General features: G+C 73.6%; 55 protein-coding genes (1 of these 55 running past the window's edge). 25 read left to right on the plus strand and 30 right to left on the minus strand.

Annotated features, from left to right (window positions below):
* Positions 1-47 precede the first annotated feature (47 nt).
* Complete coding sequence (gene panB, locus NHG27_RS13885) at positions 48-890, minus strand: 3-methyl-2-oxobutanoate hydroxymethyltransferase (protein ID WP_497016677.1); 843 nt, start codon at positions 888-890, stop codon at positions 48-50.
* A gap of 111 nt (positions 891-1,001) precedes the next feature.
* A complete protein-coding gene (locus NHG27_RS13890) occupies positions 1,002-2,732 on the minus strand; it encodes an NAD+ synthase (protein ID WP_497016678.1) in 1,731 nt (576 codons plus the stop codon).
* A 141-nt stretch (positions 2,733-2,873) separates the two neighbouring features.
* Here NHG27_RS13890 and NHG27_RS13895 point away from each other — a divergent pair, with 141 nt between their 5' ends.
* Together NHG27_RS13895 and NHG27_RS13900 are read left to right on the plus strand one after the other, a co-directional pair.
* Complete coding sequence (locus tag NHG27_RS13895) at positions 2,874-4,211, plus strand: glutamine synthetase family protein (protein ID WP_193720320.1); 1,338 nt, start codon at positions 2,874-2,876, stop codon at positions 4,209-4,211.
* A gap of 37 nt (positions 4,212-4,248) precedes the next feature.
* Positions 4,249-7,386, plus strand: a complete 3,138-nt coding sequence (locus NHG27_RS13900) for a bifunctional [glutamine synthetase] adenylyltransferase/[glutamine synthetase]-adenylyl-L-tyrosine phosphorylase (protein WP_497016679.1) — start codon at positions 4,249-4,251, stop codon at positions 7,384-7,386.
* Positions 7,387-7,443: 57 nt separating this feature from the next.
* On the opposite strand, the gene NHG27_RS13905 is transcribed toward NHG27_RS13900, so the two are convergent.
* Genes NHG27_RS13905 through NHG27_RS13915 form a run of 3 tightly spaced genes read right to left on the minus strand, consistent with a single transcriptional unit; the run spans position 7,444 to position 8,621 of the window.
* Positions 7,444-7,827, minus strand: coding sequence for an SHOCT domain-containing protein (locus tag NHG27_RS13905; RefSeq protein WP_193720318.1), 384 nt, complete (start codon positions 7,825-7,827; stop codon positions 7,444-7,446).
* Positions 7,828-7,853: 26 nt separating this feature from the next.
* Positions 7,854-8,144: an SHOCT domain-containing protein gene (locus NHG27_RS13910; RefSeq protein WP_497016680.1), complete on the minus strand. Its 291-nt coding sequence runs from the start codon at positions 8,142-8,144 to the stop codon at positions 7,854-7,856.
* A 27-nt stretch (positions 8,145-8,171) separates the two neighbouring features.
* Positions 8,172-8,621, minus strand: a complete 450-nt coding sequence (locus NHG27_RS13915; protein WP_193720316.1) for a DUF6325 family protein — start codon at positions 8,619-8,621, stop codon at positions 8,172-8,174.
* Positions 8,622-8,929: 308 nt separating this feature from the next.
* On the opposite strand from NHG27_RS13915, the gene NHG27_RS13920 reads away from it, so the two are divergent.
* Positions 8,930-9,250, plus strand: coding sequence for a carboxymuconolactone decarboxylase family protein (locus tag NHG27_RS13920; RefSeq protein ID WP_193720315.1), 321 nt, complete (start codon positions 8,930-8,932; stop codon positions 9,248-9,250).
* A 4-nt stretch (positions 9,251-9,254) separates the two neighbouring features.
* Here NHG27_RS13920 and NHG27_RS13925 read toward each other — a convergent pair whose 3' ends face one another.
* Positions 9,255-11,504 (minus strand): winged helix-turn-helix domain-containing protein, encoded by a 2,250-nt coding sequence (locus NHG27_RS13925; protein WP_497016681.1) that lies wholly within the window; start codon positions 11,502-11,504, stop codon positions 9,255-9,257.
* A 236-nt stretch (positions 11,505-11,740) separates the two neighbouring features.
* Between NHG27_RS13925 and NHG27_RS13930 the strand changes: the two genes are divergently transcribed.
* The 4 genes from NHG27_RS13930 (at position 11,741) to NHG27_RS13945 (ending at position 14,962) form a co-directional block, all read left to right on the plus strand.
* On the plus strand, positions 11,741-12,265 hold the full coding sequence (locus NHG27_RS13930) for a YlcI/YnfO family protein (protein WP_497016682.1): 525 nt from the start codon (positions 11,741-11,743) through the stop codon (positions 12,263-12,265).
* A 77-nt stretch (positions 12,266-12,342) separates the two neighbouring features.
* Positions 12,343-13,191, plus strand: a complete 849-nt coding sequence (locus tag NHG27_RS13935) for a DUF4097 family beta strand repeat-containing protein (RefSeq protein WP_497016683.1) — start codon at positions 12,343-12,345, stop codon at positions 13,189-13,191.
* A gap of 113 nt (positions 13,192-13,304) precedes the next feature.
* Positions 13,305-14,126 carry an ABC transporter ATP-binding protein gene (locus tag NHG27_RS13940; protein ID WP_497016684.1) on the plus strand — a complete coding sequence of 274 codons (822 nt, stop codon included), beginning with the start codon at positions 13,305-13,307 and terminating at the stop codon, positions 14,124-14,126.
* Complete coding sequence (locus NHG27_RS13945) at positions 14,123-14,962, plus strand: ABC transporter permease (protein WP_497016685.1); 840 nt, start codon at positions 14,123-14,125, stop codon at positions 14,960-14,962. Before NHG27_RS13940 ends, NHG27_RS13945 begins: the two co-directional genes overlap by 4 nt.
* Positions 14,963-15,058: 96 nt before the next feature.
* Here NHG27_RS13945 and NHG27_RS13950 read toward each other — a convergent pair whose 3' ends face one another.
* Entirely contained in the window at positions 15,059-15,616 is a 558-nt protein-coding gene (locus NHG27_RS13950; protein WP_497016686.1) for a GrpB family protein, read from the minus strand.
* 70 nt (positions 15,617-15,686) lie between these two features.
* Positions 15,687-16,457, minus strand: coding sequence for a thioesterase family protein (locus tag NHG27_RS13955; RefSeq protein WP_497016687.1), 771 nt, complete (start codon positions 16,455-16,457; stop codon positions 15,687-15,689).
* A gap of 200 nt (positions 16,458-16,657) precedes the next feature.
* Between NHG27_RS13955 and NHG27_RS13960 the strand changes: the two genes are divergently transcribed.
* Together NHG27_RS13960 and surE are read left to right on the plus strand one after the other, a co-directional pair.
* Positions 16,658-17,602: a 1-phosphofructokinase family hexose kinase gene (locus tag NHG27_RS13960; protein WP_497016688.1), complete on the plus strand. Its 945-nt coding sequence runs from the start codon at positions 16,658-16,660 to the stop codon at positions 17,600-17,602.
* A 30-nt stretch (positions 17,603-17,632) separates the two neighbouring features.
* On the plus strand, positions 17,633-18,391 hold the full coding sequence (surE, locus tag NHG27_RS13965; protein WP_193720306.1) for a 5'/3'-nucleotidase SurE: 759 nt from the start codon (positions 17,633-17,635) through the stop codon (positions 18,389-18,391).
* Between the two features lie 34 nt (positions 18,392-18,425).
* Here the strand turns inward: surE and NHG27_RS13970 are convergent, their stop codons facing one another.
* Complete coding sequence (locus tag NHG27_RS13970) at positions 18,426-19,160, minus strand: PAS and ANTAR domain-containing protein (protein WP_497016689.1); 735 nt, start codon at positions 19,158-19,160, stop codon at positions 18,426-18,428.
* A gap of 365 nt (positions 19,161-19,525) precedes the next feature.
* Between NHG27_RS13970 and NHG27_RS13975 the strand changes: the two genes are divergently transcribed.
* The 3 genes from NHG27_RS13975 (at position 19,526) to NHG27_RS13985 (ending at position 22,455) form a co-directional block, all read left to right on the plus strand.
* Positions 19,526-20,632 carry a YihY/virulence factor BrkB family protein gene (locus NHG27_RS13975; protein ID WP_497016690.1) on the plus strand — a complete coding sequence of 369 codons (1,107 nt, stop codon included), beginning with the start codon at positions 19,526-19,528 and terminating at the stop codon, positions 20,630-20,632.
* 66 nt (positions 20,633-20,698) lie between these two features.
* The gene (locus NHG27_RS13980; RefSeq protein ID WP_497016691.1) at positions 20,699-21,925 is read left to right on the plus strand and encodes a zinc-dependent alcohol dehydrogenase; all 1,227 of its coding nucleotides are present in this window, start codon (positions 20,699-20,701) and stop codon (positions 21,923-21,925) included.
* Positions 21,922-22,455 carry a hypothetical protein gene (locus NHG27_RS13985; RefSeq protein WP_497016692.1) on the plus strand — a complete coding sequence of 178 codons (534 nt, stop codon included), beginning with the start codon at positions 21,922-21,924 and terminating at the stop codon, positions 22,453-22,455. Before NHG27_RS13980 ends, NHG27_RS13985 begins: the two co-directional genes overlap by 4 nt.
* Here NHG27_RS13985 and NHG27_RS13990 read toward each other — a convergent pair.
* The 7 genes from NHG27_RS13990 to NHG27_RS14020 all read right to left on the minus strand — a co-directional run bounded on the left by NHG27_RS13990 (position 22,367) and on the right by NHG27_RS14020 (position 28,419).
* The gene (locus NHG27_RS13990) at positions 22,367-23,161 is read right to left on the minus strand and encodes a glycosyltransferase family 2 protein (protein WP_497016693.1); all 795 of its coding nucleotides are present in this window, start codon (positions 23,159-23,161) and stop codon (positions 22,367-22,369) included. The two genes, NHG27_RS13985 and NHG27_RS13990, sit on opposite strands and share 89 nt — an antisense overlap.
* Positions 23,158-23,763 (minus strand): DUF2238 domain-containing protein, encoded by a 606-nt coding sequence (locus tag NHG27_RS13995; RefSeq protein ID WP_497016694.1) that lies wholly within the window; start codon positions 23,761-23,763, stop codon positions 23,158-23,160. Before NHG27_RS13995 ends, NHG27_RS13990 begins: the two co-directional genes overlap by 4 nt.
* A 277-nt stretch (positions 23,764-24,040) precedes the next feature.
* On the minus strand, positions 24,041-24,763 hold the full coding sequence (locus NHG27_RS14000) for a glycosyltransferase family 2 protein (protein ID WP_497016695.1): 723 nt from the start codon (positions 24,761-24,763) through the stop codon (positions 24,041-24,043).
* Complete coding sequence (locus NHG27_RS14005) at positions 24,760-26,196, minus strand: PIG-L family deacetylase (protein WP_497016696.1); 1,437 nt, start codon at positions 26,194-26,196, stop codon at positions 24,760-24,762. Before NHG27_RS14005 ends, NHG27_RS14000 begins: the two co-directional genes overlap by 4 nt.
* Positions 26,193-27,299: an acyl-CoA dehydrogenase family protein gene (locus NHG27_RS14010; RefSeq protein WP_497016697.1), complete on the minus strand. Its 1,107-nt coding sequence runs from the start codon at positions 27,297-27,299 to the stop codon at positions 26,193-26,195. Before NHG27_RS14010 ends, NHG27_RS14005 begins: the two co-directional genes overlap by 4 nt.
* Before the next feature lie 95 nt (positions 27,300-27,394).
* The gene (locus NHG27_RS14015; RefSeq protein WP_497016698.1) at positions 27,395-27,853 is read right to left on the minus strand and encodes a hypothetical protein; all 459 of its coding nucleotides are present in this window, start codon (positions 27,851-27,853) and stop codon (positions 27,395-27,397) included.
* The gene (locus tag NHG27_RS14020) at positions 27,850-28,419 is read right to left on the minus strand and encodes an RNA polymerase sigma factor (RefSeq protein ID WP_497016699.1); all 570 of its coding nucleotides are present in this window, start codon (positions 28,417-28,419) and stop codon (positions 27,850-27,852) included. Before NHG27_RS14020 ends, NHG27_RS14015 begins: the two co-directional genes overlap by 4 nt.
* Positions 28,420-28,591: 172 nt before the next feature.
* Here NHG27_RS14020 and NHG27_RS14025 point away from each other — a divergent pair, with 172 nt between their 5' ends.
* From NHG27_RS14025 to NHG27_RS14050, 6 genes are all read left to right on the plus strand, one after another.
* Entirely contained in the window at positions 28,592-29,140 is a 549-nt protein-coding gene (locus NHG27_RS14025; protein WP_193720296.1) for an Asp23/Gls24 family envelope stress response protein, read from the plus strand.
* Positions 29,141-29,214: 74 nt separating this feature from the next.
* Positions 29,215-29,649: an Asp23/Gls24 family envelope stress response protein gene (locus tag NHG27_RS14030; RefSeq protein ID WP_497016700.1), complete on the plus strand. Its 435-nt coding sequence runs from the start codon at positions 29,215-29,217 to the stop codon at positions 29,647-29,649.
* 8 nt (positions 29,650-29,657) lie between these two features.
* Positions 29,658-29,837, plus strand: coding sequence for a DUF2273 domain-containing protein (locus NHG27_RS14035; protein ID WP_193720295.1), 180 nt, complete (start codon positions 29,658-29,660; stop codon positions 29,835-29,837).
* Positions 29,830-30,282 carry an Asp23/Gls24 family envelope stress response protein gene (locus NHG27_RS14040; protein ID WP_497016701.1) on the plus strand — a complete coding sequence of 151 codons (453 nt, stop codon included), beginning with the start codon at positions 29,830-29,832 and terminating at the stop codon, positions 30,280-30,282. The genes NHG27_RS14035 and NHG27_RS14040 overlap by 8 nt, the downstream gene beginning before the upstream one ends.
* Positions 30,279-30,857, plus strand: coding sequence for a DUF6286 domain-containing protein (locus NHG27_RS14045; RefSeq protein ID WP_193720293.1), 579 nt, complete (start codon positions 30,279-30,281; stop codon positions 30,855-30,857). The genes NHG27_RS14040 and NHG27_RS14045 overlap by 4 nt, the downstream gene beginning before the upstream one ends.
* Positions 30,854-31,441, plus strand: a complete 588-nt coding sequence (locus NHG27_RS14050) for a hypothetical protein (protein ID WP_497016702.1) — start codon at positions 30,854-30,856, stop codon at positions 31,439-31,441. Before NHG27_RS14045 ends, NHG27_RS14050 begins: the two co-directional genes overlap by 4 nt.
* 38 nt (positions 31,442-31,479) lie before the next feature.
* Here the strand turns inward: NHG27_RS14050 and NHG27_RS14055 are convergent, their stop codons facing one another.
* The 6 genes from NHG27_RS14055 to NHG27_RS14080 are packed head-to-tail and all read right to left on the minus strand — an operon-like array spanning position 31,480 to position 37,504.
* Positions 31,480-33,084: a SpoIIE family protein phosphatase gene (locus NHG27_RS14055; RefSeq protein ID WP_497016703.1), complete on the minus strand. Its 1,605-nt coding sequence runs from the start codon at positions 33,082-33,084 to the stop codon at positions 31,480-31,482.
* Positions 33,081-34,820, minus strand: a complete 1,740-nt coding sequence (locus NHG27_RS14060; protein ID WP_497016722.1) for an ATP-binding protein — start codon at positions 34,818-34,820, stop codon at positions 33,081-33,083. The genes NHG27_RS14055 and NHG27_RS14060 overlap by 4 nt, the downstream gene beginning before the upstream one ends.
* A 2-nt stretch (positions 34,821-34,822) precedes the next feature.
* On the minus strand, positions 34,823-35,860 hold the full coding sequence (locus NHG27_RS14065; protein WP_497016704.1) for an ATP-binding SpoIIE family protein phosphatase: 1,038 nt from the start codon (positions 35,858-35,860) through the stop codon (positions 34,823-34,825).
* Entirely contained in the window at positions 35,857-36,270 is a 414-nt protein-coding gene (locus NHG27_RS14070; RefSeq protein ID WP_193720288.1) for an ATP-binding protein, read from the minus strand. The genes NHG27_RS14065 and NHG27_RS14070 overlap by 4 nt, the downstream gene beginning before the upstream one ends.
* Entirely contained in the window at positions 36,267-36,671 is a 405-nt protein-coding gene (locus tag NHG27_RS14075) for an STAS domain-containing protein (protein WP_193720287.1), read from the minus strand. Before NHG27_RS14075 ends, NHG27_RS14070 begins: the two co-directional genes overlap by 4 nt.
* Positions 36,668-37,504 carry an STAS domain-containing protein gene (locus tag NHG27_RS14080; protein ID WP_497016705.1) on the minus strand — a complete coding sequence of 279 codons (837 nt, stop codon included), beginning with the start codon at positions 37,502-37,504 and terminating at the stop codon, positions 36,668-36,670. Before NHG27_RS14080 ends, NHG27_RS14075 begins: the two co-directional genes overlap by 4 nt.
* A 157-nt stretch (positions 37,505-37,661) precedes the next feature.
* On the opposite strand from NHG27_RS14080, the gene NHG27_RS14085 reads away from it, so the two are divergent.
* The 3 genes from NHG27_RS14085 (at position 37,662) to NHG27_RS14095 (ending at position 40,852) form a co-directional block, all read left to right on the plus strand.
* Positions 37,662-38,621, plus strand: coding sequence for a hypothetical protein (locus NHG27_RS14085; protein WP_497016706.1), 960 nt, complete (start codon positions 37,662-37,664; stop codon positions 38,619-38,621).
* Between the two features lie 113 nt (positions 38,622-38,734).
* Complete coding sequence (locus tag NHG27_RS14090; protein WP_497016707.1) at positions 38,735-39,130, plus strand: hypothetical protein; 396 nt, start codon at positions 38,735-38,737, stop codon at positions 39,128-39,130.
* 426 nt (positions 39,131-39,556) lie between these two features.
* On the plus strand, positions 39,557-40,852 hold the full coding sequence (locus NHG27_RS14095; protein WP_497016708.1) for a hypothetical protein: 1,296 nt from the start codon (positions 39,557-39,559) through the stop codon (positions 40,850-40,852).
* Positions 40,853-41,051: 199 nt separating this feature from the next.
* Here the strand turns inward: NHG27_RS14095 and glnA are convergent, their stop codons facing one another.
* Positions 41,052-42,476, minus strand: a complete 1,425-nt coding sequence (gene glnA, locus NHG27_RS14100; RefSeq protein WP_193720281.1) for a type I glutamate--ammonia ligase — start codon at positions 42,474-42,476, stop codon at positions 41,052-41,054.
* Positions 42,477-42,691: 215 nt separating this feature from the next.
* On the opposite strand from glnA, the gene NHG27_RS14105 reads away from it, so the two are divergent.
* On the plus strand, positions 42,692-43,132 hold the full coding sequence (locus tag NHG27_RS14105; protein ID WP_193720280.1) for an RDD family protein: 441 nt from the start codon (positions 42,692-42,694) through the stop codon (positions 43,130-43,132).
* Between the two features lie 391 nt (positions 43,133-43,523).
* On the opposite strand, the gene NHG27_RS14110 is transcribed toward NHG27_RS14105, so the two are convergent.
* From NHG27_RS14110 to NHG27_RS14130, 5 genes are all read right to left on the minus strand, one after another.
* Positions 43,524-44,255, minus strand: coding sequence for a DUF4191 domain-containing protein (locus NHG27_RS14110; RefSeq protein WP_193720279.1), 732 nt, complete (start codon positions 44,253-44,255; stop codon positions 43,524-43,526).
* Between the two features lie 167 nt (positions 44,256-44,422).
* Positions 44,423-45,424, minus strand: coding sequence for a lipoyl synthase (gene lipA / locus NHG27_RS14115; protein ID WP_193720278.1), 1,002 nt, complete (start codon positions 45,422-45,424; stop codon positions 44,423-44,425).
* Between the two features lie 64 nt (positions 45,425-45,488).
* A complete protein-coding gene (locus tag NHG27_RS14120) occupies positions 45,489-46,859 on the minus strand; it encodes an MFS transporter (RefSeq protein WP_497016709.1) in 1,371 nt (456 codons plus the stop codon).
* A 203-nt stretch (positions 46,860-47,062) separates the two neighbouring features.
* On the minus strand, positions 47,063-47,743 hold the full coding sequence (gene lipB, locus NHG27_RS14125; RefSeq protein WP_497016710.1) for a lipoyl(octanoyl) transferase LipB: 681 nt from the start codon (positions 47,741-47,743) through the stop codon (positions 47,063-47,065).
* 9 nt (positions 47,744-47,752) lie between these two features.
* The gene (locus NHG27_RS14130) at positions 47,753-48,205 is read right to left on the minus strand and encodes a MarR family winged helix-turn-helix transcriptional regulator (protein ID WP_193720275.1); all 453 of its coding nucleotides are present in this window, start codon (positions 48,203-48,205) and stop codon (positions 47,753-47,755) included.
* A 36-nt stretch (positions 48,206-48,241) separates the two neighbouring features.
* On the opposite strand from NHG27_RS14130, the gene NHG27_RS14135 reads away from it, so the two are divergent.
* Positions 48,242-50,545 (plus strand): MMPL family transporter, encoded by a 2,304-nt coding sequence (locus NHG27_RS14135; RefSeq protein WP_497016711.1) that lies wholly within the window; start codon positions 48,242-48,244, stop codon positions 50,543-50,545.
* Positions 50,546-50,626: 81 nt separating this feature from the next.
* Here NHG27_RS14135 and NHG27_RS14140 read toward each other — a convergent pair whose 3' ends face one another.
* Entirely contained in the window at positions 50,627-51,355 is a 729-nt protein-coding gene (locus NHG27_RS14140) for an HNH endonuclease family protein (protein ID WP_497016712.1), read from the minus strand.
* A 113-nt stretch (positions 51,356-51,468) separates the two neighbouring features.
* Here NHG27_RS14140 and NHG27_RS14145 point away from each other — a divergent pair, with 113 nt between their 5' ends.
* Together NHG27_RS14145 and NHG27_RS14150 are read left to right on the plus strand one after the other, a co-directional pair.
* Positions 51,469-52,521 (plus strand): Gfo/Idh/MocA family protein, encoded by a 1,053-nt coding sequence (locus NHG27_RS14145; RefSeq protein ID WP_497016713.1) that lies wholly within the window; start codon positions 51,469-51,471, stop codon positions 52,519-52,521.
* A gap of 91 nt (positions 52,522-52,612) precedes the next feature.
* Positions 52,613-54,229: a protein kinase family protein gene (locus NHG27_RS14150; RefSeq protein WP_497016714.1), complete on the plus strand. Its 1,617-nt coding sequence runs from the start codon at positions 52,613-52,615 to the stop codon at positions 54,227-54,229.
* Between the two features lie 19 nt (positions 54,230-54,248).
* Here the strand turns inward: NHG27_RS14150 and NHG27_RS14155 are convergent, their stop codons facing one another.
* A protein-coding gene (locus NHG27_RS14155; RefSeq protein WP_497016715.1) for a TIGR01777 family oxidoreductase crosses the window boundary here: on the minus strand, positions 54,249-54,953 show its 3' portion. 186 nt of this gene lie beyond the right edge of the window; the window shows 705 of its 891 coding nt (coding positions 187-891); its start codon lies off the right edge, out of view; the stop codon is at positions 54,249-54,251.

The raw sequence follows: 54,953 nt of genomic DNA on the forward strand, positions 1-54,953 counted from the left end.
GTGCACAGGAGCACCCTGGGTGAGCGACGCCGTCGGGCAGGGGAGGGCTACTTCTCGAAGCTGTGCGCGGCGTCCGGGAACGAACCGCCCTTGACCTCGGCCGCGTAGTCCTGCGCGGCACGGCCCAGGGCCGCGCCGATCTCCGCGAACCGCTTCGCGAAGCGCGGCGACCACTCGGTCATCCCCGCGAGGTCGGTCCAGACGAGCACCTGGCCGTCGCACTCGGGGCCGGCGCCGATGCCGATGGTCGGGATGCGCACGACCTCGGTGACGCGCGCGGCGACCTCGACCGGGACCATCTCGAGGACCACGGCCACGGCGCCCGCGTCGGTCACGGCGACGGCGTCCTCGCACAGGCGCTCGGCGGCGTCGTCCCCGCGGCCCTGCACGCGCGGCCCGCCCAGGATGTTCTCCGACTGGGGCGTGAAGCCCAGGTGCGCGACGACGGGGATGCCCGCGTCGGTCAGCGCACGGATCTGCGCGGCCGAGCGGCGCCCGCCCTCGAGCTTGACCGCGTGCGCACCCGTCTCCTTCATGATGCGCACGCCCGTGGCGAGCGCCTGCTCGGGCCCGGCCTCGTACGAGCCGAATGGCAGGTCCACGATCACGAGCGCGCGCTGGGCGGCGCGCGCGACACCGCGTGCGGCGGGGATCATGTCGTCGACCGTGACGGGCAGCGTGGTCCGGTGCCCGTGCATGGTGTTCCCGATCGAGTCGCCGACGAGGAGCATGTCGATGCCTGCCTCGTCGAAGATGCGGGCCGTGATCGCGTCGTACGCGGTGAGCATCGTGAGCTTCTCGTGGCGCGCCTTGGCCTCCGCGAGGTGGTGGACGCGGAAGCGCTTGACGGGCGAGGCCGGGGTCTGGCCGGGCTGGGTGTGTGCGGACATGCTCTCGTCTCTCCAGGTCGTACGGCCCGCCGGTGGTCGGGGGCCGGTCGTTCGGGATGCGGTGCGGGGTGGCGCCGGCCGTCTCGGCGGCGGACCGGGTGAGCCGTCGGGCTACTCGACGGGCTCGCGCCAGCGGGACGTGACGGGCAGGCGGCGGTCGCGGCCGAACGCGAGCGACGTGACCTTGGGGCCGAGCGGGTACTGGCGGCGCTTCCACTCGGCGCGGTCCACCAGGGTCACGACCTTGTCCACGACCTCGGGGTCGAACCCGCGTGCGAGCAGCTCGGCGCGCCCCTCGGCGTGCTCGATGTACGCGTCGAGGACCTCGTCGAGCAGGTCGTAGGGCGGCAGCGAGTCCTGGTCGGTCTGTCCGGGGCGCAGCTCGGCCGAGGGCGGCTTGGTGATCGACGACTCGGGGATCGGGGGGATCTCGCCCGCGTCGAGCGCGGCGTTGTTGCGCCAGCGGGCGAGGGCCCACACGCGCGACTTGTCGACGTCCTTGAGCGGCGCGAACCCGCCGATGCTGCCAGCGTCGTAGATGGTCGCGTACCCGACCGCGAGCTCGGACTTGTTGCCCGGCGCGATGACGAGGTGACCCTCACGGTTGGAGATCGCCATGAGGACCACGCCGCGGACCCGCGCCTGCAGGTTCTCCTCGGCGACGCCCTCGAGCGCGAGCTCGCCCTGGAACGCCTCGACCATGGGGGCGATGGGCTGCACGCGGTAGTCGGCGCCGAGGCGCTTGGCGAGGTCGGCGGCGTCGTCCAGGCTGTGCTCCGAGGAGTAGGTCGAGGGCATCGAGACGCCGACGACGTTCTGCCCGCCGATCGCGTCGGCCGCGATCGTCGCGGACAGCGCCGAGTCGATCCCGCCCGAGACGCCCAGGACGATCGACCGGAAGCCGTTCTTGCGCACGTACCCGGCCAGGCCAGTGACGCACGCCCGGTACACCTCCTCGTCGGGGTGCAGCGGTGCAGCGGTGCGGCCCGCGGGGTAGGGGACCTCGCCCGTGGCGGGGTCGCGCTCGGGCAGGTCCCACAGCAGCAGGTCCTCGACGAACTGCGGCGACGAGGTGAGCAGCGCGCCGTCGGGCGCGACCACGAACGACCCGCCGTCGAACACCAGGTCGTCCTGGCCGCCCACCATGTTGACGTACGCGACCGGTGCGCTCGTCTCGCGTGCGCGCCGGGCCGCGAGCTCGGTGCGCACGTGCCCCTTGCCCTCCTCGTAGGGCGACCCGTTGAGGACGAGCAGCAGGTCGAGCCCGTGCCCGGCCTCGTCCAGGCCGCCGAGCGTGGTGACGGGCCCGCCGTCCTGCCAGATGTCCTCGCAGATCACGATGCCGACGGAGCGGCCCGCGATCTCCAGCACCAGGGGCTCGGTGCCGGGGGCGAAGATGCGGAACTCGTCGAACACGCCGTAGTTCGGCAGGTGGTGCTTGTCGTAGGACGCGACGACCTTCCCGTGCTGGATCACGACCGCACGGTTGGTCGGGAGGTCGGCGGGAGCGCCCGACACCTCGCGCTCGGCCCCCTCCGCGCCCTCGGGGAGCGCGCTCTCGGACGTGCCCACGGTGCCCAGGACGACCGTCACGTGGCCCAGCCCCTCGCGCTCGAGCTGGGCTGCGACGTCGGCGGCCGCGTCCCAGGCCGCGCGACGGAACGACGCGCGCAGCGCGAGGTCCTCGACCGGGTAGCCCGTGAGCGTCATCTCGGGGAACGCCACGAGGTCGGCGCCCTCGGCGGCCGCCCGCCGGGTCCACTCGAGGACCGCCGCCGTGTTCTGGTCGATCGCTCCGACGCACGTGTCGATCTGTGCGAGGGCGATCCGCAGGTCTGCCATACCCGTCAGCCTATGCGAACCCGCCGGTCAGGTGCCCATCCGCACCCCGAGCTGCGCAGGTCGTGGGACGCTGGGGACACGCCGTCCGCGTCCGGACGCGACGTAACCCGCTCGTCACACTCTTCAGGCAGGATGTAGCCCATGGACAGGCAGCAGGAGTTCGTGCTCCGCACGGTCGAGGAGCGCGACATCCGCTTCATCCGTCTCTGGTTCACCGACGTGCTGGGGATGCTCAAGTCGGTCGCCGTGGCCCCCGCGGAGCTCGAGTCCGCGTTCGCGGAGGGCATCGGCTTCGACGGCAGCTCGATCGAGGGCCTCACGCGCGTGTACGAGGCCGACATGATCGCGCGCCCCGACCCCACCACGTTCCAGGTGCTCCCGTGGCGCGGGGAGCGGCACGGGACCGCGAGGATGTTCTGCGACATCCTCACGCCGGACGGCGAGCCCTCGCTCGCGGACTCGCGCAACGTGCTCAAGCGCGCGCTCGCCAAGGCGAGCGACAAGGGGTTCACGTTCTACACGCACCCCGAGGTCGAGTTCTACCTCTTCAACCACCCGGCCGACGCGTCGTCGCCGCTCGTCCCGGTGGACCAGGGCGGGTACTTCGACCACCTGGCGCGGGGATCGACGCACGACTTCCGCCGCGCGGCGATCACGATGCTCGAGTCGATGGGCATCTCGGTGGAGTTCTCCCACCACGAGGCCGGCCCCGGCCAGAACGAGATCGACCTGCGCTACGCCGACGCCCTGACCACGGCAGACAACCTCATGACGTTCCGCACGGTCGTCAAGGAGGTCGCCCTGGAGCAGGGGGTCTTCGCGTCGTTCATGCCCAAGCCCATGGCGGACCAGCCGGGGTCCGGGATGCACACGCACCTGTCGCTGTTCGAGGGCGACCGCAACGCGTTCCACGAGCCCGGCGCGCAGTTCGAGCTGTCGAAGACCGCGCGCTCGTTCATCGCGGGCCTGCTGGTGCACGCCGCGGAGATCACCGCGATCACGAACCAGTACGTGAACTCGTACAAGCGCCTGTGGGGCGGGGCCGAGGCCCCGAGCTACGTGTGCTGGGGTCACAACAACCGTTCGGCGCTCGTGCGCGTGCCCATGTACAAGCCGGGCAAGGGCAACTCGAGCCGCATCGAGTACCGCGCCCTCGACTCCGCGACCAACCCGTACCTGGCGTACGCCGTCATCCTCGCGGCAGGGCTCAAGGGCATCGAGGAGGGCTACGAGCTGCCCGAGGAGACCGAGGACGACGTGTGGGAGCTCACCGACGCCGAGCGTCGTGCGCTCGGCATCAAGCCGCTGCCGCAGTCGCTCGACGCCGCGATCCAGATCATGGAGACGTCCGAGCTCGTCGCCGAGACCCTGGGCGAGCACGTGTTCGACTTCGTGCTGCGCAACAAGCGGCAGGAGTGGGACGCGTACCGCTCGCAGGTCACGCCGTTCGAGCTGAAGCGGTTCCTCCAGGTCCTGTGAGGCACTCGCCCCGGTCCGTCGGGTCCCGGTGGTCGTCGTGACCGCGGGGCCCGACGGCGTCGCGCGCCCGGGCAGCGTCGGCTCGCCGGGCGGTTCGCGCCGCCCCACGGTGACCTCGCGACTGCGCAGGCTCGGGTTCACCGACGTCACCCGCTCGGCGTCGCTGCTCGACGACAAGGACCTCGGGGCCGTCGTGGGCCCCCTGCCCGAGGACGTGCTGGTCGCGCTCGGCGCGACCGCCGACCCGGACCTGGCGCTGCTCCAGCTCGCGCGGCTCTCGACCGCGGTCGGCGGGGACGAGGGCCTGTGCCGGGCGTTCCGCGAGGTGCTCACGAGCGCCCCGGGGACCGGGGACGCGACCGAGCCTGCCGACCCGTCGGTCCCGTCGGGTCGGGACCGCCTGCTCGCGGTGCTCGGCGCCTCGGTCGCGCTCGGCGACGAGCTGGTGTCCCACCCGGACCTGCTGGCCGTCGTCGCGGACCCCACGGCGGGCACGGGCGTCGACGCGGGGGCCGTCCGGGCCGAGCTGCTGCGCGCCGTCGAGGCCGACCCCGACGCCCACCAGCCCGTCGCGGCCCTGCCCGCGCCGGCCGCGACGGACGCCATGCGGCGCGCCTACCGTGCCCGGCTGCTGCGGATCGCCGCGACCGACCTCACGTCGACCGAGCCGCTCACACGGATGCCTGCCGTCGCGGCGGCGCTCGCGGACCTCGCGGCAGCGGCGCTCGAGGCCGCGCTCGCGATCGCGCGCTGCGAGCTCGACGACCACGGGGCGGGGGTCCGGCTCGCGGTCATCGGCATGGGCAAGTGCGGGGGGCGCGAGCTGAACTACGTCTCGGACGTCGACGTGGTCTACGTGGCCGAGCCCGCCGAGGGCTTCGACGAGGAGTACGCGACGACCGTCGGCGCGCGCCTCGCGACGGGCCTCGCGCGCGCGTGCCAGGGGACGTCGTCGGAGCCGCCGCTGTGGCCCGTCGACGCCGCGCTGCGCCCCGAGGGCAGGAACGGACCGCTCGTGCGCACGCTCGCGAGCCACGTCGCGTACTACGAGCGCTGGGCCAAGACGTGGGAGTTCCAGGCGCTGCTCAAGGCGCGCCTGGTCGCGGGCGACCACGAGCTCGGCGCGGCCTACCACGACGCGATCAACCCGTTCGTGTGGTCGGCCGTGACGCGCGAGAACTTCGTCGAGGACTCCCAGGCGATGCGCCGCCGCGTCGAGGACCACGTGCCCGCCGCGGAGGCCGACCGCCAGCTCAAGCTCGGCAAGGGCGGGTTGCGCGACGTCGAGTTCACGGTCCAGCTCCTGCAGCTCGTGCACGGGCGCGCCGACGACACGATCCGCAGCCCCAGCACGCTCACGGCGCTCGCGGCCCTGGCGGCGGGCGGGTACGTGGGGCGCGAGCACGCGGCGCGTCTCGCGGTCTGCTACCGGTTCCTGCGCTCGCTCGAGCACCGCATCCAGCTCTTCCGGCTGCGCCGCACCCACCTGATGCCGACGGGCGAGGACGACCTGCGCCGTCTGGCCCGGTCGGTGGGCATGCGCGCCGAGGGCGCCGACGGCCTGCTCGAGCGCTGGCGTGCGACGCGCCGCGAGGTGCGTGCGCTGCACGAGGAGCTCTTCTACCGGCCGCTGCTGCCGGCCACCGCCCAGCTCTCCGCCGAGGAGGCGAGCCTGGCCCCGGAGGCCGCCAAGGCGCGCTTCCAGGCGATCGGCTACCGCGACCCCGCGGGCGCGCTGCGCCACGTCGTCGCGCTCACCGAAGGGGTGAGCCGGCGGGCCGCGATCCAGCGCCAGCTCCTGCCCGTGATGCTCGGGTGGTTCGCCGAGGGCGCCGACCCGGACGCGGGGCTGCTGAACTTCCGCAAGCTGTCCGAGGAGCTCGGCTCGACGCACTGGTACCTCAAGCTGCTGCGGGACTCGGGGTCGGCCGCGTACCGTCTCGCGACGCTGCTCTCGAGCTCGCGGTACATGGCCGACGCGCTCTCGCGCTCGCCCGAGTCCGTGGCCTGGCTCGCCGACGACGCGGACCTGCTGCCGCGCGGGGCCGGACGCCTCACGAAGGAGGCCGACGCGATCCTGACGCGCGCCGAGGTCGCGGTCCCTGCGGCGACCGCGCTGCGGGCCGTGCGCCGCCGCGAGCTCGCCCGCACGGGGGCTGCGGAGATCCTGCGGGTCGTGAGCCCTGTCGACGCCGCGCGGGCCATCTCGGACGCGGCCGACGTGACGCTCGTGGGTGGGCTGCGCGTGGCGCAGTTCGTCGCGCGCCAGGAGCTGGGCGTCGCGGGCCCCGACGAGGACCCGGCCCGGTGCGCGATCATCGCGATGGGGCGCCTCGGCGGGCGGGAGATGGGCTACGGCTCGGACGCGGACGTCATGTTCGTGCACGAGCCCACGGAGGGCGCGAGCGACCGCGAGGCCCAGGCGTTCGCGCTCGTCGTCGCGACCCGGCTGCGCTCGCTGCTGGGCGACATGGGGCCCGAGCCCGGGCTGCCCGTCGACGCCGACCTGCGCCCCGAGGGACGCAGCGGCCCGCTCGTGCGCTCGTTCGCGTCGTACGCCGAGTACTACGACCGCTGGTCCGCCGTGTGGGAGTCCCAGGCGCTGCTGCGGGCCCGTCCGGCTGCGGGGGACCCTGGGCTGGGCGAACGGTTCGTGGCCCTGGTCGACCCGTTGCGCTACCCGTCGGGCGGGCTCGACCCGGCGGCCGTGCGCGAGGTGCGACGCATCAAGGCGCGCGTCGAGTCGGAGCGGCTGCCGCGCGGCGTCGACCCGTCGCGGCACCTCAAGCTCGGCCGGGGCGGGGTCTCCGACGTCGAGTGGACCGTCCAGCTCCTCCAGCTCCAGCACGCGCACGAGGTCGCGGGCCTGCGCACGACCTCGACGATCAACGCCCTGGAGGCCGCCGCGGACGCGGGCCTGGTGACGCCCGACGACGCAGCGACCCTGGGGGAGTCGTGGCACCTCGCGTCGTGGTTGCGCAGCGCGCTCGTGCTCTGGTCGGGGCGCACCGGCGGCCCGTCGGCCGACGTGCTGCCCCACGAGATCCGGGCGCTGACCGGCCTCGCCCGGGTGATCGGGGACGAGGAGTCGGGGGCCCAGCTCGAGGAACGCTACCTGCGCACCGCGCGGCGCGCGCGGGCCGTCATGGAGCGGGTGTTCTACGGCGAGGACTGAGGCGTCGCGCCGACGCCCCGGACCTGCCGGTCGCCAGGGACCGGCAGGTCCGGGCGCTCAGGCCAGGGCCTTCGCCTTGAGCGTCGCGAACTCGTCCTGGTCGATCACCCCGGAGTCGAGCAGGGCCTTGGCATCGGCGATCTGGGTCGCTGCCGAGGACTGCGAGCCGGAGACGTCCCTGATGTAGGCGTCGGTCTGCGCCTTGGCCTGGGACATGTCCTGCATCTGGCGCTCGGCCATCCCACGGCCCCGGGCGATGACGTAGACCAGCGCGGACACGAACGGGAAGACGACGAGGGCGACGATCCACAGCGCCTTCCACCAGCCGCTCAGCTCGTGGTCGCGGAAGAGGTCGGCGAGGATCCGGAACAGGATCATCAGGTACATGAAGAAGAAGAACCACCAGACCATCAGCCAGAACCAGTCCATGAAGCTGTCCATGCGAACTCCTCCTCAGGTGGGGCCGGTCAACCGGCGAGGATCTGAGCCTTCTGCGCCTCGAACTCGGCAGGGCTCAGCACTCCCTGGTCGCGCAGCGTGCCGAGCTGCGTGAGCTGGGCGATCTTGGCGTCCATGCCGGTCGGGGCCGGTGCGGGCGCCGGGGGCGGTGCCGCGTACGTCGGCTGGGGCGCCTGCTGGGGCGGCGGCTCCTCCTGGGCGGCCCAGCGTCCGGCCTGCCGGCGGGAGACGCGGTTGGAGACGGCGGTCGCCGTGCCGGCGACGACGGCGGTGCGTGCGACTCCTCGGATGAGTCCCATGGTGCTTCCTCTCGGTCGGACGGGTCGTCAGCTGGTCGTCTCGGCGGCGTCGAGCGCTGCGAGGACCGCCTGCACCGGGATCCGCCCGCTCGCGACGAGCTGGGCACCGCCACGCCGCAGGGCCGAGGCGAACGGTGCCGCCCAGACGTTCTCGTACACGAGCACGGCGGCCGTCCTGCCCGGCTCGACGGCCTCCGCGGCCTCGGCGAGGTCCTCGTGCCCCAGGAGTCCCGACTGGGCTCCCGAGAAGATCTCGAGCCCCGTCGAGCCGTCGGCGAGCTCGTCGAGCTCGAGGCCCGTCACGGTCCCGTCGTCCTCCTTGCGCAGCACGAGCAGGTCGAGGACGCGGACGATCCCGCGGTCGACGAGGTCGACGAGCAGGGGGAAGGCCTCTCCCGTCATCGCGTCGGACGTGAACTCCACGACGAGGTAGTCGATGGGGCCGGTGTCCTGGGCGTCGTTCGGGTCCTGGGTCATGGGTCTCGGTCCTCTCCTCCGGGGCCCCTCCCCGCCGCCCGGACGTCCGGAGCCGGCGGAGGGAGGGCGCACGTGTCGTCCCGCGCTCCTGCCAGCATCCGACGAACCGCGCGTCGGCGTCGTCATGCAGACCGCATGAACCCGGGGCCGCCGGGCCGGCGCGTCCTCGTCCGGCCGGAGGCCCCGGTCGTCGCAGGACGCCCGGCGACGACCGGGGCGGACACGGATCATGTGATCGGCGTGATGTGGGTGGTCGGGCCGCGTGCGGCAATGGGAGGACGTGACCCGGGCGACAGGATGGCCAGACCGTGGACTACACCGACCGACTTCGACGCTTCGCGATCAACGACTCCCGGCTCGAGGAGGACCTGGAGCTCGAGTCGACCGTGCTCGAGCCCCGGACCGTCGCCCTGATCCGGCTCGCTGCTCTCGTCGCCGTGGGCGGGGCCGAGCCGACCTACGGCAGCGAGGTCGACGAGGCCGTGACGGCGGGGGCGACGACCGCGGAGATCGTCGACGTCCTCGCGGCGACCATCCCGATCGTCGGGCTGCCGGCCGTGGTCGCCGCGGCACCCAAGCTCGCCCTCGCCCTGGGTTACGACCCGTTCGACGCACGCGAGCCCGGGTGAGGGGTCACGAGCCCAGCAGTCCTCTGTCGACGGCGCGCTCCACGGCCGCGCTCCGGCTCGAGACGCCGAGCTTGCGGTAGATCGAACCGATCTCCGAGCTGGCGGTGTTGCGCGACACGAAGAGCCGCTCGCCGATCTCCCGGATCGTCAGGTGCGTCTGGAGGTAGGGCAGGAGCCGCAGCTCTGCCGGGGTCAGGGGCGGGCCGGGGCTGGTCGACGCGGTCGCGTGCCCGGCCGCGTCGAAGGACTTGCGCAGGTCCGCGACCTCGTCGACCAGCACGCCGAGCGCCGGACGGCGCAGCAGGACGTCGTCGATCTCTCGCAGGAGGTGGCGGACGGCTGCGACGTCGGCCGTGGCCCAGCTCGTGCGCGCGAGCCGGAGGCGCACGCGCACCGCGAGCGTCGGGAACGCGTACGTGCTGAACGTCCTGGCGCGCATCCCCCGCGTGAGGAGGTCGACGGTCCGTGCGTGGTCGTGGGTGTGGAGGGCCAGACGGGCGGCCGCGGCGTACCCCAGGGCGCTCGTCGGGTAGTCCTCCGTGCGGTGGGCCTCGATCGTCGCGAGCGCCTGCCGGACGCGCTGCTCGGCGCTGTCCCACCGGCCGTGGTCCATGTCGAGGTCCGCGAGCTGCGCCTGCGCGTGCACCAGGGTGTCCGCGTCCTGCAGGGCGTCCGCGGCCTCGACGCAGAGCTCGAGGTCGCGGGCGGCCGACACGTCGTCGCCGGCCAGGCGGTGCGCGTCCCCGCTCAGCACGAGGGCCGTGCCGCGCCACGGTCCCCACCCAGGCTCGGAGTCGAGGGCCAGACGGGCGTCGTCGAGCATCCGCTGCGGACCGTCCGGGCAGCGCAGGGCCCGGAACGCTGCACGGGCCGGGGCGAACGCGGCCGCGCCCTCGGTGGGCCCGCTCTCGGACGACGCCGCGTCCGCGACCGCCCCCCAGCGCTCGGCGGCCGCGGCGTGCCCCTCGTAGACCGCGACGTACCCGGCGAGCACCGCGAGGGGCGGGTGGCTGCGGATCGTGCCGTCGCCCAGGAGGCCGAGCCAGCGGTCGACGGTCGAGATCTGCCCGGCCTGGACGAGGGGCACCACGACGCGGGCCACGAGCCGGGCGGCTCGGTCGCGTCCGCCCGTCGCGAGGAGCTGCTCCACGGCGCGGGCCGGTGCCCCGTGGGCCTCGTACCAGTCGGCGGCCCGGCCGCGCAGGGTGTCGGCGAGGTCCGGCTCGGTGGTCAGGAGCTCGTCGAGCAGGAGCTCGCGGAACAGGGCGTGATAGCGGAACCAGCGGCGGTGCCGGTCCAGCGGGACGAGGAACAGGTGCGCGGACTCGAGGTCGCGCAGGTGCCGCAGCGAGGAGGTCTCGCCCAGCACCGCGTCGCACAGGGGAGCCGTGAGGTCGTCGAGGACCGCGGTGCGGCGCAGGAACCGCCGGGTCTCGTCGGGGAGCCGACGGAGCGCCTCGCGCTGCAGGTAGTCCGCGACGCAGGGGTCGGTGCCCGTGAGGGACGCGGCGTCGGCCCCTTCGTCGCGGGCGACCAGGGCCGCGAGGTGCACCCCGACGGGCCACCCCTCGGTCCGGGCCGTGACGGCTGCCGCGACGGCCGGGGCGATGGGCACGTCGGTGGCGGCGAACACGTGCGCGGTGCCCTCGACGTCGAGGGCGAGGTCGAGCGCCCCGAGCTCGACGGTCTCGTCCGCGGCGCGCAGCCTCGCGAGGTGGGGCTGCGCGTCGCGGCTCGCGGCGACGAGCTGCGACCCGTCGGGGATCCCGGCGACCACGACCCCGAGCACGTCGTGGCACGCGGGGGACCGCAGCTCGTGCAGGTCGTCGAGCACCAGCACGAACGGGGTCGGGGCGGCCCTCAGGACCGAGGCCAGGCGCGGGGCGGCCCGTCCGAGCAGCGACGGGTGCGGGGCTGTCGTCCGTCCGTCGAGGTCCGGTCCGCCGAGACCCTGGCGGGCGAGGGCCTCGGTCAGCACCGACAGGAGGACGGGCGGGTCGTCGTCGAACCGGTCGAGCGTGATCCAGACGACGGGGCGAGGGTCGCGCTCGGCCCACTCGGCGAGCAGCGTGGTCTTGCCGTAGCCCGGGGGAGCCGTGATCCCGACGACCCGCCGACCGCTCGCGCGCGCCGCGTCGATCAGGTGGGCACGGCTCACGACCGGCGCGCCGGACCGGGGCGCTGCGAGCTTGGCGTCGAGGAGCAGCCGGTCGAGCTCCGCGGTCGCCGGCGCCGCCCTCGGCTCCTCGATCACGTCTCCACGATAGGGCGAGGCCAGGCCCCGCGCCCGGCAACCCGGAGCTGGCACGCGGGCCAGGCGGGCATGGTGCTTGCACGGACTCGGCACCGACGACGCCTTCCACGTGAGGGGGTATTTCCTAGGAATCTGACCCCCGTCGTCGCCTGCCGGCAACACCGTGACACCACGTCGTCAAAGAACTGACACCAAACCTCTTGCTATGACACCACGAGTGGTGTCATAGTGGCGTCATGGAACTCACGAGATACGTCGACGAGCTGCAGCACCAGCTCGCCACCGCAGCCGCCACAGGCGGGGACGAGGCGCGAGAGCTCGCCGACCGGCTCTCGGCACCGCTCGACGCCGCGGTCCGGCTCGTCCTGCTCGAGGCCCTGTCGACCGCGGCCACCGAGATCACGGCCGAGCTCGCACCGGGCGCGGTCGACGTCCGGCTCCGAGGACGTGACCCCGAGTTCGTCGTGACGCCCGCGCCCGCCTCGGCCTTCGAGGACGCCGCTCCCGCCATCGTCGAACCCGCCCGCCCCGCGGCCCTCGACCCCGACGACGTCAGCACGTCCCGCACGACGCTCCGCCTGCCCGACCAGCTCAAGGCCCAGGTCGAGGAAGCGGCCGCCCGCGAGGGCGTGTCCGTCAACACCTGGCTCGTGCGCGCGGTGGCCGCCGCGCTCGCCCCCGCCGCCCCGTCCCGCAGCACGACCCGCACCACCGCCCGGACCCCCAGCGCGAACGGTCGCGTGACCGGCTGGGTGCGCTGACGCACCGCCTGACACCACCACTTCCCCGCGCCCCGCCACCACGGGGCGGACACGCTCACCCCTCCGGAGGATCCGTCATGCCCACTTTCGCCGCCCCCACCCCCGTCCCGGTCCTCGTCGACGTCCCCTTCGGCAACCTGTACGTCGTCGCCGGGGACCGGGACGACGTCGTCGTGACCGTCCTGCCGGCCGACCCCGGCAAGTCCGGCTCGGTCAAGGCCGCCGAGGAGACGCGCGTCGAGCGCGACGGCGACGCGATCACGATCGTCTACCCCAACTCCTGGAAGCAGTACGTCCTGCCGTTCGCCTCCGGCGGCGCGAAGGTCACCATCGAGCTCCCCGCCGGGTCGGACCTGCGCGGCAAGGCCGGGTCCCTGTACGCCGAGGGCAGGCTCGGGTCGGTCGACCTGAACCTCAACGGCGGCAACGCCCGTCTCGACGACGTCGACCGGCTCGACATCAAGGTCTCGGCCGGCTCCCTCACGGTCGGCCGCGCCGCAGGCCCGACCAGCGCCGTGGTCTCCGCCGGCGGCCTGCGCATCCGCGAGGTCGACGGCGACGCGGTCGTCAAGGTCCCCAACGGCACGACCGAGATCGGACGGACCTCCACGAGGCTGCAGGTCAACGGTGCGCACGGCGAGATCTCGATCGGCCGGTCGCTGGGCGAGACCGTCGTCCGGTGCGCGCACGGCAACATCCGGGTCGAGCAGGCCGCCAGCGGGAGCCTGACGCTCGCCAGCTCCTACGGCTCGATCGAGGTCGGTGTCCCCGAGGGAACCGCCGCGTGGCTCGACGCAGGCTCGCAGCACGGCGAGGTCCGCAACCTCCTGGAGGACGCCGCGGGCCCCGACGAGAGCGACCTGACGGTCGAGGTGCGCGCCAGCACCAGCTACGGCGACGTCGTCGTTCGCCGCCCGCACGCCTGACCGAGCCGGTCCTGCACCAGGCAGCCCGGCAAGGACGGTCCCACCGACGTCTCGCGCCCCGCCCGACGCCGCTCGCCCCACCCGTTCGTCCATCACCGTCGAAGGAGAAGCTCATGACCACCTCAGTCCGCGGACCTGCGATCGAGGTCGCCGGCCTGCGCAAGTCCTACCGCTCGAAGTCCGGCACGCAGCTCGTGCTCGACGGGGTCGACCTCGTCGTCCCCGCAGGGACGATCACCGCGCTGCTCGGCCCCAACGGCTCGGGCAAGACGACGACCGTCGGGGTCCTGTCGACCCTGCTCGCCGCCGACGCCGGCACGGTCCGCGTCGCAGGCCACGACGTCGCCCGCGCACCGGACGCCGTCCGAGCGTCGATCGGCGTCACGGGGCAGATCACCGCGGTCGACGAGCTGCTCACGGGCACCGAGAACCTGCGGCTCATGGCCGACCTCAACCACCTCGGCAAGGCAGCCGGCCGTCGTCGGGCGACCGAGCTGCTCGAGCAGTTCGGGCTGGCCGAGGCCGCGGGCAAGCCCGTCGCGACCTACTCGGGCGGCATGAAGCGCAAGCTCGACCTCGCGATGACGCTCGTCGGCACGCCGTCGGTCGTGTTCCTCGACGAGCCGACGACGGGCCTCGACCCGCGGAGCCGCCGCACCCTGTGGGACGAGGTGCGTGCGCTCGTCGAGCGCGGCACCACGATCCTGCTCACCACCCAGTACCTCGAGGAGGCCGACCGGCTCGCCGACTCGGTCGCCGTCCTCCACGACGGGCGCATCGTCGCCGAGGGCACGCCTGCCGAGCTCAAGTCCGTGCACGACGCGGGCTCGCTCGACGAGGTCTTCCTGGCCCTCACCGAGCCGCCCACCGACGACGAGGCCGGCACCGACGCCGCCCCCGCCGGTCCGACACAGGACAAGGAGAACGTCCGATGACCACCATCGCCACCACCGCCCCCACCACCACGGCACGGCCCCGTCCTGTCGCCGACGTCCTGACCATGCTGCGCCGCAGCCTGCTGCGCGCGGTGCGCTACCCGGGCCTGACGGTCTTCCTCGTCGGCGGACCGATGGTCATGCTGCTGCTGTTCGTCTACGTCTTCGGCGGTGCCTTCGGCGCCGGCGTGGCCCCCGGGATCACCCCCGGTGCCGACGGGCGAGCCGCCTACCTGGACTACATCACCCCGACGCTCCTGGTCATCACGGTCGTCGGGGGAGCGACGTCGGTCGCGGTGAGCGCCGCGATGGACGCCGCGAGCGGGATCATGTCGCGGTTCAAGACCATGGCGATCTCGCCGGGGTCCATCCTCTCGGGGCACGTCCTCGGGTTCGCCGTGCAGGCCATGATCGCGGTGGTCCTCGTGCTGGGCGCCGCGATCGCCATGGGCTACCGTCCCGGGGCGGACGCTCTCGACTGGCTCGCGCTGGCCGGCCTGCTCGTCCTGCTCGGGATCTGCCTGAACTGGCTGTGCGTCGCCATGGGGCTCAACGCGCGCAGCGTCGAGACCGCGAGCAACACCCCCATGATCCTGCTGCTCCTGCCGTTCCTCGGCAGCGGGTTCGTGCCCGTCGAGACCATGCCGACCGCCGTGCGCTGGTTCGCCGAGCACCAGCCGTTCACGCCCGTCATCGACACCGTGCGCGGGCTGCTCGGGGGAGGGGCCGGGCTCGACGGGTCCACGGTCGTGCAGGCCGTGGCCTGGTGCGTCGTGATCGGCGTCGCGGGCTACGTCTGGGCGCGGGCGCTGTTCCGCCGCGAGCGTCGCCTCTGAGACGCACCTGCCCCTGCTCGGCGACGGGCGGGAGCGTGAAGGACCTCCGGGTCCGTCCGGGCCGCGAGGGCCGGGCGCCGGGGGTCCTTCGCGCTGTCAGGCGTCCTCCACGCACCATCCGGTCGCGGCGGCCCACGCCTCGGCCTGCGCGGTGATCCGGGCGATCAGCCCGCTCTTGGCGTCGGCGTAGGCGTTCACGTCCGGCCACGTCCGCGACGCGAGCCGTCGCTTGAGCGTCCCGTACGCCTCGCGATCGGCGTCGTCGTGCCGGAGCCGGTCGCGGAAGAGCAGGTGCCGTCGTTCCCAGTCGCTCCCGACCGAGCAGACGTGGACCTGGACGTCGAGCGACGGGGTCCGGACCATGCGGTGGCCGGGCTGCCGGACCCGCAGCTCGTAGCCCGCGGCAAGGAGCGCGGGGAGGTAGGAGTCCTCGTCCTCGACGTCGTCGACGCTCAGGTCGACGTCGATGACCGGCTTCGCCGCCAGGCCCGGCACCGACGTCGAGCCGACGTGGTCGACGCGCCTGGCCCGCGGCCCCAGGGCGGCCCGCACGCGCTCGCGCTCGGCCTCGAACATCGCGGGCCACGCCGGGTCGGGGTCGACGACCACGATCTCGCGGTGCTCGGGGCCGCCGACCAGCTCTGCGTCGGGCATGCCCCGAGTATCGCGCGTCGGCCGGTCCGGTCGCGCACCGTCGCAGCTCACGCGTGCGCCCCGTTCCGCCTCATGCGGGGCGGACGACGAGGGACTGCGCGAGGGCGCCGATCGATCCCTGCTCGTCGTGGAGGGTGCTCCGGGTCAGGCCCGCCCCGGTGGGGCCGAACGTGACGGTCGTGTCGAGACCGAGCCAGCCACCGCCCGGCGCACGGTGCAGGTGCGCCGTGAGGTCGACGTTCGGGAACGCGACCTCACGGGGGTGCGCGCGGACCGACATGCCGTTCGCGGCGTCCAGCAGGCCGGCCGCGCGGGCGAGCGCACCGACGTCCTCTCCCTCGACGAGACCGTGGTCGGTGCGGACCCAGACCGTGGCGCGGCCGGGTTCGACCAGGCTGCGGCGGACCTCGATGGACTCGATGAATCCTCCGGGCCACACGGTCGCCGGGTCCCAGGGCGGCGTCGCCCCCGGTCCGGCGAGCGGTCCGGGAGCGCCTCCGGCGAGCGAGGCGGTGTCGGAGGTCCGGGTGAGCCAGGCCCGCAGGGTGATCACGCAGCGGCCGTCGCACAGCAGCTCGGCCTCGACCAGCTCGACGGTGCGGCCCGGGCGCAGCACCCGGACCCGGGCGTCCAGCGCGAGGAGGGGGTAGGGGCCCCAGATGTCGTAGGACAGCCGGGTCGGTGCGAGGTCGTCGCGCCCCCGGGCGGCGCGGTCCGTCTCGACGACGTGGGCGAGCAGGCCCAGCGACGGCGCGACGTGCTGCTCGTCGGTGCGCCAGGCGCCTCCGACGTGCTCGGTCGGGTCGAACGTCGTCGCGCCGGTGCGACGGAAGTACGCCATGGATCTCCTCGTGGTCGGCCCTGCCCCGAGCGGGTGCGCGCGGTCGTGGCGTCCTTCCTACCACCCCGTGCGGCTCGCCGGCCGCGACCGACGCGTCTCCCGGGGAGCCCCACGGCAGGCTGCGGTGGGTGTGACGGGCCCCACAGGGCGACCGTGCCCCTCGACGGGTGGCCCCGGACGGCCCGTCCTAGGCTCGACCGATGGCCGACGAAGAGTCCCACGACCCGACCGTGTGCGTGCTCGCGCTCACCCCGCTCCTGGCGATCGAGATCGAGCCCGCCGGGCCGCACGAGACGTCGCCCGAGGTGCACGTGCACCCGGGAGGGCAGGGGCTGTGGCTCGCGCGCATGGCGTACTCCCTGGGAGCGCACGCGATCGTGTGCGGCCCGTTCGGCGGCGAGACGGGGACGGTCGCCGCGCACCTGGCGCGCGCCGAGCACCTCGACCTGCGAGTGACGTCGACGGGAGCCAACGGCGCCTACGTCCACGACCGGCGCAGCGGCGAGCGCACCGAGGTGGTCGCGATGGACCCGTTCCCCCTGAACCGGCACGAGGTGGACGACCTCTACGGCACCGTGCTGGTCTCGGCCCTCGACGCCGCGGTCACCATCCTCACCGGCTCGAGCACCGCGGTGGGCGTCCTGCCGGACTTCTTCGGCCGCCTCACCCGTGACCTGCACGCGTCCGAACGTCAGGTCGTCGCGGACCTGTCGGGCGCGCAGGCGCGCGCGGTCGCGCAGGAGCCCGGCGCCGTGCTGAAGATCAGCCACGAGGAGATGGTCGAAGGAGGCTTCTCGTCCGACGACAGCGAGAAGGCGCTGCGTGCCGCGGTCGACGAGATGCTCGCCGCCGGCCCGCGCGCCGTGATCGTCTCGCGTGCCGAGGCGCCCTCGCTGCTGATCACGCGCGAGCACAGCTACACGGTGCAGAGCCCGTCCGTCACGACCGTGGACCATCGCGGGGCGGGCGACTCGATGACGGCGGGGATCGCCGTCGGGCTCGCCCGGGGCCTGGACCTGCCCGACGCCGTCCGGCTCGGGGCCGCCGCGGGGGCCCTCAACGTGACCCGGCGCGGCCTGGGCACGGGCCACCGCGACCAGATCGAACGGTTCGCGCACCGCGTCACGGTGCGCGAGACCGACTGACGGATCGACCGGCACAGGAGGCCAGCCATCATGCGTGCACTCATCACCAACGACGACGGGATCGACTCCCCGGGCCTGGCGGTGCTCGCCGGCGCCGCGCTCGACGCGGGGTACGAGGTCGTCGTCGCCGCGCCCGCACGGGAGTCCTCGGGCGCGAGCGCGTCGCTCCTGGGGGCCGAGCAGGACGGTCGGCTCGCGGTCGAGCCGCGACAGGCTCCGGGACTGCCCGACGGCGTAACGTCGCTCGCGGTCCGGGCCGCCCCCGCGCTCATCGCCTTCGTCGCGGCCTACGGCGGGTTCGGCGGCAAGCCCGACCTGGTCCTGTCCGGGGTGAACAAGGGGGCGAACACGGGCAACGCGATCCTGCACTCCGGGACGGTGGGGGCCGCGCTGTCCGCGACGACCCACGGCATCGCGTCGATCGCCGTCTCCATGGACGCGGCCGAGCCGAGGCACTGGGAGACCGCGCGCCTCGTCACGGACCACGTCGTCGAGTGGGTGGGGCGCACCCCGATGGGCCGACGGGTCCTGAACGTCAACGTGCCCGACTGCGAGCCCGACCGGCTCAAGGGGCTGCGCCAGGCGCCGCTCGCGACGTTCGGCCTGGTGCAGGCGCGCATCCACGAGGACGACGACCGGAACCTGACGCTGCAGTACTCCGGCACCGAGCGGCACTCCGAGCCGGACTCGGACACCGGGCTCCTGACCCGGGGGTGGGCGACCGCGACGCTGCTGCTCGCGCCGTACGCCGACGCGAGCCTCGAGGTCCCGGACCTGCCCGTGCCGTGACCTCGGCCCGGCCTGGCGCGACGGACGGCTCCGGTCAGCCGTGCACGGCGGACACCTCGCCCGTCGCGCGCCCGGGGTCGTGGAGGTACTCGTCGACGAGGGTCCGCCGCTCGTCCGCGGGGCGGTCGTCGCCGAGCCGAACGAGATGGGCGGCAAGGGTACGGACCGGCACGTTGTGGGTGTTCGAGGTGCTGCGCAGGAGAGCGAACGCCTCGTCGATCGTCACACCGTGGGTCGCCGACACGATCCCCTTGGCCTGGTCGATCGCGCCCCGGTGGGCGAAGGCCGCCCGGAGGTGGCCGTCCGCGAGGCCGGCTGCGCGCTCGGCGACCGGCGCGGTCGCGTCGACGACGTAACCCATGAGCTCGACGACCTCGCCCGACTGCGGGTCGCGCCGCCCCTGCCCGACCATCACGACGACCCGCTCCTCCCCGCGCGCGTCCATGATGCGGTGCGTGCTGTGGAACGGGCGGCCGGACACCGTGGCCGACTCCAGGAGCCGGCGGACGCGCTCACGGTCCTGGGGGTGCTTGTGCGCCAGGACGAGGTTCGTGGTGGGCACGACCTCGTGCGGCTCGAACCCGTGGATGCGGAAGGTCTCGACGGACCACCACCAGCGTTCGCTCGTCAGGTCGTGGCGCCACTGGCCGGTGCCACGGGAGCCTTCAGAGCGTTCCGGGGAGGCAGCGGGGGAGACGGTGGAGGCCCGGCCGGTCGTGCGGGCCGTGGCGGTGCGGTGCGGTGCGGGGGTGCGGTCGTCGATCGACATGACGGGGCGTCTCCTTGGGGGGAAGGAAGCGTGAGGCTGCCGCCTGACTCGCCGACCGTACCTGCGGCTCGCGGACTTCTCTCGCTGGGCAGGTCCTCTGAGGGGTACGTCACGTCCGCCTGCCTCGGGTGGCCTGGGGCGACCGGGCCGGGCGCGACCCGTGGGGTGCGCGCCGGCCGCTCCGGTGGCGAGTGCGGTGCACTGCCGCCTAGGTTCGAAGGAGGTCAGGAAGTGGCCGACCGGGAGCCCAGGTGCACCGCGCCGCTCGACCTGTCCTCCCGGTGACCGATGCGCGAAGGGCTCACGTCCTTCGTCTGTCACCATCGCGGACCGGCAGGGTCGGGCCGACCGCGAGGAGGATCCCCATGGACACGTCCCCCCGCAGCCAGCGCCCCGAGCCGGCACCCGACGACCCGCGCAAGCCGGACTCCCCGACGGACCTTCGGGGCCGGTCGTGGAAGCACGCCGCGCTCACGACGGCCCGGCAGTTCTCGCGAGACCAGTGCCTCGACCTGGCCGCCGGCCTGACCTACTACGCGGTGCTGGCCTCCGCACCGGCCCTCCTGGCGGTCCTGTCGCTGCTCGGTCTGGTGGGGGACAGCGAGAAGATCGTCGACCAGGTGCTGGACATCGCGGCCTCGGTCGTGCCCGCCGACGCGATGACCACCCTCGAGCCGCTGGTCGAGCAGATCGCGGGCGGGAGCGACAAGGCCGGTCTGGCGCTCGTCGTCGGCGTGGTCGTCGCGCTCTGGTCGGCCTCCGGGTACGTCGGGGCGTTCGGCCGGGCGATGAACCGCATCTACGAGGTCGAGGAGGGCCGCCCGGTCTGGAAGCTGCGTCCGGTGATGCTGCTCGTGACCGCAGCGGTGGTGCTCATGGCGGTCCTGGTCGTCGTAGCGCTGGTCCTGTCCGGTCCCGTGGCCCGCGCGATCGGGGACGCGATCGGGCTGGGGTCCGCAGCGCTCACGGCCTGGAACATCGCCAAGTGGCCCGTGGTCCTGCTCCTGGTCGTCCTCATCGTCGCGGTGCTCTACCACTCGACTCCCAACGTGCGGCAGCCGCGCTTCCGGTGGCTGAGCGTGGGCGCCGTCGTCGCGATCCTCGTGTGGATCCTCGCGTCGGTCGGGTTCGGGTTCTACGTCGCGACGTTCTCCTCCTACGACTCGACCTACGGGGCCCTGGCCGGGGTCATCGTGTTCCTGCTGTGGCTGTGGATCACGAACCTCGCCCTGCTCTTCGGTGCCGAGCTGGACGCGGAGCTCGAGCGGGCACGCGAGCTGCAGGGAGGCATCCCGGCCGAGGAGACGATCCAGCTCCCGCCCCGCGACACGCGGGCGAGCGAGAAGCGTCGGCAGAAGCTCCAGCAGGACGTCGAGCGGGGGCGGGAGATCCGGACGGCAGCCCAGCGGTCGTCGGAGGACGGTGGAGGCCGGCACGACGAGGCCCCGGGCGGGGACCGGCCGAGGACCTGACCGCCCGGCAGTGGCACCGACGGTGAGCTACCAGCGCACGACGACCGCGAGCGAGAGGACGAGGACATGCGAGCACTGACCTGGCAGGGCAGGGAGAAGGTGTCGGTCGAGGACGTCCCCGACCCACGGATCCAGGAAGCGACCGACGCGATCGTCCGGGTCACGTCGAGCGCGATCTGCGGATCCGACCTCCATCTGTACTCGGTGCTGGGGATGTACCTCGACCCCGGGGACGTCCTGGGACACGAGACCATGGGCGTCGTCGAGGAGGTCGGTGCGCATGCCACCCGGCTCAAGGTGGGCGACCGTGTGGTGATCCCGTTCGGGATCGCGTGCGGTACCTGCTGGATGTGCACCCACGGAATGCAGTCGCAGTGCGAGACCACGCAGGTGCGGTCCCAGGACAAGGGTGCGGCGCTCTTCGGGTACACGAGGCTCTACGGGCAGGTCCCGGGCGGCCAGGCCGAGTACCTGCGCGTGCCGCAGGCGCACTACGGCCCGGTCGTCGTGCCGGACGGCGGACCGGACGAGCGGTACCTGTACCTCTCGGACGTGCTGCCCACGGCGTGGCAGGCCGTCGAGTACACGGCGGTGCCACCGGGAGGGACCGTCGCGGTGGTAGGGCTCGGGCCGATCGGCCAGATGGCGGCCCGGGTCGCACGTCACCGGGGTGCCGGGCAGGTCATCGGGCTGGACCTCGTGCCCGAGCGGTTGGCCATGGCGAGGCGGCACGGCATCGAGGTCGTCGACGTGTCGGTCGTGGACGACGTCGCCGGGGCCGTGCGTGAGCTGACCGGCGGCCGCGGCGCCGACGGCGTGATCGACGCCGTCGGGATGGAGGCGCACGGCTCACCGGGGGCGGCGCTCGCGCAGCGGGCCGCAGGCGTCCTGCCGGATGCCGTCGCGGGGGCGATCAACGAGCGGGTGGGCGTCGACCGGCTGGCCGCCCTGCTCACCGCGATCTCGCTCGTGCGTCGCGGCGGGACCCTGTCGATCTCGGGCGTGTACGGCGGGGCCAAGGACCCGCTGCCTCTCATGGAGCTCTTCGACAAGCAGATCACGCTGCGCATGGGACAGGCGAACGTCCGGCGGTGGGTCGACGACCTGCTGCCCCTGGTGTCGGACCCGCGCGATCCCCTGGGCGTCCTGGACCTGCGCACGCACCGACTCTCCCTCGAGGACGCGCCGCGCGGTTACGACCTCTTCCAGAAGAAGACGGACGGCTGCATCAAGGTCGTCCTGGATCCCACGGTGCGGCGCTCCGCGCAGGAGCAGAAGGAGGCCGGCTCATGACGGACGGGCTCGACACGCACCTCCTTGCGATCTACCTCAACGACCACGTCGCTGGTGCGACGGTCGGTGTCCAGCGGGTGCGGCGCATGGCGACGGTCTACGACGGGACGGTCGTGGGGGCGACCGTCACGCCGCTCGTGGCCCAGCTCCAGGAGGAACGGGACTGGCTGATCGCGTGCCTGCAGCGTCTGGAGATCCCCGTGCGGACCTACAAGGTGCTCGGAGCATCCGTGGCCGAGCGCGTCGGACGACTCAAGCTCAACGGACGCGTCCGCTCGACGTCTCCGCTGAGCGCTCTGCTCGAGGTCGAGCTGCTCCGCGGTGCGATCACGGGCAAGGCGAGCGGCTGGCAGACCCTGCGTGCGCTGGGGCCGCAGCTCGGGTTCTCGCCGGAGCGGCTGACGGAGCTCGACGGGCTGGTCGAGCGCGCCTTCCAGCAGTTCACGACTCTCTCCGAGCTGTTGGACGTGCTGCACGGGGGCGTCTTCCGGAGGCGAGGCGCGCGGCCCACCGGTCCCAGGGAGGACTGACCGACCAGTTCACCGCGAGCGTGCGCCAGGCCCACCGGAAGCGACGCCTCAACGAGGCGCGCGACTCGAACGTCCGGCCCGAGACCCCGACGACGAGCCGACGGTCGAAGCGCACCCGCGCCGTGCTCCCCAGCGCGAAGCTGAGGTCTGCGTCGTCGTGCACCAGGGGGTCGTCGCGGTGCACCCGGTCGCGGACGCCCTCCCAGGCGCTGACCCGGAGCGCCATGTTCGAGCCCCACAGGGGAACGTTCGCGATCGCGGCCCGCATGCCCCAGAAGTACCCGCCCATGTAGAACGTGCGCGCGAGGCACGCACGGGCAGCGGGGAGGTCGTAGAACGCGCCGGGACCCGTGAGCGCGACGAGCTCAGGGTCGCGCTCGAACGCCGCGTGCACCCGCCGCAGCCAGTCCGGCGGCGGGACGGTGTCGGCGTCGCAGCGCACGATCACCCCGCCCCGTACAGCGTCGTAGCCGGTCGAGGCGGCTGCCGGGATGCCCGGAGCGGGCTCGTGGAGCACCTGGGCACCTGCGTGGCGCGCCACGGCGGCGCTGTCGTCGGTCGACGCGTTGTCGACCACGACGACCTCGTCGGGGAGGCGAACCTGCTGAGCGAGTGCCTCGAGGCACCGTTCCAGGTGCCGCGCGTCGTCCTTCACGGGGATGACGACGGTCAACGACAGCTCGCCCGTGGCGCCACGCACGCTCATGAGCGTCTCACCAGGAGGAGACCGGCCACGAACGCCCCGATCCCACCGGCCACGAGATCGCCCAGCGTATCGAGGTATCCGACGTCGATCGAGGGGTCCACGTACCGTGCCCCCGCCCACTCGCCGACCTCCCAGAGCAGCGCCAGCAGCACGCCGAGGGCCGTGGCGGTGACCACGGCACCGGTCCGGGGACGACGCAGGGTCGGGCCGGCCGCACGGGCACCGGCGTCCGACCCCGCGAGGAGGGGGCCGGGGGTCGGCAGGCATCCCAGGAAGACCAGGACCGCGTAGGCGAGCACCGTCAGGGCGGCCGTCGCCAGCAGGTGCATCACCAGGTCGAGCCAGGAGACCCGGGCGTAGAGGTCGAGCAGCGCGATCCAGGCGGCGACGCTCAGGACGAGCCCGACCAGCGGATCGACCACGCCCTGGAGGCCGACGGCGCGAGGGAGCACGGTCCCGAGCAGGACGAGCGAGAGCAGGGCGACCGCCACCGGTCCGTAGAGCGCACCGCCGACCGGGATCGCGAGGCCCGCCAGCACGCGCACCACGTCACCGACGACGGTCGTCGTGGTCGATCCGCGCAACGACGAGGTGGTGTTCACCGAGCAAATCTAGCGATGTGCGTGGAGGCTCGCGCGGCGTCGACCGCGAGCACCCGCCTCAGGGGCACCGAGGACGAAGGCGGTCCCGCGCGTGCGTCGGGCCCCTTTCAGGGGCTGGGTAGCTGCTCGCCTCATGACGTGACGACAGGTCGGTGCAGAACCGGCGACCGGCGACGGGACCGTGCCGGCGCGGTCCTGGACGCCTCCTCCCGTCCGGGCGCGACGCCATGGCGCGCGAGACGCGGTGGCCCGGGAGGCGCCGTCGGGCCGTGCTCGTTCAGCCCGCCTGCGCGCCAGGGACGAGGTCCTCGCGCAGGTGCCGTGCATAACCACCCGGGGTGCGGCCGACCGAACGGCCCGACGTGAGGACGCAGCCCTCGTCGGCGGCCACGACGCGAGCGCCCACGGCACGGGCCCGCGCCACGAGGTCGACGTCCTCGTGCTCGGCGAGGGCAGGGAAGCCGCCCGCCGCGCGGTAGACGTCGCCGCGGACTCCGAGGTTCGCGCCGTGGACGTGACCGTTCGCGTGGCCCACGGGATGCGTCGCGAGCCAGGCCGCGCGCTGCGCGGGGGAGAGGTCGTCGAAGTCTGGGCGCACCGTGCCGACCACGAGGTCCGCGCCACGCTCGGCGAGCGCGACCTGGTGCAGGAGCCAGTGCGGCGGGACCGCCGAGTCGGCATCGGTGCTCGCGATCCACGACCGCTCCGGACGCCCCCGCCCGAGCAGGGCGCTCGCGGCCCGGACACCCTCCCCGCGGGCTGCACCCACCCGCCGGTGCCGTGTCTCGACCACCGTGAACGGGGACGACCGGGCGATCCGGGCCGACCCGTCGGTGCAGGCGTCGAGGACGACCACGACCGCGACCCGCACGACCGGCCGCTCGGCCCGCAACCGCGCCACGGCACCCTCGAGCGCGCCCAGGCAGCGAGGCAGCAGCTCCTCCTCGTCGTTCACGGGCACGACGACAGCCACTCGCGTCACACGGTCCGGTGCGCTCATGCCAGGCCCGCCTCGCGCGCGACCGACAGCGCCGGCGGCCTCGAGAAGACCTCCAGGACGAAGTCCTCCTCGACGTGCCGCACCAGGAGGGCGAGGTCGGCGCGCGCGCGAAGAGCCGCGTGCACGTCGTCGCCGCCCAGAGGGTACTCCGGGACCGGGTGACGCCAGTGGCAGGCGACGAGGACACCGTCCTGCGTCAACGAGCCCACGGCACGCGAGAGCGCGACCTCCAGGTCCTGCGCGCCGTAGTAGTACCCGACCTCGGAGAGCACCACGAGGTCGAACCGGTCCGCCGGCCACTCGTGAGGGGTCTCGAGCCGCAGCAGCTCGGCCCGGTCGCCGAGGCGCTCGCGGGCGACCGCGAGGGCGGCCTCAGCCACGTCGACGCCCACCATCCGGTCGCAGCGGTCGGCGAGGTCCGCGGTCAGGACCCCCGTCGAGCAACCGATCTCGAGGCCCGCCCGGAAGCGGCGACGCGGTAGCGCGGCGAGCGTCACGGCGCGCTTGCGCTTTTCGTACCACCGGGACTCGAAGCCCCAGGGATCGGTGCGGCCACGGTAGAAGTCGTCGAAGAACCGGGCCGGCAGGCTCGTGACCGCGCGCGAGCCGGCTGACCCGGCCGTCGGTCCCGGTCCTGCTGACAGGCTGAGGTCCTCGACGAAGACCTCGACGTCACGGTCTGCGTGGCGGAGCATCTCCGGGCCGACCGTGGCCGCGTCGCGCGGGTCCGGCGACAGCGGTTCCACCTGGGTCCGGTGCGCGGCCAGCGCTCGGACCTTCGCGGCGCGTTCCTCCGGTGCGAGCGGCAGAACCCGCATGTGCTCCGTGCCCCGCGGTTCGTCGGCCTCCGCCCAGTGCCACCACCAGACCGGGTACTCCAGGAGACGCGCGCCCCGTTCGCCTGCGACGGCGGCCGCCACCTCGCCGGCGATACGGTGGTCGCGGTGGCCGTCGCCGCGCCAGGGCGCGCACAGCACGACGGGTGACGGGCTCTCCCCGTCCCCTCCCGGACCCGCGCCGACGCCGGTCGAGGCCATGAGCCCGGACAGGCGACGGTGCAGATCGTCGCGCCGCTCGCGCAGGCCCCCGTCCGGCAGACCCAGGAAGACCACGGCCGCACCGGGCGCCACCTGGTCCACGGCATCCAGGAGCTCCCGGCGTCGCAGGCGCGCGAGCGCCTCCGGGGAGAACGTCGGCGAGCCGGGGTGCGAGCCCTCGCCGTCGGTCGCGACGACCACCGTGACCGCTGCTCCCTGGTGCGCGAGCCGTGCCAGGAGGCCGCCGGCCCCCAACGACTCGTCGTCGGGGTGCGCGGCGAGCACGACGAGGTCACGCACCGTCTGGGGGAGGTCGAGAGGCGGCAGCCGGTCGAGGAGGCCGCCTGCCCGCCAGGCCTGCTCGGTCGTGCCGACGTCGCGGTGGTCGAACGTCACCACGGAGACCGCCCGCTGGCCAGGAGGTCGCGGCCGAGCGAGGCGTCGTCGCGCTCGGCGTGGTGCTGGCGGACGTAGAGCTGGAGATCGGCGAGTCGGCGGGCGTACGCCTCGTCGGTGGTCATGGGACCAGGGCCGAGGGCGTGGGAGCACCGCTGCACGGTCTCCTCGACCGCGCGCGCGACGACGCCGCGCACCCTGCGGGCGAGCACCCCCGGGGCCACACCGGGGTCCACGTCGCCGTCGACGGCACGGCTCGCCTCGGCGAGCACGGTGCGGGCGCCCGTGAGCGCGACGTCGACCGCCCCGAGGTGGGCCAGGACGAGCTGGTCGGGCTCGCGGCGGCCGGTCGAGGCGTACAGCTCGCGGGCGAGCCCCACGGCCCCGCCCCACCAGCAGGCCGCGACGCCGATGCCGCCCCACGCGAAGCCGGGGCGGTCGAGGTACCAGCCGGGGCCCCCGACCGGGACGGCCGCGGCGCCGTCGAACCGTACGGGCGCACTGACGATCTCCGGGAACCCGCGCGCGACCCATGGGCCGTCGTGCGGCTCGACGCCTGGCGCCCGCAACCCGACGGCGAACAGCCGCCGCCCGTCCGTCGTCCACGCGGTCACGAGCGCGTGCGTGAGCGTCGCCGCGAGCGAGCACCACGGCTTGACGCCCGTGAGCCGCCAACCATCCGCACCCTCGCAGGCCTCGAGGCGCACGCCTGGTCCTTCGGCGGCGAAGACCCCCCAGGTGCTGCCCTCGCCGACGCCGATCGACGCCAGGTCCACGGCGTCCGGGGCCTGCGCCAGGATCGTGAGCGCGTCGAGGTGCGGTTCGAGGACGCGGGCGACCCCGACGTCGGCGGCGGCGGTCGAGGCGAGCAGCTCCCACAGGTCGAGCGTGCGCCCGGCGCCCGGGGACGGTGCGGTACGGCCGACGTCGGATGCCCAGGTCAGGGCTGCCGCGACGTCGCCGCTCATCGCGGGCACGGGGCCGATGGCCTGGACCAGCGCTCGTGCCTGGTCCGCGTCGCCTCGCGACGGATCGAGGACGACGACGTCGGACGGTGTGGTCGGTGATGCGGTCGAGCGGGGGGCGGCGTGCGGATCGGTCAAGGTGGTTCCTGTCGGCTCGGGGACCTCCGTAGTCAATCGCGGGGCCGCGCCACCCGCACGGCGGGCGTCGTGGACCGGCCGGGTGGTCCGCGGCGTCAGAGGTCGGCGGGGTCGTCCGTGACGTCGGTGAAGGCGACGTCGACGGCGACGGCGTCTGCCGGGGGAGCGAGCTCGCCGAGGATCTCGGTCAGCCGGGCGACCGTGCCGTCCCGGATCGTGGCGGCGAGGCGCAGGAGGGGTTCGTCGAACGCAGCGAGGGCCTCGATCGTCACGGTCGTGAGCTGGTCGGCGTCGTCGGTCGAGCAGGTGATGGTCAGCGGTGCGACCCGGGGCACGGCGGCCACGGTCTGGCGAAGGGCCGCGACCAGGACGTCGGCGGACACGACGTAGTCGACGGCGCCCGTGGCACCGGCAGTGCGTCCGCGGACGGGGGCCGACGGGCGGAACGCGGAGAGAGCCTGCAGCAGCGCGCTCTCGCGGGTGGCGACCCACCCGTGGTCGGTGTGTCGACGCAGAGCCTGGGTCGCGCGCACGAGGACGGCGTCGTCGTTCATCGCCATCCCTCCATCGCTGCAGCCAGGTGGGCGCGGGCTCGGTGCAGGAGCCCTCGCACGACGTCGTGCGAGGTGCCGAGGATCTCGGCGATCTCGGCGTAGTGCAGTCCTTCGACCTCCCGCAGGAGCCAGCACGACCTCTGCAACGGTGGCAGATCGAGCAGGGCGATGTCGAGGGCTGCGACGAGCGCGGCGTCCACGGCCCCCTGGTCGGGCGGGCGTGCCACGGTCTCCACGAGGTCTTCGGGGAGGGGGTCGGGCTGGCGCGCGGCGCGCGTCCGGTGCCGGTACGCCTGGCGGGTCGCGATCCCGAACAACCAGGTGCGGGGCGTGGACTCGCCCCGGAAGTCCGGGATCCCTGTCCATGCCGCGACCAACGTGTCCTGCACGCAGTCGGCGGTGACCTCCGGGTCGAGGACCATGCGTCGCACGTACCGGTAGAGCGCGGGCCCGTGGCGGTCCACCAGGACGGTGAACGCCTCAGGATCGCGCAGGGCCGCCCTGCGTGCGAGCGCCACGTCGGAGACGGACGCCCCCGCGCCGTCGGCCTCCCTCGACGTGTCCACCTCTCCGACGATATCCACGGCCGGGGCGCTCGCCAGTCGTGAGGACGCGTTGAGTGTGACGTAGATCACACACGGAAGGGTGTGACGAAACCGCTCGCCGCCGGCACCCACTTCCGACACGCCGCACACCCGGTCCCCGAGAGCGGCGGCCGCCGAGCACGAGGAGTCGACGATGAGTGAGCAGAGCACGTCCGCCACGGGTCCATCCACCTCAGGTTCCCCCACCCGGGACAGCGGGCCGGCAGCGGCGTCCGGAGGTGAACGAACCTCGGCCCTGGCGTCCGACCACGGCAGCACGACGATCGCCGACCAGGTCGTCGCCAAGATCGCGGGCATCGCGACCCGCAACGTCCAGGGCGTCTACGCGGTCGGCGGAGGAGCTGCCCGAGCGTTCGGGGCGATCCGCGAGTACATCCCCGGCACGGGGAGCGACACCACCTCTGGCGTCCACGTCGAGGTCGGGGAGCGCCAGGCTGCGGTCGACCTCGACCTGGTCGCCGACTACGGCGTCTCGATCGCCGACCTGGCCCAGGCCGTCCGGCGGAGCGTCATCACCTCGATCGAACGCATGACGGGACTCGAGGTCACCGAGGTCAACATCGACGTCAACGACGTCCACCTGCCCGGCGACGACACGGACTCGAGCAGCGACCGGCGCGCCCAGCGTGAGCGGGCGTCCGGCGAGGGCGACGACGAGGAGGGCGGCGGGCGAGTCCGATGACGAGTCCTCCGGGACCGTCGAGGCCGCCGTCCGCGGGCGGCCCCTCGCACGAGGCCGTCCCGACCCCGCGAGACGTGGTCGCCGCTCACGGTGAACCGCACGAAGGCGACCTGCCCGGGGGACCGGTGGCCCCGGCGTCGGGAGCCCCCGCCCAGGGTGCCGCGCCCGGCGCGGGTCCCCACCCGCGCGGCGACGGTGACGGCGACAGCGACCTGGCCGACCGGGTCGTGGCCAGGGTGCTCGCGGTACCGGGAGTCGTCCGCCTGCACCCGGGAGTCCTCGGCGAGGTCGCCACGTACCTGCCCGGGCGCGCCGTGCCCGGGGTGCGGCTCCGGCCCGACGGGACCGAGGTCCACGTCGTGGTCTCCACCGCACGCCCGATCCCGCCCGTCGCGCGGGACGTCCACGAGGCCGTGCGCGCGCTGGTGCGGCAGCCGGTTCGCGTCTACGTCGAGGACCTCGAGTCCCCGCCTCATCGCCGTCCGTCCGCTGAGCGGGCGCAGTCCTAGGAGAGCCCATGTCCGTGTCCACGACCGGCCTGTTCGCCGGCATCCTGCTGGCCCTCGCCGCGATCCTCGGCGGCTTCTGGGGATTCGTCCTCGCCGTCGTGCTCGGCGGGGTCGGATGGCTCGTCGCCGCCCAGATCGAGGGGCGCATCGACCTGGCCGCCGCGTTCCGCGGTCGACGCCATGTCTGACCCGACGCCGGTCGGCGCGCCCGCCGGTACGCCCCTCGGCGAGCCGGCCGCCCGGACCCAGGCGCTGCGGCCCGCCCCGCAGCGCGGGTCGCTGCGGGTGGCCGACAAGGTGGTCGAGAAGGTGACCCGCGCGGCGGTGCTGGGCGTGCCCGGGGTCGCTCCCGTCGCGACGACCGCGGGGACCGTGGGGCGGGCCCTGGGACGCAGCTACCCGCACGTCGCCTGCTCACGGTCCGGCGACAGGGCACGAGTCCGGCTCGAGGTCGCCCTCGTGTGGCCCTCCCCGGCCGCGGACGTCGCGCGGGCGGTGTGCGCAGCGGTGAGCGACCAGCTGCTGACCTTCGCCGGGGTGCACGTCGACGAGGTGCGGACGACCGTGGCACGGATCGTCGACCCGTCCGACGTCGAGACGTCCGGTCCGACCAAGGAGCCGCGAGTCCGATGAGCGCACCCGCTGCACAGCATGCCCAGGACGACCAGCACACCCGGCACGTGCCCGCCCCGGCGAGGGCACCCCGCGCCGCGCTCGTCCTGACCTCCTGGGCGTTCGTCCTGGCGATCGTGCTGCTGGCGGTCGCTGTCCTCGCCGGCCAGGCCGCGTTCGTCGCGCTCCGGGGGCAGGGGACCAGCTGGTTCGACTCCCTCCTCGAGTCCCTGGACGGCCTGCGGCCCGAGGCGTGGGTCGGGGTGGTGGGAGCAGTGCTCGCCCTGGTCGGTCTCTGGTTCCTGTGGCAGGCGATCCGCCCCCGCCCCCGGACGACACGGCGCGTGTCCGCAGCGAGCGGCATCCATCTGCGGGCGGCCGACATCGGGCGCTGGGTCGACGCCACGGCCCGCGACGTGCCGGGAGTCCTCGGCGCGAGCACGTCGGTCACGCGCCGCGCGGTTCGCGTCACGGTCCGCACGACCGGGTCGCCGGACATCCTCGACGACGTCCGCGACGAGGTCGCCCGCCAGCTCGGGGCGCTCGAGCAGCCGCCCGCCCTGACCGTCCTCGCGAGCGACGGGGGACGGCCATGAACAGGACCGTCCTCCGGCTCGACCGCGCACTGCTCGCCCTCGCGGGCCTCGTCCTGCTCGTCGTCGGCGTCGGCGCCGTCCTGTGGGCCACCGGGACCCTGTCGCAGGTCGTCGACGGCGTGCCCGACGCGCTCGACACGGGGGGTGTCGCGCAGGCCACGGCCCAGCCGTGGTGGCCGTACGCCACCGGTGCGGTCGCCGTGGTCCTCGCCGTCGTCGCCCTGTGGTGGATGCTCGCGCACCTGCCCGCGCGCTCCGTCCCCGAGCAGGACCTGCCGGGCTCGACCCGCACGGCCCGCCTGCGGATCTCCCGGGGCGCCGTGGCCGACGCGACCGCCCACGCCGCCCGTCAGCTCCCCGAGGTCAACCGGACGAGCGCCACCCTGCGCGACGAGGGGCGGGAGCTCGTCCTCAGCCTGCTCGTCACGGTCGACCCGGCCACCGACCTGCCCGCTCTCGCCGGGCGGCTCGACGACGTCCTGGCCGACGCCGCGGTGGTCCTCCCCGACGGGCGCCTCCGGTCCCGCACGACCCTGCGGATCAGGACGCGTCGCCGCGCGGACCGCTCGGCCCGCGTGGAGTAGTCCTGCCGGACGCAGGGCGGGCTCGCGCGCCGCTGGTCTCAGTCGACGGTCGCGGGCGGCACAGGGCCGCGCGTGACCGCGACGACGGCGACGTCGTCCTCGCGACCCGCGTCGTCGAAGACCGAGACCAGGCGCTCGCACATCGCCGTCGGGCCCACCCCGGCGTTCTCCCCGGCGATCACGGCGAGCCGGTCGAGGGCGTCGGCCAGCGAGGCGCCGCGGCGCTCGACGAGCCCGTCCGTCACGAGCACCAGCAGGTCACCGGGGCCCAGGACGTCACGGTGAGCGGGACGCACGTCCGGGTTCGGCAGACCGAGGAGTCGCGAGCCGGCCTTCGCGACCACCACCGACCCGTCCGTGCGCACGACGAGCGCCGGGAGGTGGCCGGCGTCGGTGATCTCGACCGCGCCGGTGCGTGGGTCGAGCACGCTCACGCAGACCGTCGCGTACTCGGTGTGGTCGTGACGCAGCGCCTCGTTGAGGAGGTTCAGCGCCGTCTGGGCGTCGTGCCCCTCGCGGAGGTAGGCGCGGAGGGTCAGCCGCACCTCTGCCATGACCATCGCGGCGCGCAGCGAGTGGCCCTGGACGTCGCCGATGACCACCGCGACCCTGCCGTCGGGCAGGTCGAACGCGTCGTAGAAGTCTCCCCCCACGTCCAGACGGGCGTCGGAGGCCTCGTAGCGCGCGGCGACGTCCACCCCGCCGCCCACCTGCAGGCTGGACGGCAGGAGCGCCCGCTGCAGGGCGAGCGCGATGCGCTGCTCCTCGGCGAACGTCCGCAGGTTGGAGAGCGCGACCGTCGCGGCCTCGGCGAACCGACCGGCGACGCCCTTCTCCTCGTCCGAGAGGGAGCCGTCGCCCTCGCCGACCTGGATCCCGAGGCCCCCGACGAGCGCGCCGCCGCTGTCGACGAGCCACATGGTCCACCACCGTGACGGGTCGATCCCCGCCTCCCGCAGCAGAGGCTGCCAGGGAGCCGGGACGTCGTCGGGCTCGAACACCATGGGCAACCCGTCGCCGGGCGCGACCACGGGATGCGTACCGCGCCCGCGGACCAGGGCGGAGCGTTCGGCCGCGCAGACCGAGCGCAGCACGACCCCCGTGTCGGCGACGACCATCGCGACGACGACGCGTCCCAGCACGGCGCACGCGCCACGGGCCGTGTGGTCGACGATCGCCTCGTACGAGCGCGCCTCGTGGAGGGGCACGAGGGCGTTCGCGAGCGCCTCGAGCCGTCGCGCCCGCCGTCCGGCCCCGCGCTGCGCGTCGTGCCGACGGCACAGGGCGCTGATGGTCGCGAGGAACTCGTCGCGGTCGAGCGGCTCGGGCAGGTAGGCGTCCGCGCCACCCTCGAGACCCGCGGTGCGGGAGGCCGCGTCGACGGCCGTCGCCGAGACGTGCAGGACGGGGATGTGGGCGGTGGCCGGGTCGGCCTTGAGCCGCCGGCAGACCTCTCCGCCGGGGATGTCCGGGAGGTTGACGTCGAGCACCATGGCGTCGATCTGCGACGTGGTCCGCACGAGCGCCTCGCTCCCCGTCGCCGCCTCGATCACCTCGAAGCCCGCGCGGCGGAGCCAGCTCGCCATGACGTAGCGGTGCGCCGCGGTGTCGTCGACCACGAGCACCGTGCGGGCCGGGCTCATCGGCCCTCCTTCGCGCGCCGCAGCGTCGCGACGAGGTGGTCGCGGGAGATGCTCGCCTTGGGGAGGAACAGGACCCCGGCGAGGTCCTCGCGCGGCGGCAGGGTGGCGCTCGACATGAGCACCGTCGCGGTCGCCGGGTGCAGGTCACGGATCCTCGCCCTGAGCGTCGGGCCGTCCATGCCGGGCAGACGCACGTCCAGGAGGGCCAGGTCGGCCGCGCCGTCGTGCAGGAGCGCGAGTGCGTGCGCGGCGTCGTGCGCGACGCTCACCCGCGCGGCGTCGCCCTGCAGCAGGGCGACGAGGACGGACGCGAACGCCCTGTCGTCGTCGACGACGAGCACGTGCCCCAGGTCGTCCGTCGGGGGAGTGGCGTCGACGGGCAAGGCCCCGGCAGGGGCGTCCTGGGGCCTCTCGTCGAACGGGAGCGAGGGCAGGCGGAGGGTGAAGGTGCTCCCGTTGCCGAGCCGCGAGGACGCCTCGAGGGTGCCGCCCAGCGCCTGCGCCGCGCGTCGGGCGTAGGGCAGGCCGAGCCCGGTGCCGCGCACCGAGGGCTGCAGCCGGTTCGGGACCTGGACGAACTCCTCGAACACCGACTCCACCTGCTCCTCGGGGATCCCGAGGCCGGTGTCCCGGACCTCGAACCGGACCAGGTCGCCCTCCGTCTCCGCCGTGAACTCGATGCAGCCCTCGTCGGTGAACTTGGCCGCGTTCGCGAGGAGGTTGCGCAGCACGCGCGCGACGAGGCGCCGGTCCGTCACGAGAGGGAGCCGGTGCGTGGCGACCGTCCGCAGCGTCACGCCGGGGCGCAGCAGCGGGAGGGTCGTGCCGTGCAGCTCGTCGAGCAGGCGTGGCACGTCGACCAGGGCGGGCTCGACGTCCTCGTGGCCGGCTTCCGCCCGGGCCAGGTCGAGCAGCTCGTCGACGAGCTGGAGCATGGTCGTCGCGCTCTCGCGCAGGAAGGTCACCTGCTGGGCCTGGTCCGCGTCGAGGTGGGAGTCCACGAGCAACGACGTGAGCCCGAGGATCGAGTTCACGGGCGAGCGCAGCTCGTGGCTCACGTTGCGCAGGAACCGGGTCTTGGCCTCGTTCGCCGCGGTCAGCTCGCGCCCACGCTCGTCGAGCTCGGCGTAGAGCGCGACGACCCCCGTGTTGGTCTCCTCGAGCTCGGACGAGAGCTGGTCGTACATCGCGAGCACGCCCCGGTTGGTCTCCTCGAGCTCGTCGTTGAAGCGCCGCAGCTCTTCCTTCTGGTGGGTCAGCTCGTCCAGGGTTCGCACGAGCTCGCTGTTCTGCACCCGGAGCTCGTCGAGGGCGTCGGCGACGTGGGCCGCGGCGGTGGAGCGTCGCACCGCAGCGAGCCAGGCCTCGTCGATGCGCGCGGTCGTCCCGAGCGGCTTGGTCAGGACGACCCGGGCGCCCGTGGGATCGATCTCGAGCCCTTTGACGAGGCGTCGGGCGGCAGGCACACCACCGTCGCTCGAGTCGCCGTCGAGCACGAACGGCACGTCCGGCGTGAACTCGGCGCGCAGGGTCGCGTGGGGGACACCGGGGATGACCGCGATGACGACGTCGGCGATCCCTGTCGAGACCGCTGCCCGGCCGATCTCCGAGAGCGCGGTCGCGACCCGCACCTGGTCCTGGGTGTCCATGCCGAGCTGGCGGCAGATCTCGCGCCCGGCGCGGCGGAGCGCGAGGACGTCGGCGTCGGAGCGAAGCTGGGTCACGAGGAGAGGCATGGTCACTGCTCCAGCCAGGTGACGGGCAGCACCGCCACGCAGGAGTCGTCGGGGCGGACGGCATGGTCGCGGTGCAGGACACCGGAGATCACGAGCGGGGAGCGGGTCGCGAGCCCCGGGTAGTCGGCGAGCGACCAGCGGTTGGTGAGCCCGTCGCTGTGCAGCACGACGACGTCGCCCCGCTCGACCGGGTACGTCGTCTCCCGGAGGGGACGCCCGGGCACGCCCGCGATGCCGGGGTGGCTGACCAGGCCGCGCGTTCGTGCGCCGTGGACGGTCCCGGAGATGTTCCCGAGACCCGCGTGGCGCAGCACCCCGCCGTTCACCTGGGCGACCGAGACGGCGGCGCCGCGCGTACCGGGCAGGGCTCGGTGCACGCGTTCGAGGAGTGCGACCGGGGGGCCGGCGGGCGCATCGAGGAAGGCACGCACGGCGGCGCCCGAGGCGGCCGCGGCCAGCGAGCCGTGGCCCAGCCCGTCCGCGACCATGAGCGTCGGCACGCCGTCGTCGTGCCGGACGGCGAACGCGTCGCCGCACGCCTCCTGCCCGGTCATGGCCCGGGTCACACCCGTCGGCGGGGCGGGCGACACCGACGGTCCGGCGTGCTCGGCGAAGGTCGCCGCGATGACGGTCCCTTGCCCGGGAGCGGTCCACGCGTCCCACGACGACGCGAGGCGCGGCAAGGTGCCCAGCCCGATGCCGAGGGTCCCGCTGCTCGAGACGCCGTCGCGCATGGCCGCCATGATGTCGCGCATGCCGGGACCCGAGTCCACGGCGAGGGTCTCGAGCTGCGCCTGGTCCCCGGTACGACGCACCCGGACCAGCACGGCACCCGAGCCCGCGTGCCGGCACTGGTTGGTGGCCAGCTCGGAGACCACGATCCCGATCTTCGCGGACCGGTCCTCGTCGAAGCCCAGGTCGCGTGCGGCGGAGGTTGCCGCGCGGCGGACCCGGCCGACCGCGGACGGGTGGTCCACGGTGTACCAGGTGCCGTTCTCGACGATGCTGCGACGCTCGTCGACGCCGCTCGCCGCCGTCATCGGGACCAGGTCGCGATCTCGACGCGAGTGCCTGCGCCCGGAGCGGTGTCGATCGCGAAGTGCTGCACGAGCCGCCGTGAGCCGGACAGACCGAGCCCGAGCCCGCTCCCGCTGGTCCACCCGTCGGTCAACGCCAGGTCGAGGTCGGGGATGCCCGGGCCGTCGTCCTTGAAGACCGCGCGCACGCCGGTCCGCACGCCGTCGACGGCGAGCTGGACCTCGGCGTCACCGCCGCCGCCGTAGACGAGGGTGTTGCGCGCGAGCTCGCTCGCGGCCGTGACGAGCTTGGTCTGGTCGACCAGGGAGAGGCGTGCCTGCTGGGCGAGCGCTCGGACGAGCTGGCGCACCTTGACGACGTCGGAGTCCGTCCGGATCGGTACGTGCTCGACCGTCGTCGTCGGCGCGCTCATCCCTCCTCGCGCTCGACGGCCCCGAGCAGCACGTCCTCCGGGAACTGCTCCACGGGGGCGAGGAGGGCCAGGGCGCGCTCGACGTCGAGCGCCGTGCGGACGTCGCCGAGGGAGAGCCCCAGCTCGACCATGGTGATCGCGACCGCCGGTCGCATGCCGACGACGACCGTCGTCGCGTCGAGCACGTGCGAGATGCCCGCGATCGACGCCAGCATCCGCCCGATGAACGAGTCGACGATCTCGAGGCCCGAGATGTCGATGATGACCCCGCGCGCACCCGTGTCCGTGATCCGTTCGGCGAGGTCCTCCTGGAGCCGCAGCGCGGTGTCGTCCTGGAGGTCGATCTGGATCGAGACGAGCAGCGTCGAGCCGATCTTGAGGATGGGGACGCCGTCGGTCATGCGGGGAGCCCGACCTGCCGAGCCGCACGGGTGGCGCGCAGCGCGTCGACGAGGGCGTCGGCGAGGGTGGCGCGCGTGCGGATGTCACCGAACTCGATGCCGAGGGCGACGATGGTCTGGGCGATCTGGGGCCGGATCCCGCTGATGGTGCACTCGGCGCCCATGAGACGGGCAGCGACCACGGTCTTGAGCAGGTGCTGGGCGACCTGGGTGTCCACGGCGGGGACCCCCGTGATGTCGATGATCGCGTGCTCGCTGCCCGTGTCGACGAGCGTGTTCAGCAGCTTCTCCATGACGACCTGGGCGCGGGCAGAGTCCAGCGTGCCGACGAGCGGCACCGCCACGATGCCCTCCCAGAGCTTCACGACGGGCGTCGAGAGCTCGAGCAGCTGCTCGGCCTGCTCAGCGATGATCGCCTCACGCGCGGCGGCGAACGTCTCGAACGTCAGGAGGCCGAGCTGGTCGACGAGCCGGAGCAGCGGTGTGATGTCCACGTCCGCAGATGCGAGCGGGTACAGCCCTTCCTTGAGAGCGAAGATCCCGATCGCCGTCTCCCGAGGGGTGAACCCCAGCCGGGCGCGCGTCGCCGAGACGTCCGCGAGGATGCCGCGGAGCTGGTCGAACGCAGGGTCGGCCAGTGCGATCCCACCGGACCGGAGGCCGTCGAGCAGCGCGTCGAGGATCTCAGCCTGCTCACGGTCGAGCTCTCCCCGCGAGGTGCGGCCGTGGAGCTCACGGGCGGCGGCGTCGAGCCACACACCGCGTACGCGCTCGGCGTGCGCGGCCAGTGTCTGGGCGAGGGTCTCGGGTGCAGCTGTGGCGACGTCGGCCATCGACAATTCCTTCCAAGAGTCTGCCTCCCGCTCAAGGTCTCCAAGCAGTGGCGAGGGCCAAGTGTACTCAGGAGCGACCACCTCCGAGGACGACCCATGGCCCGTGGACGCCCCGCTGAGACGCGGCGGCCCGATCCTGGCTCGCTAGCCTTGACGCGTGAGCCTCCCTGACGATCCTGGTCTCCCGCTCGAACGCCCGTACGATCCCAGCCCGGCACCGGAGGGGGGCGTCGACGCAGGGGCGCAGCCTCCCACGGACAGCGTGGACCCTCGGCGAGGCGTCGGCGGGTGGGGGCTCCCCAGGCTCGACTCGCTCGTGCCGGACCGTCTGGCAGACCGGGCCCGAGCGGCCCGTGCGGCGGTCGGGGCCGCGCACGCGAGCGTCGAGGCGGCGTGCGAGACCGTGCGCGAGACCGGACGACGGCTGCGCACCCCGGGGGCGCTCCTCGGCCCACCGGTCCCCGCCGTCGGCGTCCCCTCCGCGCCCGAGATCCTCGTGCATCGCGGCAGGGCCGAGGTCGCCGCACTCCTGCCGCGGTCCGTCGAGCTGCCGATCAGTGCTCCCCGGGGCGCCCTCGCGCCGCTCGGATGGACCGGAGAGCTGGACGTCGTGGGCAGCGAACCCCTCCGTGCCCTCGTCCGGCGTTGCCCGCCGGCGCGGATGTCGACGGGGCAGATCGCCAGCGGCGTCGTCGATACGCTCATGGACGTCTCGGCGTCGAGCGACGACCCTCGGACGGTCGAGCTGCTCGACCCTGCCGGGCAGGTCCTGCTCCGCAGCACGCCCGGCGCGCGTCGGCTCCGGGGCGGCGGATGGACTCTTCGGCAGGTGGCTCTCGCGGACGGCAGCCCGGTCGCCGAGGTCACCCGGGCGACGCGAGGGGCGCGCGTCCGCGACGTCGTCGCCGCCGGTCCGGTCGGTGAGGTGACGGCGGTGACGGAGGCGTGGGACACGACCTGTCGTCCCCACGTCGGACGGGTGTGCCGCGGGCCTTTCGAGCTCGCTTCGGTCCGCGAGCACGCAGGTGGACGATCGCTCACGATCAGCGCTCTCGACAGCGACGCCGACGCCCTCCTGGTGTGGGCCGCCGTCCTGTCCTGGTGGGGCGCCGCCTGACGCGGCCGGCCCGGGTGGAGGTGCCGCTCGCCGTGGACACGGGTCGGCCGCGGGCCGGCTCCGCCTGAACGGTGCCCGCGCCAGGCCGGACCCGTGGTGGCACACTCGTACAGGTGTCAGACCAGCCTTCCGCACCGACCCGTCCTGCGCCGCTCCCGCGCCGCCGACCCGCGCCGCCCACGACCGCGCGCCCGCTCCCGCGCCGGAGGGCGACGCCGCCTGCGCCGGACACGTTCGTCCGGGTCGTGACGGTCGCGGACGTCCAGGTGTCGAACCCCGCCGCAGTCCTCGCGGCAGCCGCCGCGGCGGGATGGTCGCCCGGAGAGGGATCGGACGCAGAGCGGCTGCGGTCCGCCCTCGAGCATCTCGCCGCGGATCGCGCGGCGCTCGACGGCGCCCGCGTGCTGGCCACCTCGTCCACGGCGCAAGCGCTCGATCTCACGGCTGGAGATGCGCTCGCGGACGAGTCGGCCGAGCTCGCGGCGTGGGTCAACGCGCAGGCAGGCTGACCCCGTCGGCAGGCTGACGCGCCGGGCTCCTCGGTGTGCGTCACGGCGCACGGGGCAGCAGGGGCCTCGGGTGTCACGAGGACGATCAGGACCACGACACGACCGTGGGGCGGGGTGCCCCTTGACAGTGAGATGTCAGGTCTGCCAAGGTTCGCCAGGACGATTAACAAATGGGGGGCTGTGCACTGAACCGCACGTTCGCACGGGGCCTACGTCACGCACCGACGCTGCTCGGAGGATCGGGTCTGCCGGCAGGCGTGCTCGAGGAACGCCCGGCGAAGAGCATCGTTCAGCGTCGCGTGGCCGCAGCACGGACGCTGGACACGTGGTGAACGCCGTCGAGCTCGTCCGAGGCCCCCGCTACGGGCATCCGAACTGGACCCAGGGTCATCGGTCCGCCAGCGGGAACGGTGGCTTCTCCCTGTGATGAACGTCGATCTGCGTGGATGGGCACGGGTCGGAGCCGCCACCCTCGCCGTCGTCGTGCTCGCCTCTGGCTGCGCGAGCGACAGCGTCCCTGTTCCTCCCGGACTGGAGACGTGCGCACCCCGGTGGGAGCCTGTCGCATCAGGCGACCTGCCGGACGCCGGCGCGGCGAACCCCGGCGCGACGCTGGCGTCCGGCAGCTTCACCGAGGGCGCGCACCTCGCCACCAAGGGCGCGGCGAAGCTGACCGAGGGCAGGGACTACTCGCTGTCGCTCACGATCACGATGACCGAGTTCCGCGGACGACTGGCACCGCGCGTCGAGACCGTCGGCGAGGACTGCTCGTTCGTCGCGACGTACGGCACCGAGCTCGAGGGCGATGCACTCCTGCCGGAACAGACCGACCTGGTCCACATGTCCGGAGAGGGCGCCGTCGTCTTCGGAGAGGTCAGTACCGGTGCGCCCGGGCAGGTCTCGACCTTCACCCGGCGCGGGGACCGTCTGGCCTGGCTCGAGACCCGCAGCACCAACCTCGACGAGTTCGACTGGCGGGTGCGTGCGACTCGGATCGGCGACGACGCCCCGACCCTCGTCGCGGACTACCGCGACTTCTACCCGGGTGGTGCGACGCCACGGATCATCGGGATCGATCCGTACCTGTCCATGAGCACGAGCAGGCTCGCCTGGAACGCAGCCTCGAAGGCGGGCGGGAGGAGCGATCTCCTGAGCGCGGACCTCGCCGGAGACGGAGATGTCGAGGTGCTCGCCGAGAACGTCATCGTTCACGCAGGTGACGCCGATGGCATCTACTTCGCGAGGTCCCAGGAACAGGGGGACCGGCTCGCGTCGGAGATCGTCTTCTCCCCGGACAACGGGGACCAGCAGACGCTCGCGACCATGACGACCCCGGTGGACCGTCCCATCATCGCGATGGCGGTCTCACCCGAGGTCCTCGTCTGGGCGGTGGCGTCAGGATCCGAGCCGGACGGGATGACGACGGTCGATGCTCAGCTGTACGTCATGGACCGGACGACGCAGGTCACCACGATCATCGACACCGGCACGGACTGGTTCGGCCCCGTCTCGCTGTCCGGCAACGTCCTCGCATGGGGCGCAGGTTCCGGGAACGGGGACGCGGGCGAGTACCTGCACTACGTCGGGACGAACGCGATCTACAAGCTCATCGACGCTCCGGGCCTGAGCGACGTCGTAGTGCGTGGCGACGTCATCGCCTGGCGGTCGTCGACGGCCGGCGTTGCTGCCTTCAACCTGGGCAGGCTCACGCCGGCGGGATGAACGCGGGCCCCTCCACTTCGCCGGCCACCCGTCGGGGAAGGGCCACGACGACGTCCAGGTGCACCTTCGTCACGGGCTCGGACGCCGGTGCCTGTCGTCCCCTGCGGCAAAAGTGTGGCACCCCGGTCGCCACGTCGGGCGGCCGGGGTGCCATCACTGCAGGTCAGGAGCTCGCGACTACCACCGCGAGCACCGACGATCAGAGGTCGTAGTACAGCTCGAACTCGTGCGGGTGCGGGCGCAGGCGGATCGGGTCGACCTCGTGCTCGCGCTTGTAGGTGATCCACGTCTCGATGAGGTCGGGCGTGAAGACGTCACCGACCGTGAGGAAGTCGTGGTCGGCCTCGAGGGCGTCGAGGGCTTCCTCGAGCGAGGCGGGAACCTGCTGGATCGCTGCGTGCTCCTCGGGGGGCAGCTCGTAGAGGTCCTTGTCGACGGGCTCGGGCGGCTCGATGCGGTTCTTGATGCCGTCGATGCCTGCGAGGAGCTGTGCGGCGAACGCCAGGTAGGGGTTGGCCGTCGGGTCGGGGACGCGGAACTCGACGCGCTTCGCCTTGGGGTTGTTGCCCGTCACGGGGATGCGGATGCACGCGGAGCGGTTGCGCGCCGAGTAGACCAGGTTGACGGGGGCCTCGTAGCCGGGCACCAGGCGACGGTAGGAGTTGACCGACGGGTTGGTGAAGGCGAGCAGCGCGGGCGCGTGCTTGAGGAGGCCGCCGATGTACCAGCGGGCGAGGTCGGACAGGCCGCCGTAGCCCTTCTCGTCGTAGAACAGCGGCTCGCCGTCCTTCCAGAGGGACTGGTGCGAGTGCATGCCCGAGCCGTTGTCGCCGAAGATGGGCTTGGGCATGAAGGTCGCGGACTTGCCGGCCTCCCAGGCGACGTTCTTGATGACGTACTTGAACTTCATCAGGTCGTCGGCCGCGGCGGTCAGCGTCGAGAAGCGGTAGTTGATCTCCTGCTGGCCGGCGGTGCCCACCTCGTGGTGCGCGCGCTCGACGTCCAGGCCGACCTGGTCGAGGACGGCGCACATCTCGTCGCGCAGGTCCGCCATCTGGTCGTTGGGGGAGACGGGGAAGTAGCCGCCCTTGTAGCGGGTCTTGTAGCCGAGGTTGCCACCCTCCTCGACGCGGCCGGTGTTCCAGGCCGCCTCCTTGGAGTCGAGGTGGTAGTAGGACTCGTTCTGGCTCGTCTTGAACCGGACGTCGTCGAAGATGTAGAACTCGGCCTCGGGGGCGAAGAACGCGGTGTCGGCGATGCCGGTGCTGCGCAGGTACGCCTCGGCCTTGAAGGCGACGTTGCGCGGGTCGCGGGAGTACGCCTCGTCGGTGAAGGGGTCCACGATCGAGAAGTTCACGATGAGCGTCTTGCGCTTGCGGAACGGGTCGATGTAGGCGGTCGTCACGTCGGGGATGAGCTTCATGTCCGACTCGTGGATCGCCTGGAAGCCGCGGATCGAGGACCCGTCGAACATCATGCCGTCCGTGAAGGCGGACTCGGCGAACTGCGAGATCGGGATGTTGAAGTGCTGCATCACGCCCGGCAGGTCGCAGAACCGGACGTCGACGAACTCGACGCCCTCGTTCCGGGTGAAGGCGATTGCCTCCTCCGCGTTCTTGAACATCCGTAACTCCTTGGTAGTGGGTCCTCTGGCCGTACCTCCAGTGGCGCCTCGAACCTAGGCCCCAGGGGTTTCCCGACCGTGTACCGAATGTTTCGGCGGTGTTACGCACCGGCGTGCCGTGTGACATCGGCGAGACGGCGTGCGGCGGGACTCCCAGAACCAGGACGAACCGGACGGGCGCCGGAGCCCTCCTCCGCGGCACGTAGGCTGGTGCCGTGGTGTCGCGTGAAGATGTGGGTTCCTGGCTCGAGGGTACGCCGACCGGCGGGGAGAACGACCGGGGTGGTCGGCTCGGCCTGCCGCCCGACGGTCCGGGCTCGTTGGCGACGGTCGGCCGTCGCGTGGTCGCGCTCGTCATCGACTGGGTGCTGTGCCTGCTCATCAGCTTCCTGCTCTTCGACGAGAACCCGATGGCGACGCTCGCGGTCTTCGCGCTCGAGAACCTGCTCCTGGTGAGCACGCTGGGCTACACGATCGGCCACCGGGTCATGGGCCTGCAGGTGCGGGTCCTGGGCGGTGAGGGCCGCATGGTGGGCCTGTGGCGCGGGTTCGTGCGCACGGGCCTGCTGTGCCTGCTCATCCCGGCCGTGGTCTGGGACGGCGACGGCCGCGGCCTGCACGACAAGGCCGCGGGCACGGTCATCGTCCGCGCCTGACGCGGGCCCGGCTGCACTGCCCGCCGTACCGGCGCGGTGCCCGACGGCGTCGCTCCCGTCCGCGCGCCGCTCCGGTTCGACCCGGGGTTCCTCCGGGTGTCCACCCGACGAGCGTGTGCCGCCAGGAGAGCCTGTACCGCCGACGTGCTGCGGCGGGATCTCTCATGGTCCGTAGCCCGTGGCGGGCTCCGCGGTCGGTGAGGCGTGCTCCCGCTCGCCGCGGCGCCGTCGGGCGATCCTGGCAGCCGGGCCGCTGCCGCGCTGTCCCCGGCCGTGCAAGAGCGTGTCCACCCCCTGACCGCGAGTACGTCTCCGGGCGCGACCGTCCCCTGACGCCGACAGCCCGCCGACGGAGGACCGTCGACGGGCTGCCGGTGCGGGCAGAGCAGGCTCAGCGCCCGCGCATGCCCTTGCGGTCGGGACGGGCGCGCGTGGGGTCGATGCCCTTGGGGATGGGGAGCTTGGCGCCGCCCAGGGCGCGCAGGCGCTTGCTGACCTCGGCCGTCTCCGGCTTGGTCAGCGTGGGGCGCAGCTTCTGGACCGTGCGCGCGAGCTTCTTGAGCGGGACCTGGCCCTCGCCGTTGCCGCACTGGATCGTGGTGACCGGGACGTTGGGCAGGACGCGCGTGATACGACGCTTCTCGCCGTCGAGCAGCTTGGCGACGCGGTGCGTCGGGCCCTCACCCACGAGTACCACGCCGGCGCGACCGACGCCGCGGAACACGAGGTCCTGCTGCGGGGTCAGGGCGACGGGCTCGTCGTCGAACGTCCAGCCGCGGCGGATGGTGCCGAGCGCGGCGCGCGCGGCACCGGGCTGGCCGTCGATGCGGCTGTAGGCCGCGGTCTCGGCGCGGCGCGTCAGGACGAACAGCGAGCCGAGGAACGCGAACGGCAGACCCACGATGAGGGTGTACACCCACGGGCCCCAGGCCAGGCCGATCCCGATCGCGACCGCGAGGATGCCGACGAACACGCCGAGCATGATCCACGTGACCGCCGGGTCCTCGGCGCGCGTCATCTTGTACGCGTCCCAGACCTGGTGGTACCAGCGCTGCTTCTTCTGCTTCTTCGGCTTGGTGCCGTCGACCCCGGTCGAGGGGGCGGTGCTCTTGTTGCGGGCCATGGTGCCTCAGTCTAGTGGTGGCGGAGAGTGCTCCGGTGAACGGGCGGGGACGGCGGCGAGCCGGACCCCACCCCCCGATTCTCTCGCACGTCGGCGGGGGAGAGGGAGCAGGGACCGGCTCGCTGTCGGGCAGGTCCGGACCGGGTTGGTCGTGGTCCGGAGGGAGGTCAGCGGGCCAGCAGGCTCGCCGCCTCCTGACGGGCCGTCGTGGGCTCGGTCAGGTGCGCGAGCGCAGCGGGGATCTCCATGCCGCGACGCTTCATGGCCTGGCCCCACAGCCGCCCCGCGCGGTACGAGGACCGGACCAGCGGTCCGGACATGACGCCCAGGAAGCCGATGCGCTCGGCCTCGTCCGAGAGCTCGACGAACTCCTCGGGCTTGACCCACCGTGCGACCGGGTGGTGACGCAGCGACGGGCGCAGGTACTGCGTGATGGTGATGAGGTCGCAGCCTGCGTCGTGGAGGTCCTGCAGGGCCTCCTTCGCCTCGTCGATCGTCTCGCCCATCCCGAGGATGATGTTCGACTTGGTGACCAGACCGGCCTCGCGGGCCCGCGTGATGACCGACAGCGAGCGGTCGTACCGGAAGCCCGGGCGGATCTGCTTGAAGATGCGCGGCACGGTCTCGACGTTGTGCGCGAGCACCTCCGGGCGCGACTCGTTGACCGCGTCGAGCAGCTCGGGGATCGCGTTGAAGTCCGGGATGAGCAGCTCGACACCGGTGCCCGGGTTGAGCGCGTGGATCTGCCGGACGGTCTCCGCGTAGAGCCAGGCGCCCCCGTCGGCCAGGTCGTCGCGCGCGACGCCCGTGATGGTCGAGTAGCGCAGGCCCATGGCCTGGACCGACTCCGCGACGCGGCGCGGCTCGTCCGCGTCGAAGTCGGCGGGCTTGCCCGTGTCGATCTGGCAGAAGTCGCAGCGACGCGTGCACTGGTCGCCGCCGATGAGGAAGGTCGCCTCGCGGTCCTCCCAGCACTCGAAGATGTTGGGGCAGCCGGCCTCCTCGCAGACCGTGTGCAGACCCTCCTTGCGCACCAGGCCCTTGAGCTCGGTGTACTCGGGTCCCATGGTCGCCCGGGTCTTGATCCACTCGGGCTTCTTCTCGATGGGGGTCGCGGCGTTGCGGGCCTCGACCCGCAGCATCCGCCGCCCTTCAGGTGCGATCGTCACGCGTCTCTCCCAGTCCGTGGTGGGCTGTGGCCCCCCTGGAGTCGTGCCCGGTTTCGGGTGAAAGTCAGACTACGCCAGGAGCCTCGTCGAGGCGGGGGGTGTCCACGGGGCCCCGGTGGGAGCGCAGCGACAACCCCGTGACGACCAGCAGTACGGCGGCCACCGCGGGCAGGGCGAAGGCCGCCGCGGTCCCGACGTCCTCGGCGACCTGACCGCCGACGCTCGCGCCGAGCGCGACGCCCACGACGTTCGCGCTCGCGAGCATCGTCATCGCGGCGCCGCTGCGGCTGCTCGGGCTGAGGTCGCCGCCGACCGTGAAGATCGTGACCATGACGGGCCCCACGAACAGGCCCAGGAGCGCGAGGGCGCCGATCAGCGTGCCGAGCGACCCGCTGCCGCCCGCGACGAACGTCAGCAGAGCGGTCACCGTCAGGCCCGACGCGAACGAGACCCAGCGCGACCGTGCACCGAACCGTGCGGGCAGGGCGACGACGGCGAGCGCCGTGATCGCCGACCCGAAGCCGAGCACCGCGTAGACCAGGCCCGCCTGCTCCTCGGCCCCCGCGTCGCGCATGAACGACGTGACGGCCGTCTGGGTGCTGCCGAACAGCATGCCCATCGCGAGCATCCCCAGGACCGGGACCAGCACACGGCGGAAGAGGCCTACGAACGACCCGTGGGCGTCGTGGCCCGCAGCGGACTGCGCCGCGGGCGAGGGCGCCGGGGCGCCGGGCGTCGCGGTGGGGTGCAGCGCGAACGCCAGGCCGAACACCGCGCACACCGCGGCCGCGAACAGCATCGCGGCCTGCGGGGACCACACGCTCGCGAGGATGCCGACCAGGGCGGGGCCGAGCACGAACCCGATCTCGTCGGCCGTGCTCTCGTAGCCCATCGCGGCGAGCAGGGTCCGCGGGCGGTGCTGGGTCATGGCGATCCAGCGCACGCGCGCGAGCGGGCCGATCTGCGGGGCGAACGCGCCCACGAGCGCGGCCGCACCGAGGATCACACCCGAGGGTGCGCCCACGGTCGCGGCCTGGACGAGCGCGATCACCGCCAGGACGTCCAGGGGCACGACGACGAGGAGCACCCTGCGCTGCCCGACCCGGTCTGCGACGGAGCCCTGGGTGGGGCCCCCGAGCGCGGTACCGACCGCGGCCGCGGCGCTCGCGAGACCGCCGAGGGCGAGCGAGCCGGTGGTCGTCGAGACCAGGAGCAGCGTGCCGATCGTGATCATCGAGAACGGCAGGCGTGCGAGGAAGGCGACGGGCAGGAACGCCTTGCCGGCGAGGCGGGGGAGCTCGCCGTACGTGGCGAGGGTCCCGCGACGGGGCTCGGTGTCCGGGGGCGTCGTGGGGGAGCCGGTGGCTCCCGGGGTGGTTGCGGGCGCGCCGGGTGCGGGGCGCGCGGGCGCGAGGGGACTGGGAGTGCGGGTCATGAGGGTCCTTCAAGGGTCCATCGATCAGCGCACCGACCCACCCGTACTCCGGTTGCGCAGCGATTCCCTTGAGGTGAGACCCATTCTAGCGGCGAAGGGCGCAGAACGGGAGGGGGCCGCGCCGCGGGCACACCTGCGGCGCCGTGCGCGGTGCCGGGTCCAGGTCTGATGCAGGCCCGGTCCAGGCCCGGTTCAGGCCCGGTTCAGGCCCGGACGGTGTCCGCCTGCGTCGGCGGGACCACGGCCGTGGCGGCGAGCAGCGGCACCAGGTGCTCGCGCAGCGCCTCGACGAGGAGCGGGGTGGCCTCGGCGATCGTGACCTGCCGCCCGGTCTCGAGCGTCAAGGAGGTCACGTCGGCGTCGGCGATGCCGCACGGCACGATCCGGGAGAACTCCCCGAGGTCGGGGCAGCAGTTGAGCGCGAGGCCGTGCATGGTCACGCCGCGCGCGACGCGCACGCCGATCGCGCAGACCTTGCGCTCGCGGCGGGCCGCCGTCGCGGCGAGCCACACGCCGCTGCGCCCCTCGACGCGGTGCGTCGTGAGGCCCAGCGCGGTGCACACGTCCATGACTGCGGCCTCGAGCGCGCGCACGTAGGCGACGACGTCGACGGGCTCGGCGAGCCGGACGACCGGGTAGGCCACGAGCTGGCCCGGGCCGTGCCAGGTGATCTTCCCGCCGCGGTCGACGTCGACGACGGGTGTGCCGTCGTCGGGCCGGTCGGCGAGGTTGGTGCGTCTGCCCGCCGTGTACACGCTCGGGTGCTCCACGAGGATCACGGTGTCCGGGCTGATGCCGTCCACGACCTCCTGGTGGAGGTGGCGCTGGAGGTCCCAGGCGTCCTGGTAGTCGGTCAGGCCCGGCCCCTCGGTGCGCAGATGCATGCGGTCAGGCTAGTCCTCGCCCGGGCGCGGGTGGGCCTCGACCATGGTGATGAGGATCTCACGCAGCGTCGCGATCTGGTCCTCGGTCAGGCCCCGGGTGCTGAGCTGCTCGGCGGGTCGCGGGTTCGCGGCGGCGAAGGCGGCCGTGCGGCCGGTCGGCGTGATGGCCACGGCGCGGCGGCGCCGGTCCGTCGGGTCGTCCTCGCGGGTGATGTACCCCGAGCGTTCGAGGCGGGCCAGGACGCGGCTCATGGTCTGCTCGGTGATGTGCGACTCGGCTGCGAGCTGACGCTGGGTGCGGGGGCCGGCAAGAAGGTGGAGGAGGACGGGCATCGAGGCGTGGTTGAGGTCCCAGCCGTCGAGGTGGTGGTTCCACTCGCGCTCGATCCGACGGGTCACCGCCGACAGGAGCCGGCCTGTCGGCCAGTCCTTCGGTTCCCTGCTGACCGGGTTGCTGTCCACTTGCTTCTGAGACCTCCGTCGTCAATAGTACTCAGCATGCTGAGTAATCGCTGGAGTGGTGTGCTCCGAGGCCTGGTCATTGTCGCAGTGCTTGGCGTGTGGCTCGCCATCGGCGCGCTCGGAGGGCAGGCGCAGGGCAAGCTCAGCACCGTCCAGACCAACGACTCGGCAGCCTTCCTGCCCTCGAGCGCCGAGTCCACGCGCGCCGCTGAGAAGGCCCAGGCCTTCGTGTCCGACGAGTCCCTGCCCGCTCTCGTCGTCGCCGTCCCGACCGACGGGGGTGCGGTCACGCCCGAGCAGCTCGCGACCCTCCGGGCCGTCGCGGCCGACCTCCCCGGCCTGCCCCTGCCCGGCGCCGGACCGGACGACCCGCAGACCGTCGGTGACACGCTCACCGCAGACCCCGTGGTCGTGCCGTCCGAGGACGGCGAGGCCGCCATGATCGTCGCGTCGCTCGACGCGGCCCAGACCTCGGACCTCATGGCCGACGACGAGCGCGTCAACAACGTCGTGATCGCCGAGATCCGCGCCGAGCTCGAGACCGCGCTCGCCGACTCGGGCCTCCAGGCCTGGGTCACGGGCCCCGCCGGCTTCGTGGCGGACCTGGTCAACGCGTTCGGCGGGATCGACACGGTCCTGCTGCTCGTCGCGCTCGGCGCCGTGCTGATCATCCTCGCGGTCGTCTACCGCTCGCCGATCCTGCCGTTCATGGTGATCCTCACCGCCGTCTTCGCGCTGTGCCTCGCAGGCCTCGTCGTCTACCTGCTGGCCGACGCGGGCACCCTGACCCTCAACGGCCAGGCCCAGGGCATCCTCTCGATCCTCGTCGTGGGCGCCGCGGTCGACTACTCGCTGCTCGTCGTGGCGCGCTACCGCGAGGAGCTGCGCGTCGTCGAGAGCCCGTACACCGCGGTCCGCCGGGCGCTGCGTGCCTCGATCGAGCCCATCGCCGCCTCGGCCGGGACCGTGATCGCCGGCCTGCTCTGCCTGCTGCTCTCCGACCTGGGTTCCAACCGGAGCCTCGGCCCCGTCGGGGCCATCGGCATCGCGGCGGCCTTCCTCGGTGCGCTCACGTTCCTGCCGGCGCTGCTCGTGATCGGCGGCAGGCGTTCGCGCGGCATCTTCTGGCCGCGCAAGCCCGCCTACGACCCGGCAGCGGCGGACGAGGTCGAGGGGTCGACCACCTCTCCGGTGGCCCCGCCGGCGAGTGGTCAGGGTGCCCCTGAGGGGGCACGCGACCTCGCGCTCGCCGCGAGCCACGACGTCGAGGTGCACGTCGCGGGCCACGGGATCTGGTCCCGCGTCGCGAGCTTCGTGGGACGACGCGACCGCGCGGTGTGGATCGTGACGACCCTCGTCCTCGCTGGCTGCGCCGCATTCGTGCCGACTTTCCAGGCCGAGGGCACGAGCGATTCCGACGTGTTCCTGACCCAGGTCGACTCGGTCGACGGCGAGCAGGTGCTCGAGGAGCACTTCGGCGGCGTCGGCGTGCAGCCCGCGATCGTCGTGGCTCCCGAGGGCGACCTCGACGCCGTGCTCCAGGCCGCGACCGGCACCGACGGCGTGGCCTCGGCCGCAGCGGTCACCGAGGGCGGCACGGGCGGTGCGCCCGGCGCCCCCGCGCAGGGACCGCCGCTCGTGATCGACGGCGACGTGCGCATCGACGTCGTGACCGAGGACCCGAGCGACACCAACGCCGCGACCAGTACCGTCGCCGCGCTGCGCGACGCGGTCCACGAGGTCTCGCCCGAGGCGCTCGTGGGCGGTGCCAGCGCCGAGCGCCTGGACACGCAGATCGCGGGAGACCACGACCTGCGCGTGATCGTGCCCGTCGTCCTGGTCGTGATCCTGCTGATCCTCATGCTGCTGCTGCGCTCGATCCTCGCGCCGGTCCTGCTCATGGCGGCCAACGTGCTCTCGTTCGGTGCGGCGCTGGGCGTGTCGGCGATCGTCTTCAACCACGTGCTCGACTTCCCCGGTGCCGACCCGACCGTCCCGCTCTACGCGTTCTGCTTCCTCGTGGCGCTCGGCGTGGACTACTCGATCTTCCTCATGACCCGCGTCCGCGAGGAGTCGGCGATCATCGGGACACGGCGAGGCACGCTGCGTGCGCTGGCCGTCACGGGGTCGGTCATCACGTCGGCCGGCGTCGTGCTCGCGGCGACGTTCGCGGCGCTCGGCGTGATCCCGCTGCTGTTCCTCGCCCAGCTCGCGTTCATCGTCGCGTTCGGTGTCCTCGTCGACACCCTGATCGTCCGCAGCCTGCTCGTCCCGGCACTGGTGCACGACGTCGGACGGGTCGTCTGGTGGCCGGGTGCGCTGCGGCGCAGCGCACCCTGAGAAGCCGCGGGCCCGGGCGGGCTGCCTCGCGTCAGGCGGCTCGCCCGGGACTCGCACCCCGGTCGCCCGGGATCCGCGCCGTCAGGGGACGACGGGCAGCGGCTCCGACGGGCAGCGGTCGAGGACGGTCGCCATCGCCTCGTGCTCGGACGGTGTGACCCACAGCTCGTACTCCGCCTTCACGGCGATCTGCCGCGCGATGTAGGTGCACCGGAACGCGTGGTTGGGCGGCAGCCAGGCCGACGCGTCGCGCGCGCCCTTGGACTGGTTGGCGGACCCGTCGGAGGCGAGCAGGTTGAGGGGATCGTTCGCGAAGCGCAGCCGGGTCTCGTCGTCCCACGACTGGGCGCCCTTGCGCCAGGCGTCCATGAGCGGGATCACGTGGTCGATCTGGACGGCCGAGCTGGTCTTGTTGCCGCGCACGAAGCTGATGGTCTCGCCCGTGTACGGGTCGGCGAACGTGCCGGTGCGTACCTCGCAGGCCTTGTCCCGGGTCGAGTACGTGAGGTCCGTGAGGTCGCGGGCCAGGATGTCGTTGCGGGTGTCGCACCCGTTGCCGTCGACGTCGGCCCAGGCTGACCCGAAGTTCTCCCGCTCGTAGCCGGTCGAGGCGGCGACGCCCTTGACCTCGAGCGTCTCGAGGGCCGCGAGGGCCGTCCCGGTCGCCGGTGCCTCGTTGGCCTCGATCGTGGGTTGGCTCACCGCGTTGGCGATGACGATCCCCAGCGCCAGGGCGATGAGGATGGTGCGGAGGGCGCGGCGCAGGCGCGCACTCCTTCTGCTCTTCGAGCTCGTGCTCTGGGTGCTCAAGGGACGACGACCTTCCCGAACTCGGACACATGCCGAGAACGACAGTTCCAGGAGGATTCGTACATTCTGCCAGCCTTCCGGAGTGCTCCGGGACGGCGGCTAGATTGGTCGCCATGAGTGGAACCACTGGGCAGGAGCGCAATCCCGGCACGGCGCGGGTCGGGCTGGTCGGGTACGGCGGGGCGGGCCGGGGCATCCACGCGCGCCTGGCCCGCGAGGCCGGCCTCGTGGTGACGGCGGTCGTGGCCAGGAACCCCGAGCGTCGCGCTGCGGCGGAGGAGGACTGGCCGGGAGTGCGGCTGCACGAGGACCTCGCGGGTCTGCTCGGGGACCGCGCGGCCTACGACGTGGTGGTGGTCGCGAGCCCCTCCGCGCTGCACGCCGAGCACGCGGCGCAGGTCGCGGCCGCGGGCGTCCCGTTCGTGCTGGACAAGCCCATCGCTCTCGACGGCGCGCAGGCCGCGGACGTCGTGGCGACGGCGGCCGCCGCGGGGACGCCGTTCACGGTGTTCCAGAACCGCCGCTGGGACCCCGAGCAGCTCACGCTGCGGTCGGTGCTCGCGTCGGGCGAGCTGGGGCGCGTGCACACGTTCGAGCGGCGCTGGGAGCGGTGGCGTCCCGTGCCGCAGCAGCGCTGGAAGGAGAACGACCCCGTCGGGGGTGGGCTGCTGCTCGACCTGGGTCCCCACCTCGTGGACTCGGCCACCCAGCTGTTCGGACCCGTCCGGTCGGTCTATGCCGAGCTGCGTGCCCTGACGACACCGACCGAGGACGACGTGTTCCTGACGCTGCACCATGCGCCGTCGGACGGGCACGAGGTGGTCAGCCGGCTCTGGGCGGCCTCGGTCGTGGGGGCCCCGGGACCGCGCACCCGCGTGCTGGGAGACGCCGGCGCCTACGTCGTGACGACGTTCGAGAACGACGCCTCGCCGTTCGAGGTGTTCGACGACGCGGCCCCGGACGGAACCGAGGGGTGGGTCACGCGAGGGCGGGACCGGCACCCGGTGCCCCGCGCGCCGGGGGGCCATGCCGACTTCTACCGGGCGGTGGCCGAGTGGCTGGACGGCGGACCCGTGCCCGTCGACCCGGCCGACGCGGTGCGGACCGCGCACGTGCTGGACGTGGCCCGCGAGAGCGCACGCAGCGGGCGACGGCTCGACGTCTGAGCAGCGGGCGGCGCCGGACGTGCTGCGCCGCACCACGGGCGGTCCTGTGGACAACCCGTCGGCACGGTGCGCGCTCTGCTGAGATGGGGCCATGTCGAGCGTCCGCGCGTCCCGGTCCTCCCGCTCGGACGGTCGGGGTGCGACCGACCCGTCGGCGCCACCGCCCGTCGTCTCCGACCTCCTGGCACGTCGGGGGTGGCTCGTCGTGGAGCCGGACGAGCGGGACGGCCCGGCCGGGGTCCGGCGCTGGGTCGTGGTCGACGGTGCGGGCCGGTACCTGGACGTCGGGCTGGTCCCGGTGCCCGCCGGACCTGCGGCACGGGCGCGGCTCGTCGAACGGCTCGACGCGCTGCGGCGGCTCGACCACGAGCACCTGGCGGTCGTCGAGGAGATCGTGGAGGCGGACGCCGAGCACCTCGCGCTCGTCTCGCGGCGCCCCCCGGGTGGGGCCCTGGAGCTCCTGCTGGGCTGTCGGGGGCCGCTCGAGGCGGGCGAGGCCGTGACGCTGCTCGTCCCTCTCGCGCAGGCGCTGGCGGTGCTGCACGGGTCGGGGCTCTCGTACGGCGGGGTGGACGTGTCGGACGTCCTGGTCGACGGCGGCGGGCGGCCCGTGCTCCGGCTGCCGCTGGACCTGTGCGCCCTGCCTGCGCCCGAGGACGTGCGGACGCTCGCGGAGCTCGCCGCCGGTGTCCTCCCACCGCCGGACACCGCGGCCGCTGCGGGCGTGGTCGGGGCCAGCCCGCCCGACGCGGGCCTCGCTGCGCTGCACGCCGAGCTCGCCGCCGCCCGCCGGTCCGACGCCCGCACGAGACCCGAGGTCGGGACCTTCGCTGCGGCCTGCTACGAGGCGGCCCCTCCGACCCCGATCACGGTGCCGGACCCAGCCCGCCTCGCGGCGGCCGCCGTCGCCGCCCGGCAGGGTGCGGCTCGTGCGGGCCGGCGTCCAGCGGGGCAGGAGCGGGCCGGGGACGTCCCCGCGGTCCCTGCGCGCCGGGGTCCCGGGGGAGGAGACCGCACGGCTCGTCGACGCACCGGATCACGGTCGGGCGTGCCCGTGCGTCCCGCGCGTGGTGCTCGACGACGGAGCGTGGGCGCGGGCGCCGACCTGCACCCCGGTCTGGTCGCAGGTCTCGTCCTGCTGACCTGCGCGCTGCTCGTCGCGGGAGGGCTGGTCGTGCGCTCGCACCTCGTGGGCCAGCAGGGAGCGCGGCCGGGGGCCTCGGGGGCGCCGGCCGTCGAGGGAGCGCCCGCCGGCTCACCGGGCGACGCGACCCTGCGCGGTGAGGACCCGGCCGCGGCTGCCGCCGACCTCACCGAGCGCCGTGTCGCGCTCCTCGCGGGAGGTGGCTCGCCGGACGAGGTCCTGGTGCCCGGCTCGCCCGCCGCGGCGGCCGACGCCACGCTCCTCGACCGCATCGCGACGTCGGGGGTCGTCATCGAAGGGGCCGTCGCCTCGGTCGACGAGGCGCGGGTCGTCTACCGGGTGACGGACGCGGGCGCCGGGGGCGAGCGGTCCCCGGGGCCGGGCGGCGACCTCGGCCCGCGCCTGGGGGACGAGGTGCAGGTCGAGGTGACCTACTCCGTGTCCGAGCACACCCAGCGGGCGGCCGACGGCACGCGGACGACGGTGCCCGAGGCCACGTCCTCCAGGGCTCTCCTGACCCTGCGGTGGACCGACGCCGGCTGGCGGGTGAGCGAGGTGGGGTGAGGCGAGGGGTGGGGCGAGCTCACCCCGAGACGACCCACTCGGCGGCGGACGCCAGGTCGGGGTGCTCGAACGTGAAGCCGCTCGCCTCCAGGACCCGCGGCAGCGCCCGCTGCGACCCCAGGACGTCGGACGCGAACTCCCCGAGCGCGACCTTGAGCGCGACCGACGGGACGGCCAGCGCCGCCGGCCGGTGCAGGGCCTCGGCGAGCGCACGGGTGACCTCGGCGTTCGTCGCCGGCTCAGGCCCCGTGAGGTTCACCGGGCCGTGCACGTCGGACCCGAGCAGGTGCAGCACGGCCGAGACGTGGTCGCGCAGCGTGATCCAGCTCCAGTACTGCCGACCGCTGCCGAGCCTCCCTCCCACGCCCCACCGCAGGAGGGGCAGCATGCGGCCGAGCGCGCCGCCGTCGGGCGCCATGACGATGCCCGTGCGCAGGTGAGCGACCCGCACCCCCGCGTCCTGCGCAGGGCGCGTCGCGGCCTCCCACTCGGTCACGACGCGCGCCAGGAAGCCCGTGCCCGGCCCCGAGGTCTCGGTGAGCACCTCGGCGCCCCGGCCGCCGTAGTAGCCGACCGCGGTGCCCTGGAGGAGGACGGGAGGGGGAGCGTCGAGGTGGGCGAGCGTCCGGGCGATCAGGCCGGTCGTGCGTGTGCGGGACTCGAGGATGGTGCGCTTGTACTCGGTCGTCCACCGGTGGTCGCCGACGCCCGCGCCCGCGAAGTT

Source organism: Oerskovia sp. 140933 (assembly GCF_059651515.1).

What these genes read in the sequence shown, in the direction of transcription:
- NHG27_RS13910 (WP_497016680.1), bottom strand. Translation starts at nt 8,144, where the DNA reads ATGGGACTCATCCGAGGAGTCGCACGCACCGCCGTCGTCGCCGGCACG.
- NHG27_RS14120 (WP_497016709.1), bottom strand. Translation starts at nt 46,859, where the DNA reads ATGACCCGCACTCCCAGTCCCCTCGCGCCCGCGCGCCCCGCACCCGGC.
- NHG27_RS14145 (WP_497016713.1), top strand. Translation starts at nt 51,469, where the DNA reads ATGAGTGGAACCACTGGGCAGGAGCGCAATCCCGGCACGGCGCGGGTC.
- NHG27_RS13905 (WP_193720318.1), bottom strand. Translation starts at nt 7,827, where the DNA reads ATGGACAGCTTCATGGACTGGTTCTGGCTGATGGTCTGGTGGTTCTTC.
- NHG27_RS13950 (WP_497016686.1), bottom strand. Translation starts at nt 15,616, where the DNA reads ATGCCCGACGCAGAGCTGGTCGGCGGCCCCGAGCACCGCGAGATCGTG.
- NHG27_RS13890 (WP_497016678.1), bottom strand. Translation starts at nt 2,732, where the DNA reads ATGGCAGACCTGCGGATCGCCCTCGCACAGATCGACACGTGCGTCGGA.
- surE (WP_193720306.1), top strand. Translation starts at nt 17,633, where the DNA reads ATGCGTGCACTCATCACCAACGACGACGGGATCGACTCCCCGGGCCTG.
- NHG27_RS14095 (WP_497016708.1), top strand. Translation starts at nt 39,557, where the DNA reads ATGAACGTCGATCTGCGTGGATGGGCACGGGTCGGAGCCGCCACCCTC.
- NHG27_RS14135 (WP_497016711.1), top strand. Translation starts at nt 48,242, where the DNA reads ATGCTGAGTAATCGCTGGAGTGGTGTGCTCCGAGGCCTGGTCATTGTC.
- NHG27_RS13945 (WP_497016685.1), top strand. Translation starts at nt 14,123, where the DNA reads ATGACCACCATCGCCACCACCGCCCCCACCACCACGGCACGGCCCCGT.
- NHG27_RS13960 (WP_497016688.1), top strand. Translation starts at nt 16,658, where the DNA reads ATGGCCGACGAAGAGTCCCACGACCCGACCGTGTGCGTGCTCGCGCTC.
- NHG27_RS14050 (WP_497016702.1), top strand. Translation starts at nt 30,854, where the DNA reads ATGAACAGGACCGTCCTCCGGCTCGACCGCGCACTGCTCGCCCTCGCG.
- NHG27_RS13970 (WP_497016689.1), bottom strand. Translation starts at nt 19,160, where the DNA reads ATGTCGATCGACGACCGCACCCCCGCACCGCACCGCACCGCCACGGCC.
- NHG27_RS13955 (WP_497016687.1), bottom strand. Translation starts at nt 16,457, where the DNA reads ATGGCGTACTTCCGTCGCACCGGCGCGACGACGTTCGACCCGACCGAG.
- NHG27_RS13935 (WP_497016683.1), top strand. Translation starts at nt 12,343, where the DNA reads ATGCCCACTTTCGCCGCCCCCACCCCCGTCCCGGTCCTCGTCGACGTC.
- NHG27_RS14045 (WP_193720293.1), top strand. Translation starts at nt 30,279, where the DNA reads ATGAGCGCACCCGCTGCACAGCATGCCCAGGACGACCAGCACACCCGG.
- NHG27_RS14060 (WP_497016722.1), bottom strand. Translation starts at nt 34,820, where the DNA reads ATGCCTCTCCTCGTGACCCAGCTTCGCTCCGACGCCGACGTCCTCGCG.
- NHG27_RS13980 (WP_497016691.1), top strand. Translation starts at nt 20,699, where the DNA reads ATGCGAGCACTGACCTGGCAGGGCAGGGAGAAGGTGTCGGTCGAGGAC.
- NHG27_RS14110 (WP_193720279.1), bottom strand. Translation starts at nt 44,255, where the DNA reads ATGGCCCGCAACAAGAGCACCGCCCCCTCGACCGGGGTCGACGGCACC.
- NHG27_RS14025 (WP_193720296.1), top strand. Translation starts at nt 28,592, where the DNA reads ATGAGTGAGCAGAGCACGTCCGCCACGGGTCCATCCACCTCAGGTTCC.
- NHG27_RS14000 (WP_497016695.1), bottom strand. Translation starts at nt 24,763, where the DNA reads ATGAGCGCACCGGACCGTGTGACGCGAGTGGCTGTCGTCGTGCCCGTG.
- NHG27_RS14065 (WP_497016704.1), bottom strand. Translation starts at nt 35,860, where the DNA reads ATGACGGCGGCGAGCGGCGTCGACGAGCGTCGCAGCATCGTCGAGAAC.
- NHG27_RS13975 (WP_497016690.1), top strand. Translation starts at nt 19,526, where the DNA reads ATGGACACGTCCCCCCGCAGCCAGCGCCCCGAGCCGGCACCCGACGAC.
- NHG27_RS14150 (WP_497016714.1), top strand. Translation starts at nt 52,613, where the DNA reads ATGTCGAGCGTCCGCGCGTCCCGGTCCTCCCGCTCGGACGGTCGGGGT.
- NHG27_RS13930 (WP_497016682.1), top strand. Translation starts at nt 11,741, where the DNA reads ATGGAACTCACGAGATACGTCGACGAGCTGCAGCACCAGCTCGCCACC.
- NHG27_RS14055 (WP_497016703.1), bottom strand. Translation starts at nt 33,084, where the DNA reads ATGAGCCCGGCCCGCACGGTGCTCGTGGTCGACGACACCGCGGCGCAC.
- NHG27_RS14075 (WP_193720287.1), bottom strand. Translation starts at nt 36,671, where the DNA reads ATGACCGACGGCGTCCCCATCCTCAAGATCGGCTCGACGCTGCTCGTC.
- lipB (WP_497016710.1), bottom strand. Translation starts at nt 47,743, where the DNA reads ATGCATCTGCGCACCGAGGGGCCGGGCCTGACCGACTACCAGGACGCC.
- NHG27_RS13990 (WP_497016693.1), bottom strand. Translation starts at nt 23,161, where the DNA reads ATGAGCGTGCGTGGCGCCACGGGCGAGCTGTCGTTGACCGTCGTCATC.
- NHG27_RS14040 (WP_497016701.1), top strand. Translation starts at nt 29,830, where the DNA reads ATGTCTGACCCGACGCCGGTCGGCGCGCCCGCCGGTACGCCCCTCGGC.
- NHG27_RS13985 (WP_497016692.1), top strand. Translation starts at nt 21,922, where the DNA reads ATGACGGACGGGCTCGACACGCACCTCCTTGCGATCTACCTCAACGAC.
- NHG27_RS14035 (WP_193720295.1), top strand. Translation starts at nt 29,658, where the DNA reads ATGTCCGTGTCCACGACCGGCCTGTTCGCCGGCATCCTGCTGGCCCTC.
- glnA (WP_193720281.1), bottom strand. Translation starts at nt 42,476, where the DNA reads ATGTTCAAGAACGCGGAGGAGGCAATCGCCTTCACCCGGAACGAGGGC.
- panB (WP_497016677.1), bottom strand. Translation starts at nt 890, where the DNA reads ATGTCCGCACACACCCAGCCCGGCCAGACCCCGGCCTCGCCCGTCAAG.
- NHG27_RS14015 (WP_497016698.1), bottom strand. Translation starts at nt 27,853, where the DNA reads ATGAACGACGACGCCGTCCTCGTGCGCGCGACCCAGGCTCTGCGTCGA.
- NHG27_RS14080 (WP_497016705.1), bottom strand. Translation starts at nt 37,504, where the DNA reads ATGGCCGACGTCGCCACAGCTGCACCCGAGACCCTCGCCCAGACACTG.
- NHG27_RS13895 (WP_193720320.1), top strand. Translation starts at nt 2,874, where the DNA reads ATGGACAGGCAGCAGGAGTTCGTGCTCCGCACGGTCGAGGAGCGCGAC.
- NHG27_RS13940 (WP_497016684.1), top strand. Translation starts at nt 13,305, where the DNA reads ATGACCACCTCAGTCCGCGGACCTGCGATCGAGGTCGCCGGCCTGCGC.
- NHG27_RS13915 (WP_193720316.1), bottom strand. Translation starts at nt 8,621, where the DNA reads ATGACCCAGGACCCGAACGACGCCCAGGACACCGGCCCCATCGACTAC.
- NHG27_RS14070 (WP_193720288.1), bottom strand. Translation starts at nt 36,270, where the DNA reads ATGAGCGCGCCGACGACGACGGTCGAGCACGTACCGATCCGGACGGAC.